The 56,985-nt window shown below is 69.8% G+C and carries 48 protein-coding genes, 1 other RNA gene and 1 riboswitch (1 of these 50 only partly in view); of the genes, 31 read left to right on the plus strand and 18 right to left on the minus strand.

Going from position 1 to position 56,985, the window contains the following annotated elements:
• The first annotated feature begins 29 nt into the window (after positions 1-29).
• From CEK66_RS00075 to CEK66_RS00090, 4 genes are all read left to right on the plus strand, one after another.
• Positions 30-2,708, plus strand: a complete 2,679-nt coding sequence (locus CEK66_RS00075) for a sensor histidine kinase KdpD (protein ID WP_152235535.1) — start codon at positions 30-32, stop codon at positions 2,706-2,708.
• Positions 2,698-3,444 (plus strand): response regulator transcription factor, encoded by a 747-nt coding sequence (locus tag CEK66_RS00080; protein ID WP_152235536.1) that lies wholly within the window; start codon positions 2,698-2,700, stop codon positions 3,442-3,444. Before CEK66_RS00075 ends, CEK66_RS00080 begins: the two co-directional genes overlap by 11 nt.
• A gap of 85 nt (positions 3,445-3,529) precedes the next feature.
• Positions 3,530-3,721: a hypothetical protein gene (locus CEK66_RS00085; protein ID WP_152235537.1), complete on the plus strand. Its 192-nt coding sequence runs from the start codon at positions 3,530-3,532 to the stop codon at positions 3,719-3,721.
• A gap of 5 nt (positions 3,722-3,726) precedes the next feature.
• Complete coding sequence (locus CEK66_RS00090) at positions 3,727-4,254, plus strand: hypothetical protein (protein ID WP_152235538.1); 528 nt, start codon at positions 3,727-3,729, stop codon at positions 4,252-4,254.
• Positions 4,255-4,484: 230 nt separating this feature from the next.
• On the opposite strand, the gene CEK66_RS00095 is transcribed toward CEK66_RS00090, so the two are convergent.
• Genes CEK66_RS00095 through CEK66_RS00110 form a run of 4 tightly spaced genes read right to left on the minus strand, consistent with a single transcriptional unit; the run spans position 4,485 to position 8,502 of the window.
• Positions 4,485-5,873 carry an FAD-linked oxidase C-terminal domain-containing protein gene (locus CEK66_RS00095; protein ID WP_152235539.1) on the minus strand — a complete coding sequence of 463 codons (1,389 nt, stop codon included), beginning with the start codon at positions 5,871-5,873 and terminating at the stop codon, positions 4,485-4,487.
• Positions 5,870-6,421, minus strand: a complete 552-nt coding sequence (locus CEK66_RS00100; protein WP_152235540.1) for a metal-dependent hydrolase — start codon at positions 6,419-6,421, stop codon at positions 5,870-5,872. The genes CEK66_RS00095 and CEK66_RS00100 overlap by 4 nt, the downstream gene beginning before the upstream one ends.
• Before the next feature lies 1 nt (position 6,422).
• The gene (locus CEK66_RS00105) at positions 6,423-6,791 is read right to left on the minus strand and encodes a YraN family protein (RefSeq protein ID WP_017914048.1); all 369 of its coding nucleotides are present in this window, start codon (positions 6,789-6,791) and stop codon (positions 6,423-6,425) included.
• On the minus strand, positions 6,781-8,502 hold the full coding sequence (locus CEK66_RS00110; RefSeq protein ID WP_152235541.1) for a penicillin-binding protein activator: 1,722 nt from the start codon (positions 8,500-8,502) through the stop codon (positions 6,781-6,783). The genes CEK66_RS00105 and CEK66_RS00110 overlap by 11 nt, the downstream gene beginning before the upstream one ends.
• Before the next feature lie 81 nt (positions 8,503-8,583).
• Between CEK66_RS00110 and rsmI the strand changes: the two genes are divergently transcribed.
• The gene (rsmI, locus tag CEK66_RS00115; RefSeq protein WP_152235542.1) at positions 8,584-9,408 is read left to right on the plus strand and encodes a 16S rRNA (cytidine(1402)-2'-O)-methyltransferase; all 825 of its coding nucleotides are present in this window, start codon (positions 8,584-8,586) and stop codon (positions 9,406-9,408) included.
• A gap of 61 nt (positions 9,409-9,469) precedes the next feature.
• On the opposite strand, the gene CEK66_RS00120 is transcribed toward rsmI, so the two are convergent.
• The 4 genes from CEK66_RS00120 to CEK66_RS00135 form a co-directional block, all read right to left on the minus strand.
• Positions 9,470-9,934: a DUF2442 domain-containing protein gene (locus tag CEK66_RS00120; protein WP_152235543.1), complete on the minus strand. Its 465-nt coding sequence runs from the start codon at positions 9,932-9,934 to the stop codon at positions 9,470-9,472.
• An 82-nt stretch (positions 9,935-10,016) separates the two neighbouring features.
• Positions 10,017-10,160: a DUF4160 domain-containing protein gene (locus CEK66_RS20495; RefSeq protein ID WP_226978434.1), complete on the minus strand. Its 144-nt coding sequence runs from the start codon at positions 10,158-10,160 to the stop codon at positions 10,017-10,019.
• A gap of 142 nt (positions 10,161-10,302) precedes the next feature.
• Positions 10,303-10,669, minus strand: an RNA gene (gene rnpB / locus CEK66_RS00130) — RNase P RNA component class A.
• Between the two features lie 207 nt (positions 10,670-10,876).
• Positions 10,877-11,641 carry an NRDE family protein gene (locus CEK66_RS00135; RefSeq protein WP_152235544.1) on the minus strand — a complete coding sequence of 255 codons (765 nt, stop codon included), beginning with the start codon at positions 11,639-11,641 and terminating at the stop codon, positions 10,877-10,879.
• Between the two features lie 326 nt (positions 11,642-11,967).
• On the opposite strand from CEK66_RS00135, the gene mraZ reads away from it, so the two are divergent.
• The 15 genes from mraZ (at position 11,968) to lpxC (ending at position 29,600) form a co-directional block, all read left to right on the plus strand.
• Entirely contained in the window at positions 11,968-12,414 is a 447-nt protein-coding gene (gene mraZ / locus CEK66_RS00140; RefSeq protein WP_026144304.1) for a division/cell wall cluster transcriptional repressor MraZ, read from the plus strand.
• Between the two features lie 14 nt (positions 12,415-12,428).
• Positions 12,429-13,541, plus strand: coding sequence for a 16S rRNA (cytosine(1402)-N(4))-methyltransferase RsmH (rsmH, locus tag CEK66_RS00145; RefSeq protein ID WP_152235567.1), 1,113 nt, complete (start codon positions 12,429-12,431; stop codon positions 13,539-13,541).
• The gene (gene ftsL / locus CEK66_RS00150; RefSeq protein WP_010344441.1) at positions 13,538-13,801 is read left to right on the plus strand and encodes a cell division protein FtsL; all 264 of its coding nucleotides are present in this window, start codon (positions 13,538-13,540) and stop codon (positions 13,799-13,801) included. Before rsmH ends, ftsL begins: the two co-directional genes overlap by 4 nt.
• The gene (locus CEK66_RS00155) at positions 13,798-15,666 is read left to right on the plus strand and encodes a penicillin-binding transpeptidase domain-containing protein (protein ID WP_043093186.1); all 1,869 of its coding nucleotides are present in this window, start codon (positions 13,798-13,800) and stop codon (positions 15,664-15,666) included. The genes ftsL and CEK66_RS00155 overlap by 4 nt, the downstream gene beginning before the upstream one ends.
• Complete coding sequence (locus CEK66_RS00160) at positions 15,663-17,147, plus strand: UDP-N-acetylmuramoyl-L-alanyl-D-glutamate--2,6-diaminopimelate ligase (RefSeq protein WP_152235545.1); 1,485 nt, start codon at positions 15,663-15,665, stop codon at positions 17,145-17,147. The genes CEK66_RS00155 and CEK66_RS00160 overlap by 4 nt, the downstream gene beginning before the upstream one ends.
• Complete coding sequence (gene murF / locus CEK66_RS00165) at positions 17,144-18,679, plus strand: UDP-N-acetylmuramoyl-tripeptide--D-alanyl-D-alanine ligase (RefSeq protein ID WP_152235546.1); 1,536 nt, start codon at positions 17,144-17,146, stop codon at positions 18,677-18,679. Before CEK66_RS00160 ends, murF begins: the two co-directional genes overlap by 4 nt.
• Entirely contained in the window at positions 18,669-19,754 is a 1,086-nt protein-coding gene (mraY, locus tag CEK66_RS00170) for a phospho-N-acetylmuramoyl-pentapeptide-transferase (protein WP_010344435.1), read from the plus strand. The genes murF and mraY overlap by 11 nt, the downstream gene beginning before the upstream one ends.
• Positions 19,754-21,076, plus strand: coding sequence for a putative lipid II flippase FtsW (ftsW, locus tag CEK66_RS00175; protein ID WP_150411462.1), 1,323 nt, complete (start codon positions 19,754-19,756; stop codon positions 21,074-21,076). Before mraY ends, ftsW begins: the two co-directional genes overlap by 1 nt.
• Positions 21,073-22,320: an undecaprenyldiphospho-muramoylpentapeptide beta-N-acetylglucosaminyltransferase gene (gene murG / locus CEK66_RS00180; protein ID WP_226978435.1), complete on the plus strand. Its 1,248-nt coding sequence runs from the start codon at positions 21,073-21,075 to the stop codon at positions 22,318-22,320. The genes ftsW and murG overlap by 4 nt, the downstream gene beginning before the upstream one ends.
• Complete coding sequence (murC, locus tag CEK66_RS00185; protein WP_010340124.1) at positions 22,317-23,753, plus strand: UDP-N-acetylmuramate--L-alanine ligase; 1,437 nt, start codon at positions 22,317-22,319, stop codon at positions 23,751-23,753. The genes murG and murC overlap by 4 nt, the downstream gene beginning before the upstream one ends.
• Entirely contained in the window at positions 23,750-24,691 is a 942-nt protein-coding gene (locus tag CEK66_RS00190; protein ID WP_152235547.1) for a D-alanine--D-alanine ligase, read from the plus strand. The genes murC and CEK66_RS00190 overlap by 4 nt, the downstream gene beginning before the upstream one ends.
• Before the next feature lie 121 nt (positions 24,692-24,812).
• Positions 24,813-25,667: a cell division protein FtsQ/DivIB gene (locus CEK66_RS00200; RefSeq protein ID WP_152235548.1), complete on the plus strand. Its 855-nt coding sequence runs from the start codon at positions 24,813-24,815 to the stop codon at positions 25,665-25,667.
• Positions 25,664-26,899 carry a cell division protein FtsA gene (ftsA, locus tag CEK66_RS00205; RefSeq protein WP_010340121.1) on the plus strand — a complete coding sequence of 412 codons (1,236 nt, stop codon included), beginning with the start codon at positions 25,664-25,666 and terminating at the stop codon, positions 26,897-26,899. Before CEK66_RS00200 ends, ftsA begins: the two co-directional genes overlap by 4 nt.
• A gap of 307 nt (positions 26,900-27,206) precedes the next feature.
• A complete protein-coding gene (gene ftsZ, locus CEK66_RS00210) occupies positions 27,207-28,433 on the plus strand; it encodes a cell division protein FtsZ (RefSeq protein WP_017912957.1) in 1,227 nt (408 codons plus the stop codon).
• Positions 28,434-28,685: 252 nt separating this feature from the next.
• Positions 28,686-29,600 carry a UDP-3-O-acyl-N-acetylglucosamine deacetylase gene (gene lpxC, locus CEK66_RS00215; RefSeq protein WP_010340119.1) on the plus strand — a complete coding sequence of 305 codons (915 nt, stop codon included), beginning with the start codon at positions 28,686-28,688 and terminating at the stop codon, positions 29,598-29,600.
• Positions 29,601-29,744: 144 nt separating this feature from the next.
• Here lpxC and CEK66_RS00220 read toward each other — a convergent pair whose 3' ends face one another.
• On the minus strand, positions 29,745-30,221 hold the full coding sequence (locus CEK66_RS00220) for a DUF721 domain-containing protein (protein WP_017909649.1): 477 nt from the start codon (positions 30,219-30,221) through the stop codon (positions 29,745-29,747).
• A 10-nt stretch (positions 30,222-30,231) separates the two neighbouring features.
• Here CEK66_RS00220 and CEK66_RS00225 point away from each other — a divergent pair, with 10 nt between their 5' ends.
• The 4 genes from CEK66_RS00225 (at position 30,232) to CEK66_RS00240 (ending at position 35,979) form a co-directional block, all read left to right on the plus strand.
• On the plus strand, positions 30,232-31,179 hold the full coding sequence (locus tag CEK66_RS00225; protein WP_152235549.1) for a M23 family metallopeptidase: 948 nt from the start codon (positions 30,232-30,234) through the stop codon (positions 31,177-31,179).
• A 163-nt stretch (positions 31,180-31,342) separates the two neighbouring features.
• On the plus strand, positions 31,343-34,084 hold the full coding sequence (gene secA / locus CEK66_RS00230) for a preprotein translocase subunit SecA (RefSeq protein WP_017909647.1): 2,742 nt from the start codon (positions 31,343-31,345) through the stop codon (positions 34,082-34,084).
• Between the two features lie 296 nt (positions 34,085-34,380).
• Complete coding sequence (locus tag CEK66_RS00235; RefSeq protein ID WP_152235550.1) at positions 34,381-34,755, plus strand: VOC family protein; 375 nt, start codon at positions 34,381-34,383, stop codon at positions 34,753-34,755.
• Positions 34,756-35,016: 261 nt separating this feature from the next.
• Positions 35,017-35,979: a Nudix family hydrolase gene (locus tag CEK66_RS00240; protein WP_152235551.1), complete on the plus strand. Its 963-nt coding sequence runs from the start codon at positions 35,017-35,019 to the stop codon at positions 35,977-35,979.
• A gap of 305 nt (positions 35,980-36,284) precedes the next feature.
• On the opposite strand, the gene CEK66_RS00245 is transcribed toward CEK66_RS00240, so the two are convergent.
• The 3 genes from CEK66_RS00245 to CEK66_RS00255 all read right to left on the minus strand — a co-directional run bounded on the left by CEK66_RS00245 (position 36,285) and on the right by CEK66_RS00255 (position 39,426).
• The gene (locus CEK66_RS00245) at positions 36,285-36,902 is read right to left on the minus strand and encodes a DUF4124 domain-containing protein (RefSeq protein WP_152235552.1); all 618 of its coding nucleotides are present in this window, start codon (positions 36,900-36,902) and stop codon (positions 36,285-36,287) included.
• 159 nt (positions 36,903-37,061) lie between these two features.
• Positions 37,062-37,904, minus strand: a complete 843-nt coding sequence (gene metF / locus CEK66_RS00250) for a methylenetetrahydrofolate reductase [NAD(P)H] (protein ID WP_017909642.1) — start codon at positions 37,902-37,904, stop codon at positions 37,062-37,064.
• Positions 37,905-38,055: 151 nt separating this feature from the next.
• Entirely contained in the window at positions 38,056-39,426 is a 1,371-nt protein-coding gene (locus CEK66_RS00255) for an alpha-amylase family protein (protein ID WP_193312526.1), read from the minus strand.
• Positions 39,427-39,759: 333 nt separating this feature from the next.
• Between CEK66_RS00255 and CEK66_RS00260 the strand changes: the two genes are divergently transcribed.
• The 4 genes from CEK66_RS00260 to CEK66_RS00275 all read left to right on the plus strand — a co-directional run bounded on the left by CEK66_RS00260 (position 39,760) and on the right by CEK66_RS00275 (position 45,300).
• Positions 39,760-40,680, plus strand: a complete 921-nt coding sequence (locus tag CEK66_RS00260) for a M14 family metallocarboxypeptidase (RefSeq protein WP_152235554.1) — start codon at positions 39,760-39,762, stop codon at positions 40,678-40,680.
• A 246-nt stretch (positions 40,681-40,926) separates the two neighbouring features.
• On the plus strand, positions 40,927-41,484 hold the full coding sequence (locus tag CEK66_RS00265) for a DUF3228 family protein (RefSeq protein ID WP_017912964.1): 558 nt from the start codon (positions 40,927-40,929) through the stop codon (positions 41,482-41,484).
• Between the two features lie 496 nt (positions 41,485-41,980).
• The gene (locus CEK66_RS20790; RefSeq protein WP_152235555.1) at positions 41,981-44,521 is read left to right on the plus strand and encodes a methyl-accepting chemotaxis protein; all 2,541 of its coding nucleotides are present in this window, start codon (positions 41,981-41,983) and stop codon (positions 44,519-44,521) included.
• A 5-nt stretch (positions 44,522-44,526) separates the two neighbouring features.
• Positions 44,527-45,300: a TorF family putative porin gene (locus CEK66_RS00275; RefSeq protein WP_223875633.1), complete on the plus strand. Its 774-nt coding sequence runs from the start codon at positions 44,527-44,529 to the stop codon at positions 45,298-45,300.
• A 12-nt stretch (positions 45,301-45,312) separates the two neighbouring features.
• Here CEK66_RS00275 and CEK66_RS00280 read toward each other — a convergent pair whose 3' ends face one another.
• The 3 genes from CEK66_RS00280 to CEK66_RS00290 are packed head-to-tail and all read right to left on the minus strand — an operon-like array spanning position 45,313 to position 48,309.
• Complete coding sequence (locus CEK66_RS00280) at positions 45,313-46,017, minus strand: sulfotransferase family protein (protein ID WP_152235556.1); 705 nt, start codon at positions 46,015-46,017, stop codon at positions 45,313-45,315.
• On the minus strand, positions 46,014-46,928 hold the full coding sequence (locus tag CEK66_RS00285; RefSeq protein WP_152235557.1) for a sulfotransferase domain-containing protein: 915 nt from the start codon (positions 46,926-46,928) through the stop codon (positions 46,014-46,016). The genes CEK66_RS00280 and CEK66_RS00285 overlap by 4 nt, the downstream gene beginning before the upstream one ends.
• The gene (locus CEK66_RS00290) at positions 46,921-48,309 is read right to left on the minus strand and encodes a cytochrome P450 (RefSeq protein WP_152235558.1); all 1,389 of its coding nucleotides are present in this window, start codon (positions 48,307-48,309) and stop codon (positions 46,921-46,923) included. Before CEK66_RS00290 ends, CEK66_RS00285 begins: the two co-directional genes overlap by 8 nt.
• A gap of 533 nt (positions 48,310-48,842) precedes the next feature.
• Here CEK66_RS00290 and CEK66_RS00295 point away from each other — a divergent pair.
• A complete protein-coding gene (locus tag CEK66_RS00295; protein ID WP_152235559.1) occupies positions 48,843-49,604 on the plus strand; it encodes a class I SAM-dependent methyltransferase in 762 nt (253 codons plus the stop codon).
• Between the two features lie 358 nt (positions 49,605-49,962).
• Here the strand turns inward: CEK66_RS00295 and CEK66_RS00300 are convergent, their stop codons facing one another.
• The 3 genes from CEK66_RS00300 to ahcY form a co-directional block, all read right to left on the minus strand.
• A complete protein-coding gene (locus CEK66_RS00300) occupies positions 49,963-50,262 on the minus strand; it encodes a type II toxin-antitoxin system RelE/ParE family toxin (RefSeq protein WP_017912972.1) in 300 nt (99 codons plus the stop codon).
• A 1-nt stretch (position 50,263) separates the two neighbouring features.
• The gene (locus tag CEK66_RS00305) at positions 50,264-50,548 is read right to left on the minus strand and encodes a ribbon-helix-helix protein, CopG family (RefSeq protein WP_017909630.1); all 285 of its coding nucleotides are present in this window, start codon (positions 50,546-50,548) and stop codon (positions 50,264-50,266) included.
• Between the two features lie 260 nt (positions 50,549-50,808).
• On the minus strand, positions 50,809-52,254 hold the full coding sequence (ahcY, locus tag CEK66_RS00310; RefSeq protein WP_152235560.1) for an adenosylhomocysteinase: 1,446 nt from the start codon (positions 52,252-52,254) through the stop codon (positions 50,809-50,811).
• Between the two features lie 33 nt (positions 52,255-52,287).
• Positions 52,288-52,387: riboswitch (S-adenosyl-L-homocysteine riboswitch) on the minus strand.
• Positions 52,388-52,539: 152 nt separating this feature from the next.
• Between ahcY and CEK66_RS00315 the strand changes: the two genes are divergently transcribed.
• Together CEK66_RS00315 and ppc are read left to right on the plus strand one after the other, a co-directional pair.
• On the plus strand, positions 52,540-55,083 hold the full coding sequence (locus tag CEK66_RS00315) for a prolyl oligopeptidase family serine peptidase (protein ID WP_226978436.1): 2,544 nt from the start codon (positions 52,540-52,542) through the stop codon (positions 55,081-55,083).
• A gap of 160 nt (positions 55,084-55,243) precedes the next feature.
• A protein-coding gene (gene ppc / locus CEK66_RS00320; RefSeq protein WP_152235561.1) for a phosphoenolpyruvate carboxylase crosses the window boundary here: on the plus strand, positions 55,244-56,985 show its 5' portion. Its footprint extends 973 nt past the window's final position; only the first 1,742 of its 2,715 coding nucleotides appear in the window; the start codon lies at positions 55,244-55,246; its stop codon lies beyond the right edge, outside the window.

Here is a 56,985-nt window from a genome sequence, read left to right on the forward strand (position 1 = left end):
CATTCCCCATTCCCCATTCCCAGCTCCAAATGCCCGACCCCCGCACCCAACAGGCCGACGCCCTGATCGGCGAACTGCAGCGCGAGCGCGGCGGGCGCCTGACCGTGTTCCTCGGCGCGGCGCCGGGGGTCGGCAAGACCTACGCGATGCTGTCGCGTGCGCGGCAGTTGCAGCAGCAGGGCAGCAACCTGGTGGTCGGCGTGGTCGAGACCCACGGCCGCGCCGAGACCGCGGCGCTGCTGGAGGGTCTCACCGTGCAGCCGCGGCGGCGGCTGGAGTACCGCGGCCGCACCCTGGACGAGATGGACCTGGATGCGCTGCTGGCGCTGCGCCCGCCGCTGGTGCTGGTGGACGAGTTGGCCCATCGCAACGCGCCGGGCAGCCGCCACGAGCGGCGCTGGCAGGACGTACAGGAACTGCTCGACGCCGGCATCGACGTCTACAGCACGGTCAACATCCAGCATCTGGAAAGCCTCAACGACGTGGTCCACCGCATCACCGGCGTGCGCGTCAGCGAGACCGTGCCCGATGCGATCTTCGACCGCCTGCGCGACATCGTGCTGGTCGACCTGCCGCCACGCGAACTGATCGAGCGCCTGCAGCAGGGCAAGGTGTACCTGCCCGAGCAGGCCGGGCAGGCGCTGCAGGCGTTCTTCTCGCCGTCCAACCTGGCCGCGCTGCGCGAGCTGGCGATGCAGACCGCCGCCGACCGCGTCGACAACGACCTGCGCGACGTGCAGGCCGCGCAGGGCCGCACCAGCGTCGCCCTGCGGCGCACGGTGATGGTGGCGATCGACGGGCGTGGCCAGTCCGACTACCTGGTGCGGGTGGCGCGGCGCCTGGCCGAGCGCCGCGGCGCGCCATGGACGGTGGTCACCGTGCAGACCCAGGCGCAGCCGGATGCCGACTGGCAACTGGAGATCGACCGCGCCTTCGCGCTGGCGCGCCGGCTGGGCGGCGAGGCCGCGCTGCTGCACGGCGCCAACGTCGCCGACGCCTTGCTCGACCATGCCGCGCGCAGCGGCGTGTCCACGCTGGTGCTGGGCCGCACCCGCGAGCGCCCGCTGGCGCGCATGATCAACCGCACCCTGACCCAGCAACTGCTGCAACGCGGCGCGCACTACGAACTGGTGATCATCAGTTCGCCGGAAGCGCGCGCGCGGGCGCGGCGGCGCTGGCGCAGCCCCGCGCACTGGCTGTCGCGCGACGACCTGCTGTTCGCCACGGTGGCCTCGGCGCTGGCGGTGGTGGTCGCCTGGATCGCCGAAAGTTGGGTCGGCATCGACGACCTGTCGATGGTGTTCATCGTCGCAGTGGTGATGGTGGCATCGAAGACGCGGATGACCGCGGCGGTGCTGGCGGCGCTGTTGAGCTTCTTCAGCTACAACTTCTTCTTCATCGAACCGCGCTTCACCTTCCAGATCGGCGCGCGCCAGGGCGTGGTCACGGTGCTGCTGTTCCTGGTCGCGGCCCTGGTCGCCGGGCGCCTGGCCTCGCGCCTGCGCATGCAGGTGTTGGCGCTGCGCGCGGTCAACGCGCAGACCACCGCGCTGCAGCGGCTGGGCCGCGAACTGACCAGTGCCGCCGACCTCGGCCAGGTGCTGGAGGCTGGGCGCCGTGCGCTCGCCGGCACCCTCGATGCCGAGGCCTGGCTGCGCCTGCAGCCGCTGGAGCGCGCGCATGACGGCGCCGACGACTACGCGCCGACGATGGCCGCGGTGGACCGCAGCGCCGCCGACTGGGCGCAGCGCCACGGCCAGGCCACCGGTCGCTTCACCGATACGCTGGCCGGCGCGAGCTGGTGGTTCCTGCCGGTGCGCCACGAGCACGGCACCATCGGCGTGGTCGGCTTGCGCTTCGGCACCGGCGTGCAGCGCCCGGGCCTGGAGCAGCAGCGCCTGGCCGAGGCGATGGTGGAGGACATCGGCCAGGCCGCGCTGCGCACGCGGCTGGTCGCCGACCTGGAGAGCGCGCGGGTCAGCGGCGAGACCGAGCGGCTGCGCTCGGCCCTGCTGTCCTCGGTCTCGCACGACCTGCGCTCGCCGCTGGCGGCGATGATCGGCGCGGCCAGCAGCCTGTCCAGCTACGGCAAGGCGATGGACGCGGACGATCGCCGCAGCCTGCTCGAGACGATCCAACTGGAAGGCGAACGCCTGGACCGCTACATCCAGAACCTGCTGGACATGACCCGGCTCGGTCACACCGGGCTGACCTTGAACCGCGACTGGATCGGCGTGGACGAACTGATCGGCTCGGCCGCGCGGCGCCTGCAGCGCTACCAGCCGCAGGTGCGGCTGGATATCGCCCTGGCCGCGGAGCTGCCGACGCTGTGGGTGCACCCGGCGCTGGTCGAGCAGGCGATCTTCAACGTGCTGGAGAACGCGGCCAAGTTCTCGCCGGCGGATGCGGCGATCCGCGTCGCCGCGGGCATGGTCGAGGGCCGCCTGCGCATCGACATCAGCGACCGCGGCCCGGGCATTCCCGAGGACGAGCGCGCGCGCATCTTCGACATGTTCTACAGCGTCGAGCGCGGCGACCGCGGCCGCCACGGTACCGGCCTGGGCCTGACCATCTGCCAGGGCATGATCGGCGCGCACGGCGGCAGCGTCGAGGCGCTGCCCGGTCCCGATGGCCGCGGCACCACGATCCGCATTACCCTGCCGCTCATCGAACCCGCCGCGCCGCCGTCCCGCCCCGATGCCGACTGAGTCCCACGCCGATCCGATTCCGCCGCCGCGCGTGCTGGTCATCGACGACGAGCCGCAGATCCGCCGTTTCCTCGACATCAGCCTGCGCGCGCAGGGTTACCGCGTGCTGCAGGCCGACACCGGCGCCGCTGGCCTGGCACAACTGGCCGCGCACGGCGCCGAACTGGTGGTGCTGGACATTGGCCTGCCCGACCAGGACGGGCACAGCGTGCTGCGCGAACTGCGGCAATGGTCGTCTGTGCCGGTGATCATGCTCACCGTGCGCGCCGGCGAGGACGAGAAGGTGCAGGCGCTGGACGCCGGCGCCAACGACTACGTGACCAAGCCGTTCGGCGTGCAGGAACTGATGGCGCGCATCCGCGTGCTGCTGCGCATGCAGCCGGTGGCCGGGGAGGCCGAGCCGGTGTTCGACGATGGCCACCTGCACATCCACCTGGGCCTGCGCGAAGTGCGCCTGGACGGCGAAGCGCTGCCGCTCAGTCGCAAGGAGTACGCGCTGCTCGCCCTGCTGCTGCGACACAGCGGCCGCGTGGTGACGCAGCCGCAACTGCTGCGCGAACTGTGGGGCCCCACCCACCAGGACGACACCCACTACCTGCGCATCCTGGTCGGCAAGCTGCGGCAGAAGCTCGGCGACAGCGCCGTGGCCCCACGCTACATCGCCACCGAGCCGGGGGTGGGGCTGCGCTTCATCGGGGTGCAGTGCGCGCCTCATGGCGCGCCAGGGACGATCTGAATCCTGTCCCCAGATTCTGCCGAATCTTCCTGCGCCCAGCGCAGCGGCAACGATGCGGAGCAGACGGCCTGTCCTCAATGGCCCGATGCGCCAGTTCCTCCCCAATCTCGTGGACCTATTGCCGGCCCGTCGGGAGTCGCCCGATCACGCGGGCATGCGGATGAACGCGCACGCGCAGCAGGCACTGATCCGGATTGCGCCGGCGGCGATGCAACACGCTATTCTCGCCTTCAAATTCCATGTCTCGGGCGATGCTGATGACCGCCCAGTAAGGTAGGCAGCATGAAGCACGCACACTATCGCGCCATTGCGTTCGTCATGCTGTCGCATATCGCGGTAGCTGCTGACGCCCGGGACACGCTATCGGCACTGGCGTCGGCAACCCCTCTGCAGGCCACGTATGCAGATGAAACGCCGCGTGGCTTGTCGCAGGTTGTCCTCGGCAGGCAGCGCATTGTCTTCGGTAATGCAAACGTCGAACTCGTCACCCGATATCAAGGAACGCTGAAGACGCATCCTCGGGCGGACGAGGATTTTTTCTCAAATACGATGGACGGTGCAGATCTTTATTCCGTCACGAACAGGAATGACGAAGGTTTCCGGAAGTTGGGGAGTTCGCATATTCGTTCAGTGGCGTTGCTCAGAGAAACCGATGCCCAAGGAGCTGCCTCCCTCGTGCTGTGTCTCTCCGACTACGAAGATCTCAATCACTATTTCTACAAGGATCGAACCTTCACCACTTGCACGAGGTTTTCTTTGGGCAAGGGGGCGTTGGCATTGCCGCACGAACCTGGCGCATCTGTTCGATAGGCCGGCTCGCTGCCAAGCGCGGTTGCATGCGGTTTCTGGATCCTCGCTGGGAGATGCCAGCGTAAGAGTCAGGACGCGGGCTGTCTTTCCGGCGCTCGCGGCTTGTAGGTTGTAGGCGCGGCCAGGCTGGTCGCCCGCCATCGCAGCGCGGAACGCCACGCGCTGTCGGTTTCCGGTGCCGCCATGGCCAACCCGATCGCCCGGCGGCTGCCTCGCGAGTCGCCCGAGCTTCAGTCCCGCTCCGGCAATACCTTCCCCGGATTGAGGATCCCATCCGGATCCAGCGCGCGCTTGATCGCGCGCATCGCCTCCAGCGTGGCCGCGTCGAAGGCCTGGTCCATATAGTCGCGCTTGGCCACGCCGATGCCGTGTTCGCCCGAGAGGGTGCCTTCCAGCGACAGCACCAGTGCGAACAGCCGCGGCAGCGCCGCCTGCGCGCGCGCGGTTTCGGCGGCGTCGTCCGGCGCGTACATGATGTTGACGTGCAGGTTGCCGTTGCCGGCATGGCCGAAGGCGACGATCGGCAGGTCGAACTCGGCGGCCAGCGCTTCCACGCCGGCCACCAGCTCGGGGATGCGCGACACCGGTACCACCACGTCCTCGTTGATCTTGCCGGGGCGGATCGTGCGCAGCGCCGGCGACAGCGCACGGCGCGCGGCCCACAGGCGGTCGCGCGCGCTGCCGTCGGCGGCCACGTCCAGCGTCAGCAGGCCCTCGCCCTCGGCCGCCGCGCCCAGCGCCTGCAGCGCGTAGGGCAGGGTGTCGTGGTCGCCGTCGGCCTCGATCAGCAGCATCGCGCCGGCCTCGGGCACGTCGCTGCCGTTGCGGCGCAGCAGCACGATCGCGCTGCGGTCCATGAACTCGAGCATGGTCGGCGTGCTCGGCTGCGCCATCAGCCGCGACACCGCGGCCGCGGCGGTGGCGGCGTCGCGGTACAGCGCGCGCAGGCCGGCCTGCGCCAGCGGCCGCGGCGACAGCTTCAGCGTCGCTTCCACGATCAGCGCCAGGGTGCCTTCGCTGCCGACCAGCAGGTGGGTCAGATCGTAGCCGGTGGCGTCCTTGGTGTAGGCGCCGCCGCAGCGGATCAGCTCGCCGCTGCCGGTCACTGCGACCAGGCCGAGCACGTTGTCGCGGGTGGCGCCGTACTTCACCGCGCGCGGTCCGCCGGCATTGGTGGAAAGGTTGCCGCCGACGCTGCAGATCTCCGCGCTGGACGGATCCGGCGGCCAGAACAGCCCGTGCGGCGCCAGCGCCTGCTGCAGGTCGCCGTTGAGCACGCCGGGTTCGACCACCGCGCAGCGGTCGGCCGGGCGCAACTGCACGATGCGGTTCATGCGTGCGAACGACAGCACCACGCCGCCGGAGAACGGTACCGCGGCGCCGGCGGTGCCGGTACCGGCGCCGCGCGCCACCAGCGGCACGCGGTGCGCGCGGCAGGCGCGCACGATCGCCTGCACCTGCTCGCGGGTCTGCGGCAGCGCCACCGCGTCGGCCAGGGCCCAGCGCCGCGAATCGTCCTCGCCATAGCGGCGGCGGCTGTCGGCATCGGTGCGCCAGCCCTCGGCGCCGAGCAGGGCGGAAAGGGTGTCGGTGAGTGCGGTGGGCAGGGCGGTGGTCATGGCGAAGGTGGCGACGACGAAGTGGAGGGCGAGGGCGGCTGCAGCAGTTTCCAGGTGAGCACCGCCAGCGCCAGCGGCAGCCACACCCAGCGCAGTTCGGACCACAGCGTGGCCATGCGGCGCGCGCTGAAGAAACCGTTGGCGAACGGCGAGACCCGGATCGGCCGCCACGGCGCGAACCAGCGCTGTTCGCTCCACGGCCACCCCAGGGCCACGCCGAGGCCGCCGGAGGTCATCGCATCGAGCAGCGGATGCGAGGCGGTGCAGACGAACAGCCAGACGGCCGCCTGCAGCGCGCCGGCGCGCAGGGGCCGGTGCAGCAACGCGCCGAGCACGCCCAGTACCGCGGCGAACAACAGCGAGTGGCTGGCGCCGCGATGGCCGAAGGCGTCGGCGTAGGGGATGTGCAGGGCGAAGCCGAGCACGTCGGCGTCGGGCAGCATCGCCGCGACGATGCCGGCGCCGAGCAGGCGCGTGGAGATGCGCCCGCGATCGGCGGCGGCCCACAGCGCCAGCGGCACCGCGGCGTGGGTGAAGACGCTGGGCACCTCAGCAATCCTCGGCGCGGAAGGCGTCGCGCAGCCAGGTCAGCCGCGGCGGATCGCCCTCGGCCTCGACCACGTCGAAGCGGCACGGCCAGTTGGCGTACTGCGGATGCGCGGCCAGGAACAGCTGCGCCGCCAGCAGCAGGCGGCGGCGCTTGCGCAGATCGACCGAGGCCGCGCCACCGCCGAACGCGGTGCTGCGCCGGTAGCGCACTTCGACGAACACCAGGCTCTGCGCCTGCTGCATCACCAGGTCCAGCTCGCCGCCGCGGAAGGCGACGTTGGCGGCGATCAGGCGCAGGCCGGCGCGCTCCAGTTCGGCGCGCGCCGCCGCTTCCACCGCATTGCCGCGTCGGCGCCGCTCAGTTTCCATCGGGCAGCGGGGTCGGGCGCCCGCCGCTGAAGGTGGACCAGGCCGGGGTACGCACGATGTTGCCGAAGCCGTCCAGGTGCAGCACGCCGGTGGCGCCGCGCAGGCCGCTGTCATTGCCGGTCGCCAGCTTCTCCAGGTAGGCGGTGATCTGCCAGGCGTCGTAGCCGAACGCGAACAGGCGCCCGGCCGGGCCGCGTGCGGTCGGCAGCATGTCGGCGACGCTGGTCGCCGCCGGCAGGCCGCCGACGCCGCGCACGTTCCACAGCTCGCTCGGGTAGACGATGCCGTCCAGCACCAGGTCGTCCTCCGGCTTGCCGGTGCCCAGCACCAGCTGCGAGGTCGCCACCCGGGTCTTGCCGGCGAAACCGGCCAGCGCCAGTTGCGGCGCCAGCGCGCGGGCGGTATTGCCCTTCACCGCCAGCAGCACCGAGTCGGCGGCGGCGTTGCGCAGTTGCGCGCCAATGTCGCCCGGGGTGTCGGCCACGCTGACGCTGCCGGCGACCTTGCCGCCGCGCTCGCTGAAGCGGTCGCGGAACGCGGCCACCGCGCGGCGGCCGGTGTCGTCGTTGCTGCCGATCACCAGGGTGTTGTGGCGCTCGTGCGCCAGCAGGTACTCGGCGGCGGCGATGCCGTCGTCTTCCGGCGCCAGCGAGAAGCCGGCGCTGCCGCCCGGCGGGGCGTGGGTGCCGCGGTTCAGCGCCAGCACCGGCACCGGCAACGCGTCGCGCCCGAACAGGGCGGTGACCTCGTCGCGGCCGAGCGGGCCGACCACGAAATCGGCGCCGCCGTCGACCGCCTTCTGATAGGCGGCCAGCGCCCCGGCCGGGGTGCCGGTGGTGTCGATGAAGTCGATCGCAGGACGCCGCCGGGTCTCGCCGTAGTAGCCGGCAAGCAGGCCGTCGCGTACCGGCGCCGCAGCGGTGGCCAGGCTGCCGCTCAACGGCAGCAGCACCGCCAGCTTGGCCGGCGGGCGGTAGCCGTCGCGCTCGGCCGGCGGCCGCTTGCTGGTGTCGAAGCCCCACTGCTCGCCGCGGTCGAACGGACGCGGCAGCGCCAGGCCGCGGCTCAGCAGCGCGCGGCCGACGAAGTTGTACAGCGGATCGCCGGCCGGCAGCGCGGCGGCGCGCGCCTGCAGGGTGGCATCGTTGAGCGTGGCCAGCTGGCGCACGATGGCGCGCTGGTTGTCGCTGCGCGCCTGGCCGCTGAGGCCGTTGTCGGCGCGGGCGCGCTCGTCCAGCGCCGCGGTGGCGTCGCCGGTGCCTTCCAGCGCCTGTGCACGGGCCAGGTGCCAGCGCGCACGCAGGTTCTGCGGCACCGCCTGCGGATCGCTGCCCAGCGCCTGCAGCGCCTTGGCCGGCTGGCGGTCGGCCAGGGCCAGCTCGGCCTCGACCAGCGCCACCCGCACCTTGCTCAGTGGCGGCAACTGCCGTGGCTGCACCTGCGCCAGCAGGCTGCGCGCACGGGCGGTATCGCCGGCCTCGTACCAGGCGAAGGCGGCGTCGCCCAGCAACTGGTTGCGGGCGCTGCCGGTGGCGCCGGCGGCCTGCGCCTCGAGCTGCTGCGCCGCTTCCTTCGGCTTGCCCTGATCCAGCAGCGCCAGCGCGGCCGATTGGGCCGGCGAAGCGCTCGGCGTCACGCTGGTGGTGGCGCAGCCGGCGACGAGCAGCGCCAGCAGCGACAGGGCGGAAATCCTTGCGAATCGCTTGTTCATTTCTGGTCCATTCGGCTGGGCACGCCAGGCGCGCCGGGGAAAACCGCTACGATTCTACCCTTGACCATGGAAAGCCCGTAGATGAGCGCCCAGCCCGGAACCCTGCACGTCGTCGCCACGCCGATCGGCAACCTCGCCGACCTGACGCCGCGCGCCCAGGAGACGCTGCGCACGGTGGCGGCGATCTGCGCCGAGGACACCCGCCGCAGCGGCCAGCTGCTGGCTCACTTCGGCATCGAGCGGCCGCTGCTGGCGCTGCACGAACACAACGAGGATGCGTTGTCCCAGCGCATCGTCGCGCGCCTGCTGGAGGGCCAGTCGCTGGCCCTGGTCAGCGACGCCGGCACCCCGCTGGTCAGCGACCCCGGCTACCGCCTGGTGCGCGCGGCGCGCGCGGCCGGGGTGCGGGTCAGCCCGGTGCCCGGCGCCTGCGCGGCGATCGCCGCGCTCAGCGTGGCCGGCCTGCCCAGCGACCGCTTCGCCTTCGAGGGCTTCCTGCCGGCCAAGGCCTCGGCACGCCGCGAGCGCCTGGTCCGGTTGGCCAGCGAACCACGCACCCTGGTGTTCTACGAAGCCTCGCACCGCATCGCCGAGTCCCTGGCCGACTGCCGCGCCGCCTTCGGCGACGCCCGCCCGGCAGTGATGGCGCGCGAACTGACCAAGCTGTTCGAGACCGTGCTCGACGGCACCCTGGCCGACCTGCACGCCCGGGTCGAGGCCGACGACAACCAGCGCAAGGGCGAGTTCGTGCTGATGGTGCAGGGCGCCGGCGACGACGCCGACGCGCAACTGGCCGAAGGCCGCCGTGTCTACGCCAAGCTCAGCGAACACCTGCCGCCGTCCACCGCCGCCAAGCTGGCCGCCGAACTGACCGGTGCGTCGCGCAAGGCGCTTTACGGCGGTTGAGGGGGCGATAACGCCCTGCGGCAATGCGATCGCCGGCCAGTCGTCTTTGGCGACTGCGTTCTCAGGCGACTTTCGAATAATCAAACCCTGCCTGTTCGGCCTCCCATCCCAGCATCGCCAAGCCAATGCTCTTGGGGACGGGCTTTTCGCCGCTGCGGTAGTAGGCGAGCATGCGCCGGCTCAAGCCCAATGCTTCGGCGGCTGAATCCAACGTCATGTCGTGGCGATGCATCCAGGCGATGATCTGCTGGTGGGAATAGTCACCGGCTTGCTCGATCGCGAGTGCGCGCAGGTTGTCGCTGGCGAGCGCCAACTCGTCGTTGCCGTCGAAGATGACGCCGCGCTGCCATTCGTCGAGCGAGACCCTATGGAAAACGTGCGGCAGCCGTGCCTTTTTCAGGGAAGGATGCGAGGCCAAGACCTCGCTGAGGTCGACGGTGCAAGTGAAGCCGTCGGCAAAGGTCAGTGCAAGTTCGCGCGCCGCGACAGCCTTCACCTTGGTAATGACGAATTGAGGTTGGTTCATGGATTCAATTCCTGCCATCGGGCGATGAGGGTGGCTTTGTTCGCCGCGGCCCATTCAAGCGCGGCGCTCAATTCGCGTCGGCTCAGGCGGCCGGACAGAACTGCCAGGTGTCGATGACGATCAGCGCTTCCCGACCATCTCGGGTACGCACATGGAAGTGAGGCGGCAGATGGTCGGCCGCATACATCGTGACAACGCTGTTGGCGAAACGGACGATCGTCGGCATGTGCGGAACATAGTGCAATGATTGCACTTTCGCAAGAAGGATCCTGTTCGCAGCGGGTCAGAGGCCAGAAGGGGGGGGGCATCAACGCCTGGCGCTCCGCGCCCTCAGTGAAGGTTTGGAGTTTTCGGCGTTCTGAAAAAAGTGGCGGAGCCGGCCGATAAGCCGGGTTCTGTCGTGGACAGTCATTCTTCTAGGCGCACCGTCACCGGTACGCTCAAGCAACCTACCCGGACCCGACGCGGGCCGCGCCATGAGGTCCCTATTTGGTCTTGCTCCAGGTGGGGTTTGCCGTGCCGGTCCGTTACCGGACTCGCGGTGCGCTCTTACCGCACCATTTCACCCTTACCGGCCTGCTTGCGCAGACGTAGGCGGTATCTTTCTGTTGCACTAGTCCGTCGGCTCGCGCCGCCCAGGCGTTACCTGGCACCTTGCCCTATGGAGCCCGGACTTTCCTCGGCATCCCGCCGCACCGAAATGCGATTGGATGACGCGACTGTCTGGCCGGCTCCGCCGCGGGCATTGTCGCATGTTAAGACGGGACCCGGGATTCGGGATTTTCCGCGAGTGCAGGTTTCGATTGCACTGTGGGAGGGACTTCAGTCCCGACGGGCTCTACCGGTAAAGCCCGTCGGGACTGAAGTCCCTCCCACAAAAATCGCCGCTTTAGGTCGCTGACAGCGATTTCGCGCCTGACCCCATACTTCCCGAATCCAGGGTCACGAGTCCTGGTTCTCCAGCCGCGTCTCCCCCAGGATCACCCCGTCCGGGCCGAACCGGCGCTCATGGATCCAGCCGTGGCCGGCGGCGTCCACGGCGACGATGGTGCTGGCACGTGTGCCGTAGTCGTGGCCGCGGATGAAGGCCGGCGACAGCCGCCGTTCCAGGTCCGGGCCGACCCCGGTGTCGGGCAGGTCGGCCGGGTCGGCCAGGGTCTCGTCGGCCAGCGCCCGCCACAGCGGCGCCAGGTCGTCGTCGCCGGCGACGATCCAGGCGGTCACGGCCGCGCGCAGGCGCAGGGTCTTGGGCCAGGGCGCGTCCAGCGCGCCGTTGGACATGCCGTGCACGCCGGGCGCCAGGGCGCTGCGGCCGGGTGGGTGGTTGCCCACGTAGGTGGCGCCGGCGGCATCGGCCAGCAGCAGGTTGAATGGCGGATAGGTGTCGGCGCGCGCCGCCAGCGCGTCGGCGAAGGCCGCGGCCGGCTGTTCGCCGCTCAGGTAGTCGGCGATCAGGGCGCCGCGCGAGGCGCCGGACATCGACGCCAGCGGGTCGCGCACGTTGGTGACCACGGCGCAGCGGCCGGCGGCGTCCAGCCCCATCCAGGTGCCGCCGGAGCGCAGGTCGCGCCCGGCCAGCAGGCGCTGCGCCGGGGCTGGCCAGCGCTGCAGCGGCGCGGTCGGGCGGGCGTGGAATTCGTCGCGGTTGCCGACCAGCAGCAAGCGCCATCGCGGGTGCGCAGCGTGCGCGAGAACGACCAGACACATGCCCGCCAGTGTGCGCGCTTGCGCAACGCGGCGCGAGCCCGGGCGCCATGTCGACGGCCGGTGACGACCGCCTTAACGCCGCGTACACAGGCCTGAATTTCCGTTCAATCTCAAAATTTGAGACGAAACAGTAACTTGTGGATAAGCCTTGAACAAGTCTCTAAAGATCGTTGCAAACCATTGATCCCGCTAGCGATTTACCGCTCGCAAAGTTGTTGACAACCCGTTGCGCGCTGCTAAGGTGGGCACTTGAGGGGAAACCGGGTTTTTTGTGGTTTTTCGTGGTTCAATGACCGCCCAGGCGGATTCGGAAAGGTGCAGGCGTCGTGTTTCAGGGCGAGACCGCAATCACTGTGGACGACAAGGGGCGTATGGCGGTTCCCACCGCGTACCGCGACCTCGTCGCGCGCGTGAGCGGCAATCGGCTGGTGCTGACCTACAACCCGTTCGAGGCCGGCTGCCTGTGGCTGTATGCGGAGAAGGAGTGGGAGCGGGTCCGTGACGACGTCATGGCCAAGCCCAACACCCAGCGCGTGGTGCGGGTCCTGCAGCAGAAGCTGGTGGGTTCGTCGGCCGCGCTGGAGCTGGATGCCAACGCCCGCATCACCATTCCGCCGAGCCATCGCGCCGCGGTGGGCATTGAAAAGCGCGCCGTGCTGTTGGGCATGGGCGACAAGTTCGAACTGTGGAGCGAGCAGGCTCATCGCGCACTGATCCAGCAGACGTTGTCTGACGAGGATCTGGGCGATGGATTGCTCGATCTGAAGTTGTGAGTCGGGGTGTCCGGATGCGCGGACAGGCGCAGGCCGGTCACCTCCCGGTGTCGCAACCATCGGCGGCGCATGTGCCGGTGTTGTTCGCGCAGGTCCTGGACGGGCTGCAGGTGATCGAAAACGGAATCTATCTGGATGGCACGTTCGGGCGTGGCGGACACGCGCGCGGGGTGCTGCACAAACTCGGCCCAGGAGGCCGGCTGCTGGTGATGGACAAGGATCCCGAGGCGATCGCCGAAGCCGAACATGCGTTTGGCGGCGACGCGCGCGTGTCCATCTATCGCGGCAGCTTCGCCGAGCTGGGCCAGTGGGACGCTGCCGTTGCCCTGGACGGAGTGCTGTTCGACCTGGGCGTGTCCTCGCCGCAGCTGGACGTGGCCGAACGCGGCTTCTCCTTCGGCAAGGACGGTCCGCTGGACATGCGCATGGACCCGGACGCCGGCGAGAGCGCCGCGCAGTGGCTGGCGCGCGCCGACGAGCGCGAGATCGCCGACGTGCTGTGGACCTACGGCGAAGAGCGGCAGAGCCGGCGCATCGCCCGCGCCATCGTCGCCCGCCGCGAGAAGCAGCCGCTGACCCGCACCGCCGAGCTGGCCGAACTGATCGCCGGGGTGATGCCGCGCGGCGACAGCAAGACCCATCCGGCCACCCGCAGCTTCCAGGCGATCCGCATCCACATCAACCGCGAGCTGGCCGATCTGGAGACCGGCCTGGACGCGGCGCTGGCCCGGCTCAAGCCCGGCGGCCGCCTGGCGGTGATCAGCTTCCACTCGCTGGAAGACCGCATCGTCAAGCAGTTCATGCAGCGCCACGCCAAGGCCCCGCCGAGCAACCGCCGCCTGCCGGAGGCCACGACCTTCGTGCCGATCCTGCGCCTGCACGGCGGCGCGATCAAGGCCGACGCCGACGAACTGGCGGTGAACCCGCGCGCGCGCAGCGCGGTGTTGCGGGTAGCGGAGAAGCTGGGAGTGGGGAATCGGGAATCGGGAATCGGGAAAGGCGAAAGCAAGAGCGCGCTTCCCGGGACGGAAGGTTTCCGTGTGCGGTCGACCGGCTCTTCCCCATTCCCCATTCCCGTTTCCCCATTCCCGCCGGCGCATGGCGCGCTCCACAGGAGCGCCCCATGAGCCGGCTGCTGCTGCTCGTGCTGCTCGCCTGCACCATCGCTTCGGCGATCGGGGTGGTGTACATGCGCCATCGCCATCGCCAGTTGTTCGTGGAGCTGTCGCGGCTGGAGCACAACCGCGACGAGCTGAACATCGAGTTCGGCCGGCTGCAGCTGGAGCAGGCGACCTGGGCCGAGAGCAATCGCGTCGACCAGGTCGCGCGCGAGCGGCTGGGGATGAAGTTCCCCGAGACCGGCGACATCGTGGTGGTGCGTCCGTGAACAAGAGCGGCCGCAATCGCCCCCGCAGCAACTTCAACCTGCGCGGCCGCCTGGTGCTGGTCGGCGCGGCGCTGGGCCTGTGCTCGGTGACCCTGATCGGCCGCGCGGCCTACGTGCAGCTGATCAACAGCGATTTCTACCAGCGTCAGGGCGAGGCGCGCTACCTGCGCGAACTGCCGATCGCCACCTCGCGCGGCATGATCACCGACCGCAACGGCGAGCCGCTGGCGGTGTCCACGCCGGTGGAGTCGATCTGGGTCAATCCGCAGGAACTGCTGCGCAGCCCGGACCGCATCCCGCAGCTGGCGCAGGCGCTGGAACTGCCGGTCGACGAACTCACCGCCAAGCTCTCGCAGAAGGCGGACAAGGAGTTCATGTACCTCAAGCGCCGGATCAATCCGGACAAGGCGCATGCGGTGGTCGCGCTGGGCATCCCCGGCGTGTTCTCGCAGCGCGAGTTCCGCCGCTTCTACCCGCAGGGCGAAGCGATGGCGCACGTGCTGGGCTTCACCAACATCGACGACCGCGGCCAGGAAGGCCTGGAGCTGGCGTTCGATTCCTGGTTGCGCGGCAAGCCGGGCGCCAAGCGGGTGATCCGCGACCGCAAGGGCGCGATCGTCGAGAGCATCGACCTGGTCAAGCCGGCGCAGCCGGGCAAGGACCTGACCCTGAGCATCGACCGCCGCATCCAGTTCCTGGCCTACAAGGAACTGCGCAACGCGCTGGTCGAGAACAAGGCCGCCGGCGGCTCGATCGTGATCATGGACGTGGCCACCGGCGAGATCCTGGCCATGGTCAACCTGCCGACCTACAACCCCAATGCGGTCAACGGGGTCAACCCGGACGTGCGCCGCAACCGCGCGGTCACCGATCTGGTCGAGCCGGGCTCGACGATGAAGCCGCTGACCATCTCCACCGCGCTCAAGGCCGGGGTGGTGACCAAGGACACGCTGATCGACACCAACCCCGGCTACATGTCGGTGGGCCGTTTCACCATCAAGGACGTGCCGCGCAACAACGGCGTGCTGACCGTGACCGGGGTGATCACCCGCAGCTCCAACATCGGCGCGGCCAAGATCGCGGCCAAGCTGCCGGACCAGACCTTCTACGACCAGGTCCACAGCTACGGCTACGGCAGCTCCCCGCACAGCGGCTTCCCCGGCGAATCGGCCGGCGTGTTCCCGTCGCCGGCGCGCTGGAGCGGCTCGTCCAAGACCACCATGTCCTACGGCTACGGCCTGTCGGTGACGCCGCTGCAGATCGCCCGCGCCTACTGCGCGCTGGGCAACGGCGGGCGCCTGGTCACCCCGACCTTCGTCAAGGGCCAGCACGAGGACAGCAAGCAGGTGCTGGACCCGGCGATCTCCAAGGAAGTGGTGGCGATGATGGAGACCGTGGTCACCCAGGGCGGCGCCAAGGGCGCGGCGATCCTGGGCTACCACGTCGCCGGCAAGACCGGCACTGCGCGCAAGGCCGGCCCCGGCGGCTACGAGCGCGGCCACTACAACGCGCTGTTCGCGGGCCTGGTGCCGGCGAGCAACCCGCGCTTCGCCACGGTCATCGTCATCAACGACCCGCAGGGCGCCAAGTACTACGGCGGCCTGGTCTCGGCGCCGGTGTTCCACAACGTGATGGAAGGCGCGCTGCGGCTGATGGACGTGCCGCCGGACGACATCCAGTCGTGGCTGGCCGCGCAGGCCGCCGGCAAGAGCGGCCACGCGCCGCCGCCGGCGCCGGTGGAGCCGGATCCGGCGACCGTGCCCGACGCCGCCGCCGAGGTCGATGCCGCGCTGCCCAGCGCGCGTGCGGTGGCGCCGCCGGCGCCGGCCGCGTTGCCGGCGCCGCTGCAGGAGACCCGCCAGTGACCCGCGCCATGTCGCTGTCGCAACTGCTGCCGGGCGTGGCGCTGGCGCACGACGTGCAGGTGTCCGGGCTGGTCATGGACAGCCGCGCGGTGCGCCCGGGCGATGCCTTCGTGGCGATCGCCGGGTTCGGCGCGCATGGCCTGGGCTTCGTCGAGCAGGCGCGCGCCAACGGCGCGGTCGCGGTGCTGTACGACCCGCCGGCCCCGGCCGAACTGCCGGCGCCGGCCGACGCGATCGCGGTGCCGGGCCTGCGCGCGCGCATGGGCGCGATGGCCGACCAGTTCCACGGCCATCCGTCGCAGACCATGACCATGGTCGGGGTCACCGGCACCAACGGCAAGACCTCCACCGTGCAACTGCTGGCGCAGGCCTGGCACCTGCTGGGCACGCGCAGCGGCAGCATCGGCACGCTCGGCGCCGGCCTGTACGGGCAGGTGCAGCCGACCGGCTTCACCACGCCGCTGGTGCTGCCGCTGCACGCATTGCTGGCGCAGCTGCGCGACGCCGGCGCGCAGGCGGTGGCGATGGAAGTCAGCTCGCACGCGCTCGACCAGGGCCGCGTGGACGCGGTGCATTTCGACGTGGCGGTGTTCACCAATCTCACCCGCGACCATCTCGACTACCACGGCGACATGGCCAGTTACGGCGCCGCCAAGGCGCGGCTGTTCGCCACGCCGGGGCTGAAATCGGCGGTGGTCAACCTGGACGATGCGTTCGGCCGCGAACTGCTGGCCAAGCTGGATCCGGCGCTGCGCCGCATCGCGGTCAGCTCGCGCGGCCAGGATGGCGCGCAGGTGCGCGCCGAGGCGCTGCGCCTGGACGCGCGCGGCATCGGTTTCACCCTGGCGATCGGCGAGGAGCGGCATCCGCTGCAGTCGCCGTTGCTGGGCCGTTTCAACGTCGACAACCTGCTGGCCGTGGCCGGCGCGCTGCACGCGCTGGACGTGGCGCCGGTGCGCATCGCCGCCACCCTGGCGCAGCTGCAGCCGATCCGCGGGCGCATGAACCGGCTCGGCGGCGATGGTGCGCAGCCGCTGGTGGTGGTCGACTACGCGCATACGCCCGACGCGCTGGAACAGGCGCTGCAGAGCCTGCGCGCGCACGCACAGGGCCGCATCACCTGCGTGTTCGGCTGCGGCGGCGAGCGCGACACCGGCAAGCGCCCGCAGATGGCGGCGATCGCGCAGCGCCTGGCCGAGCGCGTGGTGGTCACCGACGACAACCCGCGTGGCGAGGACGGCGACCGCATCGTCGCCGACATCCTGGCCGGTTTCGACGGCATGCAGGCGGTGCAGGTGCAGCGCGACCGCGCGCAGGCGATCGCCATGGCGGTCGCCGACGCCGGCGCCGAGGACATCGTGCTGATCGCCGGCAAGGGCCACGAGCCGTACCAGGAGATCGCCGGCGTGCGCCATCCGTTCGACGACACCGAGGTCGCCGCGCAGGCCCTGCGCGCGCATGCGGCGGAGGCGGCCCGATGAAGCGCCTGCCGTTGTCGATGATCGCGCACTGGGCCGGCGCCGAGCTGCACGGCGACGACGTGGCGATCGATGCGATCAGTCACGACACCCGCAGCCTGGCCGCCGGCAGCCTGTACGTGGCGCTGCGCGGCGAGCGTTTCGATGGTCACGCCTTCGTCGCCGACGCCGCCACGCGCGGCGCCAGTGCGCTGCTGGTGGAGCGCGTGCAGCCGCAGATCGAACTGCCGCAGATCGTCGTCGCCGACACCGAACTGGCGCTGGCGCGGATCGCCGCCGGCATGCAGCGTGGCCGTGCCACCCGCGTAGCCGCGATCACCGGCAGCAATGGCAAGACCAGCGTCAAGGCGCTGCTGCTGGCGATCCTGCAGCATGCCTGTCGCATCGATGGCGGCAGCGTCTACGCCAATCCCGGCAACCGCAACAACGAGATCGGCCTGCCGCTGGCGGTGATCGAGGCGCCGGACGACGCCGACTACGCGATCTACGAGATGGGCGCCGGCAAGCCGGGCGACATCGCCTATCTCACCGACATCGCGCCGCCGCAGGTGTCGCTGGTCAACAACATCGCCGCTGCGCACCTGGAGCGCATGGGCAGCCTGCTCGGCGTGGCGCAGACCAAGGGCGCGATCTACACCGCGCTGCCGGCCGACGGCACCGCGGTGATCAATGCCGACGACGCCTTCGGCCTGTGGTTCGAGCAGCGCCTGGCGACCGGCGAGGCGCGGCCGCAGGTGCTGCGCTTCGGCCTGCAGCCGGGCGCCGAGGTCGGTGCCGCGCAGGTCCGCATGGCCGCCGACCGTACCCAGTTCGTGCTGACCACCCCGCGCGGCGACGTCGAGGCGACGCTGCCGTTGCCGGGCCGGCACAACCTGCAGAACGCCCTGGCCGCCGCCGCGCTGGCGCTGGCGCTGGGCGTGGCGCCGGCGCGTATCGCCGCCGGCCTGGCGCAGGTGCAGCCGGTGCCGGGCCGGCAGATCACCCACACGCTGCCCAACGGCGCGGTGCTGATCGACGACAGCTACAACGCCAACCCCGGTTCGCTGGCCGCGGCGATCGACGCGCTGGCCGCGGCCGGTGGCGAGCGCTGGCTGGTGCTGGGCGACATGCGCGAACTCGGCGCCGGCGCCGAGGCGCTGCACGCCAGCGGCGGGCGCCGCGCGCGCGATGCCGGGCTGACCCGGCTGTACGCGCTCGGCCCGCTCAGCGCCCACGCCGCGCAAGCGTTCGGCGAGAACGGCCGCGTCTTCGACAGCCATGCGGCGCTGGTCGAGGCGCTGCAGCGCGATCTGGCCGCGGTGGCCGGGAATCGGGAATCGGGAGCCGGGAATCGGCAAGAGCAGGATCAAGAGCAGGAAGTGAAGCAGATGCATGAGAACACCAGCGCGCCGTCCGTTGGCGCGCTCCCACGGGTCCCGGGTCCCGGGTCCCGGGTCCCGGCCACGCTCCTGATCAAGGGCTCGCGCGGCAGCGCCATGGACACCGTGGTGCGTGCGCTGCTGAACCAGGCACAGGAGGCGCCGCATGCTGCTTGAACTCGCCCGCTGGCTGCAGCAGCTCGAAAGCATGTTCGGGCTGTTCGGCTATCTGACCTTCCGCGGCATCCTCGCGGCGCTGACCTCGCTGTTCCTGTCGCTGTGGCTGGGCCCGGCAGTGATCCGCAAGCTGGCGCAGTTCAAGGGCGGCCAGCCGATCCGCCAGGACGGCCCGCAGACCCACTTCTCCAAGGCCGGCACTCCGACCATGGGCGGCTCGCTGATCCTGCTCACCGTGCTGCTGTCGGTGCTGCTGTGGGGCGACCTGCGCAACCGCTACGTGTGGTTGGTGCTGGCGGTGATGCTGGCGTTCGGCGTGATCGGCTGGTACGACGACTGGATCAAGATCGTGCGCCGCGACCCGAACGGGCTGAAGTCGCGCTGGAAGTACCTGCTGCAGTCGATCTTCGGCCTGGCCGCGGGCCTGTTCCTGTACTACACCGCCGACGTACCGGCGGCGATCACCTTCTACATCCCGATGTTCAAGTCGATCGCGCTGCCGCTGGCCGGGATCAGCTTCGTGGCCATCGCCTACTTCTGGATCGTCGGCTTCTCCAACGCGGTCAACCTGACCGACGGCCTGGACGGCCTGGCGATCATGCCGACGGTGCTGGTGGCCTGTGCGCTGGGCGTGTTCGCCTATGCCTCGGGCAACGCTGTGTTCTCGGCCTACCTGAAGATCCCGACCATTCCCGGCGCCGGCGAGCTGATCATCATCTGCGCGGCGATCGCCGGCGCGGGCCTGGGCTTCCTGTGGTTCAACACCTACCCGGCGATGGTGTTCATGGGCGACATCGGCGCGCTGGCGCTGGGCGCGGTGCTGGGCACCATCGCAGTGATCGTGCGCCAGGAGCTGGTGCTGGTGATCATGGGCGGCGTGTTCGTCATCGAGACCCTGTCGGTGATGATCCAGGTCGCCTCGTTCAAGCTCACCGGCAAGCGCGTGTTCCGCATGGCGCCGATCCACCACCACTTCGAGCTGAAGGGCTGGCCGGAGCCGCGGGTGATCGTGCGCTTCTGGATCATTTCGGTGGTGCTGGTGCTGGTCGGCCTGGCCACGTTGAAGGTGCGCTGATGAACGACCCCGCCCGCCAAGCGACCCGCCTGGAGGCCATCGGTGGCCGCTACGACCCGTGGCTGCTCGGCGCCGCGGTGGCGCTGGCGTCGCTGGGCGTGGTCATGGTCGGCTCCAGCTCGATCGAGCTGACCACCAGCCCGTTCTACTACCTGAGCCGTCACCTGCTGTTCCTGGCCGGCGGTGTCGGCCTGGCGATCTGGGCGATGCGCACCGAGCTGAAGAACATCGAGCAGTACAACCAGTTGCTGCTGCTGGCCTGCTTCGGCCTGCTGCTGGTGGTGTTCGTGCCCGGGCTGGGTAGCACCGTCAACGGCGCGCGGCGCTGGATCAACCTGGGCATCTCGCGTTTCCAGACCGTGGAAGCGGTGAAGGTGCTGTACATCGTGTGGCTGTCCAGCTACCTGGTGCGTTTCCGCGACGAGGTCAACGCGACCTGGCCGGCGATGCTCAAGCCGCTGGGCGTGGCGGTGGCATTGGTCGGCCTGCTGCTGCTGCAGCCGGACTTCGGTTCCTCCACGCTGCTGCTGGCGATCACCGCCGGCATGCTGGTGCTGGGCGGGGTGAATCTGCCGCGCATGTCGATGCCGATCGTGATCGGCCTGCCGGTGTTCGCCTTCATCGCGATCCTCGAGCCCTACCGCCTGCGCCGCATCACCTCGTTCCTGGATCCGTGGGCCGACCAGCTCGGCTCCGGCTATCAGCTGTCCAACGCGCTGATGGCGGTGGGCCGCGGCGAATTGTTCGGGGTCGGCCTGGGCGGCTCGGTGCAGAAGCTCAACTACCTGCCGGAAGCGCACACCGACTTCATCTTCTCGGTCATCGCCGAGGAACTGGGCTTCGTCGGCGTGTGCCTGATCATTTCCCTGTACGCGCTGCTGGTCGGCCGCGCGTTCTGGCTGGGCATGCGCTGCGTGGAGATGAAGCGCCACTTCTCCGGCTACATCGCCTTCGGCATCGGCCTGTGGATCAGCCTGCAGAGCTTCGTCTCGGTCGGCGTGAACCTGGGCATCCTGCCGACCAAGGGCCTGACCCTGCCGCTGATCTCCGCCGGTGGTTCCAGCGTGCTGATGACCTGCGTGGCGATGGGCCTGCTGCTGCGCGTGTCCTACGAACTCAACCGCGCCGAGCGCCAGGTGGCGCTGGTGCGCAGCGACGCGGCGATGCCGGTCAAGCAGACCGTGGACAACGCCGAGGACTTGCACGCCGCGCGCGAGGCCAGCGCCAGCGCGGTCGCCGCGGCGATCCAGGGCGGCACCCCGGGGCGCGGCACCAGCCGCATGCAGCCGCGCGTCGAACCCACCTTCGGGAGGCTCGGATGAGCGCGGTGCAGGGCGATCGTCCGGTGATGATCCTCGCCGGCGGCACCGGCGGGCACATCTTCCCCGCGCTGGCCGTGGCCAAGGTGCTGCGCGCGCGCGGCGTGCCGGTGGTGTGGCTGGGCGCGGCCGGGCGCATGGAAACGCGGCTGGTGCCGGAGCACGGCATCGAGCTGGACACGATCGAGATCGGCGGGCTGCGCGGCAAGGGCGCGCTGGCCCTGTTCGGCGCGCCGGTGCGGGTGATGCGCGCGGTGCGCGCCGCCGGCTTCGTGCTGCGCCGGCGTGCGCCGCGGGCGGTGATCAGCTTCGGCGGCTTCGCGGCCGGTCCCGGCGGCCTGGCCGCGCGCCTGCTCAAGCTGCCGCTGCTGGTGCACGAACAGAACCGCGCGCCGGGCCTGACCAACAAGGTGCTGGCGCGGGTCGCGCGGCGCGTGCTGACCGGCTTCCCCGGCAGCTTCGCCACGCGCGAGGAAGCGGTAGGCAACCCGGTGCGTGCCGAGATCGCCGCGCTGGCGCCGCCGGCGCAGCGCCTGGCTGCGCGCCACGGTGCGCCGCGGCTGCTGGTGCTGGGCGGCAGCCAGGGCGCGCGCGTACTCAACCAGGCGCTGCCGCAGGCGCTGGCCGCGCTCGGCGTGACCGTGGAAGTGCGCCACCAGTGCGGCGAAGCGCTGCGCGAGGAAGCCGCGCGCGCCTATGCCGATGCCGGCGTCGCCGCCAGCGTCGAAGCCTTCATCGGCGACATGGCCGCCGCCTACGCCTGGGCCGACCTGGTGGTGTGCCGCGCCGGCGCCTCGACCCTGGCCGAACTGTGCGCGGTCGGCATCGGCAGCGTGCTGGTGCCGTTCGCCGCCGCCGTCGACGACCACCAGACCCGCAACGCCGAATACCTGGTCGAACGCGGCGCCGCCGTGCTGCTGAAGCAGGACGACGCGCTCGCCGGTCACGTGCAGCGGGTGCTGCGCGACCTGCTGGCACAGCCGGCGCAGCGCCTGGCCATGGCCGAGGCCGCGCGCCAGCTGGCCAAGCCGGATGCGGCCGAGCGGATTGCGGACATCGTTTTGGAAGAAGCCGGGAATGGAGAACCGGGAATGGGGAATGGGTACAAGCACAATCAAGGGCAGAATCACGCAGTGACACACGCAGACACGAACACGCGACAGGCACGGATCGCTGCAGCCGCCGCGCTTCTTCCAATTCCCGATTCCCGTTTCCCCATTCCCGCCTCCGCAGGAGGCCAGCAATGATCCGCCGTCTCCACGACACCGGCGATCTGGTCCGCGCGTTCCCGCGCGTGCACTTCGTCGGCATCGGCGGCACCGGCATGAGCGGCATCGCCGAGGTCATGCTGACCCTGGGCTATGAGGTCTCCGGTTCGGACAACGCCGACAACGCGGCGACCCGGCGCCTGGTCAAGCTCGGTGCGCGGGTGATGCGCGGGCACTCGGCGGCCAATGTGCTCGGTACCGACTGCGTCGTGGTGTCCAGCGCGATCCGCGAAGACAACCCGGAACTGATGGAGGCGCGCAGCCAGCGCATTCCGATCATGCCGCGCGCGGCGATGCTCGCCGAGCTGATGCGCTTCCGCCGCGGCATCGCGGTGGCCGGCACCCACGGCAAGACCACCACCACCAGCCTGGCCGCGGCGGTGCTCAGCGAAGGCGGGCTGGACCCGACCTTCGTGATCGGCGGGCAACTGCTCGCCGCCGGCGCCAACGCCAAGCTCGGCGGCGGCCAGTGGCTGGTGGCCGAGGCCGACGAGAGCGACGGCAGCTTCCTGCGCCTGAACCCGCTGATCTCGGTCATCACCAACATCGATGCCGATCACCTGGAGAACTACGGCAACGACTTCGCCCGGGTCCAGGCCGCATTCGCCGAGTTCCTGCAGCGCCTGCCGTTCTACGGCCTGGCGGTGCTGTGCATCGACGATCCGGAAGTGGCCGCGCTGGCGGCGAAGACCCCGCGCCATGTGATGAGCTACGGCCTCAGCGAGAACGCCGACGTGCGCGCCGAGGACGTGGTGCAGGACGGCCCGCGCATGCGCTTCACCCTGCGCCTGCCCGAAGGCAGCAGCATCCCGGTGACCCTGGCGCTGCCGGGCCGCCACAACGTGCTCAACGCGCTGGCCGCCGCCGCCATCGGCTGGCAGCTGGGCGTGGCGCCGGAGGCGATCGCCAGCGCGCTGCAGAGCTTCGCCGGCATCGGCCGCCGCTTCAACGACCTGGGCGAAGTGACCACCGCCGGCGGCGCGCGCGTGCGCGTGGTCGACGACTACGGCCACCACCCGCGCGAGTTGGCCGCGGTGTTCGCCGCCGCCCGCGGCGGCTGGCCGGACAAGCGCCTGGTGGTCGCGTTCCAGCCGCATCGCTACAGCCGCACCCGCGACCAGTTCGACGCGTTCGCCGCGGTGCTGTCGGAAGTGGACGCGCTGGTGCTCAGCGAGGTCTACCCGGCCGGCGAAGCGCCGATCCCGGGCGCAGACGCGCGCTCGCTGGCGCGCGCGATCCGCGCGCGCGGCCGCAGCGAGCCGGTCGTGGTCGGCCAGGTCGGCGAACTCGACAGCGTGCTGCCGGACGTGCTGCAGGACGGCGACCTGCTGCTGATGATGGGCGCGGGCGACATCGGCTACGTCGCCCAGCACATCGCCCAGCACGGCTTCGCCGGCGGAGCCGACGCATGAGCGCGCAGACCCTGCCGCCGCCGCGCGTCACCGACCCGGCCGCGTTCGGCCGCGTCGCCGTGCTGCTCGGCGGCACGTCCAGCGAACGCGAGGTGTCGCTGAACTCCGGCGCCAACGTGCTCGAGGCGCTGCGCAGCCGCGGCGTCGACGCGCAGCCGGTGGACGGCATTCCCGCCTTGCTCGAGCGCATCCGCGCCGGCGAAGTCGACCGCGTGTTCAACATCCTGCACGGCGGCGACGGCGAGAACGGCGTGCTGCAGGGCCTGCTGCGTGCGTTGCAGGTGCCGTTCACCGGCCCCGACGTGCTCGGCAGCGCGCTGACCCTGGACAAGATCCGCACCAAGCAGGTGTGGATCGCCGCCGGCCTGCCGACCCCCGGCTTCGCCCGCATCGACGCCCAGGCCGACCTGGCCGCGGCCGCCGCCGCGCTGGGCTACCCGCTGTTCGTCAAGCCGGCCTGCGAAGGCTCCAGCGTCGGCGTGTTCCGCGTGCTGTCCGAGGCCGACCTGGCGCCGGTGCGCGCCTTCGCCGCCGACTACCGCGGCGAGCTGCTGATGGAGCAGATGGTGCAGGGCGAGGAATACACCGTCGGCATCCTCGGCGATATCGCGCTGCCGTCGATCCGCATCGTCCCCGCCGGCGACTGGTACGACTATCACGCCAAGTACATCGCCGAGGACACCCAGTACCTGTGTCCGGGCATGGAGAGCGAGGACGAGACCCAGATCCGCCAGCTCGCGCTGCAGGCCTTCGCTGCGGCCGGCTGCAGCGGCTGGGGCCGCGTGGACGTGATGCGCGACCGCGTGCGCGGCCTGCAGCTGATCGAGGTCAACACCGCCCCGGGCATGACCAGCCACTCGCTGGTGCCCAAGGCCGCGGCGCAGCTGGGCGTGGATTTCGCCGGCCTGTGCTGGCGCATCCTGGAGCAGACGCTGTGACGCTGGGAATCGGAAATCGGGAATCGGGAATGGGCAAGAGCGGTGCCGCGTGCGCGGCCGCTTGTGCCTTCCCCATTCCCCATTCCCGATTCCCCATTCCCGCGCACCCGAAGGTGCGCGCATGAACGCCTCCCTGCGCATCCTCGCCTGGTTGCTGGCGCTGGCCCTGGTCGCGCTGCCGATCGTGGCCGTGCTCAACGGCTGGGTCGGGGCCGAGCGCTGGCCGCTGAGCCGGTTGCAGGTGAGCGGCGATTTCAAGCGCGTGTCCGCCGAGCAGTTGCGCCAGGTGGTACTGCCTTATGCGCGCCGTGGCTTCTTCGCGGTGCGCCTGCAGGATGCGCAGGACGCGATCGAGCGCCTGCCGTGGGTGGAGAGTGCGCGCGTGCGCAAGCGCTGGCCGGACGTGCTGGAAGTGCGCGTCGTCGAACACCGCCCGTTCGCGCGCTGGGGTGCGGACCGCATGCTCTCCGAGCAGGGCCGCATCTTCGCCCTGCCCAACGAACTGCGCGACGTGGCCCTGCCGCACCTGGCCGGCCCCGACGCCAAGGCCGCCGACGTGGTCGCGCTGTACAACACCTCGCGCGCACTGTTCGCCCCGGTCGGCCTGCCGGTGCAGGGCGTGGCCCTGGACGCGCGCGGCAGCTGGTCGCTGGCGCTGGGCAACGGCGTGCAGGTGGTGGTCGGCCGCGACGACGCGCGCGCGCGCCTGGAGCGCTTCGCCCGCGTGCTGCCGCAATTGCTGCAGCCGGGCCAGCCGCCGCTGGCGCGCGCCGATCTTCGCTACACCAACGGATTCACCGTGGCATGGGTACCCGAGAACAAAGAGCCGAGTAAGGAGCCGGGCAAGGAGAAGAAGCCCGCGGCGCCGGCCCAGCCCGCGCGGCACGCGGCACTGGCCGACCCTCCATCCCATCGCGAGAGCCCGCTCTTCTCCCTTCCCCATTCCCGATTCTCTATTCCCGGCTCCAAGACATGAACCGCAAAGGCGACAAATCCCTCATCGTTGGACTGGACATCGGCACCTCCAAGGTCGTCGCGCTGGTCGGCGAATACTCGCCCGGCAACCCGATCGAGGTGATCGGCATCGGTTCGCACGAATCGCGCGGGCTCAAGCGCGGCGTGGTGGTGGACATCGAATCCACCGTGCAGTCGATCCAGCGCGCGATCGAGGAAGCCGAGCTGATGGCCGGTTGCGAGATCCGCTCGGTGTACGCGTCGATCTCCGGCAACCACGTGCAGTGCAAGAACTCGCCGGGCATCGTGCCGATCCGCGACGGCGAGGTGACCTGGAACGACCTGGACCGCGTGCTGGAAGCGGCCAAGGCGGTGGCGATCCCGGCCGACCAGCGCATCCTCCACGCGATCCCGCGCGAGTACGTGCTGGACGATTCGCAGGAAGGCATCCGCAACCCGGTCGGCATGACCGGCGTGCGCCTGGAGGTGCACGCGCACCTGGTGGTGTGCGCGCAGTCGGCCGCCGCCAACATCAGCAAGTGCGTGCAGCGCTGCGGCCTGCAGGTGGACGACCTGATCCTGTCCTCGCTGGCGTCCTCGGTGGCGGTGCTGACCGCCGACGAGCGCGAGCTGGGCGTGGTGCTGGTGGACATGGGCGCCGGCACCACCGATCTGGCGGTGTTCGTGCAGGGCGCGATCTGCCACACCGCCTCGCTGCCGATCGCCGGCGACCACGTCACCAACGACATCGCGCACATGCTGCGCACGCCGACCCCGGAAGCCGAGCAGATCAAGGTGCGCTACGCCTGCGCGCTGGCGCAGTTGGCCACCGCGGAAGAAAGCATCCAGGTGCCCAGCGTCGGCGACCGCCCGCCGCGGCGCATGCCGCGCCATTCGCTGGCGCAGGCGGTGCAGGGCCGCTACGAGGAAATCTTCGAGATGGTGCAGGCGGAACTGCGCCGCTCCGGCTTCGAGGAACTGGTGCGCGCCGGCATGGTGCTGACCGGCGGCGCCTCGAAGATGGAAGGCGTGGTCGAACTGGCCGAGGAAATGGTGCAGATGCCGGTGCGCGTGGGCATTCCCCAGCACGTCACCGGCCTGGGCGAAGTCGTCGGCAACCCGGTCCACGCCACCGGCGTGGGCCTGCTGCTGATGGGCAGCCAGATCGAACACCCGCGCCGCCCGTCGCTGCCGACCGGCCGCGCCGGCAGCTTGTTCAAGAAATTGAAGAACTGGTATCGCGGCGAGTTTTGAGGGCCGGGAAGGGTGAATCGGGAATTGGGAATGGGTAAGAGCAAAGGCAAAGGCAAAGGCAAAGGCAGTGCTGCGGTGAGATCGGTGGAGAGCGGTGAGAGAAGGTAGATAGGCGTGGTTTTTTTGCAATTCCGCTGAGGAAAAGGTCCCGGGCTGGAGACGCGCTGTTGCGATTCCCCACTCCCGATTCCCCATTCCCAGCTTCCAAACAACAACACTCGCCGAAATGCGGGTGTCGGGACAGCGAACGGAGCGATCCGATTCCCCATTCCCGATTCCCCATTCACGGCTCAAAGAGGAAACGGACATGGCGCATTTCGAACTGATTGAAAAGATGGCACCCAATGCAGTGATCAAGGTGGTCGGCGTGGGCGGCGGCGGCGGCAACGCGGTCGCGCACATGGTCAGCAGCAGCGTGGACGGCGTGGAGTTCATCACCGCCAACACCGACTCGCAGGCGATCAAGAACTGCGGCGCCAAGCTGCAGCTGCAGCTCGGCACCAACGTCACCAAGGGCCTGGGCGCGGGCGCGAATCCGGAAGTCGGCCGCCAGGCCGCGCTGGAAGACCGCGAGCGCATCATGGACGCGCTGCAGGGCGCGGACATGGTGTTCATCACCGCCGGCATGGGCGGCGGCACCGGCACCGGCGCCGCGCCGGTGGTGGCGCAACTGGCCAAGGAAATGGGCATCCTGACCGTGGCCGTGGTCACCAAGCCGTTCCCGTTCGAGGGCCGCCGCCGCATGCAGGTGGCGCTGAAGGGCATCGAGGAACTGAGCCAGCACTGCGACTCGCTGATCACCATTCCGAATGAAAAACTGATCACCGTGCTCGGCCGCAACGCCACCATGATTCAGGCGTTCCGCGCCGCCAACGACGTGCTGCAGGGCGCGGTGCAGGGCATCGCCGACCTGATCGTGCGTCCGGGCCTGATCAACGTCGACTTCGCCGACGTGCGCACCGTGATGTCGGAAATGGGCCTGGCGATGATGGGCACCGGCTCGGCCCGCGGCGACGACCGCGCGCAGGCCGCCGCCGAGGCGGCGATCCAGAACCCGCTGCTGGACGACGTCAACCTGGCCGGCGCCAACGGCATCCTGGTCAACATCACCGCCGGCCCGGACTTCACCATGGCCGAGTTCGACGAGATCGGCCGCACCATCGAAGGCTTCTCCTCCGAGGACGCCACCGTGGTGGTCGGCACCGTGTTGGATCCGGACATGCAGGACGAAGTGCGCGTGACCGTGGTCGCCACCGGCCTGAACCGCGCGGTGTCGCGCCAGTCGCAGCGTCCGGAGCAGCGTGCGCCGATCAAGCTGGTGCGCAACGCCACCACCGGCCAGCCGGAGTTCGGCGACTTCGAGCACGGCGGCGACGCCGTGTCCAAGGCGGTCGGCGGTGCGATGGGCCTGGGCCTGCGTCGTCCGAGCGGCGAGTCGATGAGCACCGCGGCGTCCGCCCCGGCGCCGGCTGCGGCCGACCTGCCGAGCGACTACCTGGACATCCCGGCGTTCCTGCGCCGTCAGGCCGACTGAGGTCTGCATCATCGGCCGGCGTTCGCGCCGGCCCGCAACACCGCCGTCCAGGAGCGCCTCCCTGGCCGGCGCGCCGTGTCCCTTGCTGCCGGGTCCCCGCGACCCGGCAGGTTTTTGCGACCGCGACGCCGGCACGGGCCAGCGTTGCACCGATGGGATGCTGTGACCGCTTTGTTAAAATTTAGCTAAACGCGTGATATTCTCGTTGTCTGTTCAGTTCCCGTGCGAACAGACGTTCCCAGACTGTCTGCCATGACCCAGCAACGCACCCTCAAGAACACGATCCGCGCCACCGGCGTGGGCCTGCACAGCGGCGACAAGGTCTACATGACCCTGCGCCCCGCACCGGCCGACCACGGCATCGTGTTCCGACGCGTGGACCTGGATCCGGCGGTGGACGTGCCTGCCGATGCCGAGCTGGTCACCGAGACCACGCTGTGCACCGGCCTGAGCCGCGGCCAGGCCAAGATCCAGACGGTGGAGCACCTGATGTCGGCGATGGCCGGCCTCGGCGTGGACAACGCCATCGTCGAACTGTCCTCGGCCGAACTGCCGATCATGGACGGCTCGGCCGGTCCGTTCGTGTTCCTGCTGCAGTCGGCGGGCATCGTCGAGCAGGACAAGGCCAAGCGCTTCATCCGCATCAAGCGCGAAGTGGAAGTGCGCGACGGCGACAAGATCGCCCGTTTCGTGCCCTACGACGGCGGCTACAAGCTCGGCTTCACCATCCAGTTCGACCACCCGATGATCCCGGCCAAGCAGTCGCGCCAGGAGATCGAGTTCTCGACGATGGCCTACATCAAGGAAATCTCCCGCGCGCGCACCTTCGGCTTCATGCGCGACCTGGAGTACATGCGCGAGCGCAACCTCGGCCTCGGCGGTTCGATGGACAACGCCATCGTGCTCGACGAGTTCCGCGTGCTCAACGACGACGGCCTGCGCTACGCCGACGAGTTCGTGCGCCACAAGATCCTCGATGCGATCGGCGATCTGTACCTCGCCGGCGGTGCCATCCTCGGTGCGTACGAGGGCTACAAGTCCGGTCACGCACTGAACAACAAGCTGGTCCGCGCCTTGCTCGCCGAACAGGCGGCGTGGGAGTGGGTCAGCTTCGAATCCGCCGCGCAGCAGGCGCCGGTGGCTTACGGGGCGGCGGCTTACGCCTGAACCGTTCAACCCGGTGACGGCCGGGTGGGTATCACGGAATCGGCAATCGGCCGTTCCTTCTTCTCCCCTTAACGCCGATTTAACGAATCGGTAACGACCTCGCGCCCGACGCCCGCTAGGATGCGTCGGTCGCGGCGTGCGTGTCTACGTACGTCGACGGCCACGGTCGGAGCCCGTGGTCGCATCGGGCGTCGCGGAGACGACGTCCTGCAGGGAAGCCAGGGCCTCGCGCAACCCCTTGTGCGTGGCCGCAGAAACCGGAGCCGGCGTGCTTCTTGCCTGCTGCATTGGGGAATGCGCGGGCGCAGTCGCAGTCTTGACGGTCACTTTGGTGGCTTTCAGCCCGAGGGAACGGGCCGCAGCAAGGATGTCGGCCTCGGCCAGCCTGACCCGGGCGTGCCAGACCGGAGACTCAACGAGAAAAACGAGCTGTTCGCCGTTCACATTGGCCAACCGGCAACGGGGCGCCAGGTTCGGCGGCAAATGGGGGCGTAACTGCCGGTCCAGCGCGTCGAGCCACAGGGCGCGGCGCAACGGGTCGCCCGCCTTGTCCGCCAGTGCGGCGTCCAGCGCCGGCTGCGGCGTGGCGGTATGGCCTTCGCCGGACTTTCGCTTAGACATGAAAACTCATATGACGTTCAAGAAGATCGTAATCCGTTCCAGTGAAAAGGGGGGCAAGACGTTGCCGTGGCGATTGCGCGAATTCGCCGATCGTCGCCCCCTCGCCGCGCTCGGTGCGGTGCTCGGCCTCGGCATGGTACTCGGCATCGGCGTCAGCGCCGCAGCCGGATGGGGTGGTTCGGCGCAGATGCGCGCCAAGCTCGAGCGGCAGGACCAGGAACTGGCGCAGGTGCGCCGCGACGCGCAGACCCAGGTCAACGCCCTGGCGGCGCGGCTGGGCGAACTGCAGGCGCAGGCGACCCGGCTCAACGCGCTCGGCGATCGCCTGACCCGCATGGGCAAGCTGCAGGACGGCGAGTTCGATTTCGACCAGCCGGTCGGCGTCGGTGGCGGCGACGACGAACCCAGCCACGACATGCCCGCGCAGCAGCTCGGCAAGGAACTGGACGGGCTGCAGCAGCAGTTCGCCACCTCCGGCCAGCAGCTGTCGGTGCTCGAATCGCTGCTGTTCGACCACCAACTGGACCAGAACGCGGTGCCTTCGCGGATGCCGATCCGCAACAGCTACATCACCTCGGCCTTCGGCGGCCGCGCCGATCCGTTCGGCCGCGGCACCGGCAACCACAAGGGCATCGACTTCCACGCCAACGTCGGCGACCCGGTGCTGGCGGTGGCCGACGGCGTGGTCAGCTACTCTGGCGTGCGCGGCGGCTACGGCAACGTGGTCGAGGTCGACCACGGCAACGGCTATGTCACCCGCTACGCGCACAATTCGCGGCTGTCGGTGAAGGTCGGCGACCTGGTGCGGGTCGGCCAGGAAGTGGCCAAGGCCGGCTCCACCGGCCGTTCCACCGGTGCCCACGTGCATTTCGAGGTCTGGAAGGACGGGGTGGTGGTGAACCCGGCCAAGTTCCTCGGCGATGGCGCCATTCCGGTGGGCCGCCGCGGCCGTGGCTGAGCCGCGCGGGGGCTGGCGTGCCGGCGCTTGAATCGCCGGGCGCCGCCCCAAGCTACAATGTGCTTTGCCATCGACAGGGCGCCTCGCGCCCTGTTTCGTTTGCGGCCCGTCGATTCCCTGGGGATCGGGCCGTCGAGGCGTTCCTTTCCAACCGGTTCCTTCAATGATCAACAGTCTGCTTACTCGCGTTTTCGGTAGCCGCAACGAGCGCCAACTGCGCCAGCTCCACCGTATCGTCGCCAAGATCAATGCGCTGGAGCCGGAGATGGAGCAGCTCTCCGACGAGCAGCTGCAGGCCAAGACCCCGGAACTGCGTGGGCGCATCGCCGGCGGCGAGACCCTGGACAAGGTGCTGCCGGAAGCGTTCGCGGTGTGCCGCGAGGCCAGCCGACGCGTGCTGGGCATGCGCCACTACGACGTGCAGTTGATCGGCGGCATGGTCCTGCACCTGGGCAAGATCGCGGAAATGCGCACCGGCGAGGGCAAGACCCTGGTCGCGACGCTGCCGGTGTACCTCAACGCGCTGGAGGACAAGGGCGTGCACGTGGTCACCGTCAACGACTACCTGGCGCGCCGCGACGCCGCGCAGATGGGCAAGCTGTACAACTGGCTGGGCCTGAGCGTGGGCGTGGTGTACCCGGGCATGCCGCACAGCGACAAGCACGCCGCCTACGCCGCCGACATCACCTACGGCACCAACAACGAATTCGGCTTCGACTACCTGCGCGACAACATGGCGCTGTCCAAGGCCGACCGCTTCCAGCGCGGCCTCAACTACGCCATCGTCGACGAGGTCGACTCGATCCTGATCGACGAAGCGCGCACCCCGCTGATCATCTCCGGTCCGGCCGACGAGTCGCCGGAGCTGTACATCCGCGTCAACCGCATCGTGCCGCAGCTGGTCAAGCAGGAGTCGGAAGAGGGCGAGGGCGACTTCTGGGTCGACGAGAAGGGCAAGCAGGTGCACCTGTCCGAAGCGGGCATGGAGCACGCCGAAGAACTGCTGCGCGCCGCCGGCATCCTCACCGACGAGGAAGACCGCCTGTACGGCGCGCAGAACCTGAGCGTGGTCCACCACCTCAATGCGGCGCTGCGTGCGCACGCGATCTACCAGCGCGACGTCGACTACATCGTGCGCGACGGCGAGGTGGTGATCGTCGACGAGTTCACCGGGCGCACCCTGCCGGGCCGCCGTTGGTCCGACGGCCTGCACCAGGCGGTGGAAGCGAAGGAAGGCGTGCCGGTGCAGCGCGAGAACCAGACGCTGGCCAGCATCACCTTCCAGAACCTGTTCCGCATGTACAAGAAGCTGTCCGGCATGACCGGTACGGCCGATACCGAAGCCTACGAGTTCCAGAGCATCTACGGCCTGGAAGTGGTGGTGATCCCGACCAACCGCCCGACCATCCGCAAGGACTGGCCGGACCAGGTGTTCCTCAACCGCCAGGGCAAGTTCAACGCGGTGCTGGCCGATATCGAGGACTGCGCCAAGCGCGGCCAGCCGGTGCTGGTCGGTACCACCTCGATCGAGACCTCGGAGATGCTGTCCGAGCACCTTCGCAAGGCCGGCGTGAAGCACGAAGTGCTCAACGCCAAGCAGCACGAGCGCGAAGCGCAGATCGTCGCCAACGCCGGCCAGCCGGGCGCGGTGACCATCGCCACCAACATGGCCGGCCGCGGTACCGACATCGTGCTCGGCGGCTCGCTGGAAGCCGAACTGCACGCGCTGGGCGAGGAGCTTGACGACGCGACGCGCGCGCGCCTGAAGGCGGCCTGGCAGGAGCGCCACGACGCGGTCAAGGCCGCCGGCGGCCTGCACATCATCGGCACCGAGCGCCACGAGTCGCGGCGTATCGACAACCAGCTGCGCGGCCGTTCCGGCCGCCAGGGCGACCCGGGTTCCTCGCGGTTCTACCTGTCGCTGGAAGACAACCTGATGCGCATCTTCGCCTCCGACTGGGTGCAGAAGGCGATGCGCATGATGGGCATGAAGGAAGACGACGTCATCGAGGACAAGCTGGTCAGCCGGCAGATCGAGAAGGCGCAGCGCAAGGTCGAGGCGCACAACTTCGACATCCGCAAGAACCTGCTCGACTTCGACGACGTCAACAACGACCAGCGCAAGGTGATCTACGCCCAGCGCGACGAACTGCTGGACGCCGAGTCGGTCAAGGAGAACGTCGACGGCATCCGCGACGACGTGATCTACGACATCGTCTCGCGCTTCGTGCCGCCGAACTCGGTGGACGACCAGTGGGACCTGCCGGGCCTGGAAGCCACGCTGGCCAGCGAACTCGGCCTGTCGCTGTCGATCACCGACCTGGTCAAGCGCCACGAGGAACTGGACGCGGACGGTATCGTCGAGAAGGTGCGCGAGGAAGTGGACCGCCATTTCCGCGAGAAGGAATCGGCGATCGGCGGCGAGACCATGCGCGCGCTGGAGAAGCACGTGATGCTCACCGTGCTCGACCAGAGCTGGAAGGAGCATCTGGCGCGCATGGACTACCTGCGCCAGGGCATCCACCTGCGCGGCTACGCGCAGAAGCAGCCCAAGCAGGAATACAAGAAGGAAGCCTTCGAGCTGTTCTCGGAGATGCTGGAGCACGCCAAGCGCGAAGTGGTGACCCTGCTGGCGCGGGTGCGCATCCGCAGCGAGGAGGAAGTGGCCGCGCTCGAAGCGCAGGAGCGTCAGCAGGTGGAGGCGCAGTTGCGCCAGGCCCAGTTCCAGCACCAGGACGCCGGCGGTTACGGCGCCGACGAGGAAGCCGAGCAGGTGCAGCGCGGCGAGGCGGGTGCGCCGACCGTGGCGCAGGTGACCCGCGAAGCGCCGAAGGTCGGCCGCAACGATCCATGCCCCTGCGGCAGCGGCAAGAAGTACAAGCACTGCCACGGCCAACTGAGCTGAGCCTGACGTTGCGCGGAGCGCTGCGCAATCGCGCGGCGGCTCCGCATTCGGCGTCGCACGCTGTGGGTGCCGGGGCGCCAGCCATGACACCCCCACGCCGGCTCGTGCACTCCCTTCGGCGAAGGAGTGAGCGACGGATGCAGGTGTCGGATCGATCACACGTTTGCGAATAGCCCCGCCTTGCGCGGGGCATTCTGTTTTTGGGAAGGGCTTGGAGCGATGCGCTTGCCGACGTGGCGTACCGTGCGTGCGGCGCGTAGGCTGGCCGATGTCGCCATTGCCTCTGTAGGCCTGCCGTGGAGCCTTCGCCCAGTCTGGAACTGAAGGTCTTCGTGCCGGCGCAGGATCTCGCGCTGTCGGCGCGGTTCTATGCCGACGTAGGCTTCGCGCCCGAGCCGCTCGGCGACGGCCTGATCTGCTTCCGCCATGGCGACCGTTGCGCGTTCCTGCTGCAGGATTTCTACCACGCGGGCCTGGCGCACAACCTCGTGCTGCATCTGTGGGTGGAGGACGCCGATGTCTGGTGGCGGCGGCTGCATGCAGCCGACCTGGCGGGCCGTTACGGCGCGCGCCTGGGCGAGCCCGGGGACCGTCCCTGGGGCATGCGCGACTTCACCCTGCACGACCCCGGTGGCGTGCTGTGGCGGATCGGCCACAGCCTGGGCGCCTGAGCGGGCGGCGGTGGTGGAAGTGCGGCAATCACCGCCACGCGCGCCGGGCAGCGTTGCAGGCGGACCAGCGCCCACTCACGGCCATTTCCGATGACGCTCTGGCGTTGGTGCGGTAGCGCCTGCCATCAGTGGCGCGCCGCCCAAAAGGCCATCGCCTGGGACTGCCTGGCTGCGTGGGCGTCGCTGCCCTCCACAGCCGATCGGCGCCAATGTGACCCTGGTTGATTGCGCTGGCGCTGCCGGAAACGGCAAGCTTGCGCCATGTCCGAACCGCTCAGATCCATTCATGTCGTCGCCGGCGTCATCACCGATGCGCGCGGCCGTATCCTGCTGACCCGCCGTACCGAGGGGCGCGACCTGGCCGGCCTGTGGGAATTCCCCGGCGGCAAGCGCGAGCCCGGCGAGACCTCGGAGCAGGCGCTGGTGCGCGAACTGCAGGAGGAACTGGGCATCGAGGCGGTGGTCGGCGACTGGTTGATGGAAGTGCCGCAGCGCTACCCGGACAAGCGCCTGCGCCTGGAAGTGCGCCAGGTCTCGGCCTGGAAGGGCACGCCGCGCGGCCGCGAGGGCCAGGCGCTGACCTGGGTGAGTGCCGACAAGCTGGGCCGCTATGCGATGCCCCCGGCCGACCAGCCGGTGGTGGCGATGCTGCGCCAGCCCGCCTGCTATCTGGTGACGCCGGAGCCGGCTGAGCCGGGTCCCTGGTTGGCGGCGCTGGAGCGCGCGCTGGACGCCGGCGTGCGCCGCGTGCAGTTACGTGCGCGCAGCCTGCCGGCCGAGCAGTGGGCGCCGCTGGCGCGGACCGCGGCGACGCTGTGCGCGACGCGTGGCGCGCAGGTGCTGCTCAACCGCGACGTGGCGCTGGCACAGGAACTGGGTGTCGGCGTGCACCTGGGCGCGGAGCAGTTGCCGCAGTGGCAGGCGCGCCCGTTGCCGGCCGGGCAGGCCGTGGCGGCGTCCTGTCATACCGTTGAAGAATTGCAGGCGGCGCAGCGCATCGGCTGCGATTTCGCGGTGGTCGGGCCGCTGGCCCCCACCGCCAGCCACCCAGGCGCCGCGCCGCTGGGCTGGGAGGCGTTCGAGCGCCTGCGCGAGCAGGTCGCCCTGCCGATCTATCCGATCGGCGGCCTGGCATCGACGCAAGTCGCCGAGGCGCGCCGCCATGGCGGCCAGGGCATCGCCGCGATCCGCGGGCTGTGGCCGCTGGCGGCCGATGTGGCGTGAGCGCGACGATTCCGTAGGGACCAACTATCGTGCGGCCGCGACGCGCGACGTGACGTGGTTTCCGATGGCGCAATGCGTCGGGACTGAAGTCCCTCCCACAGTGTCCGACGAGGCTGGCGCCGCTCCTGGGCGGGGGGAGCCGCGTACGGGGGAACCGCTGTTGCGGTTCCAGAATCCCCAATTCCCAATCCCGGCTCCACCGCGTCGCTGCTGAAGCCGCTCCTGCGCGAGAGTAGGGTGGTGCGTACGGGATGCCGCTGTTGCGATTCCCCAATCCCCAATCCCCAATCCCCAATCCCGGCTCCTCAGAAACTGATCCAGAAGCAGTCGTACTGCCGGCGCAGGTCCAGCACGGTGGAGGCGGGGGTGATGCTGCCGGCGAGGGTCTGCTGCAGGCGCAGGCCGGTCGGATGCGGGCGCGATGGTGCCTCGCCACCGTCGGCATCCCCCGCGGCCGACGTGGCCGTTGTCGCGGACGCGGCTGTCGACGACGTGCCGGCTGCGGGAGCGGTCGTCCCGCCGGTGTCCGGCAACACCGGCACGATCGCCACCAGGGGGCGGCGCACGATCGCCTCCAGACGGTCGAAGATGCGTTGCGCGCCGTCGTCGGAGACGCCGTTCCACCAGTACAGTGCCGATAGCCGGTTGACGTCGCGGGTCTCGACCGCGGTGCGGATCTGCTGCGCCAACACGCTGAGCCGGCGCACGCACTGCGGCGGCGCCAGGCCGCGAGCGGCGCTGCCGACATTGCCGGGCGCCGCCGGTGGCGGCAGGCGATCGATCGCGCCGACGTCCTCGCAGCGCCGATCGCTGAACACGGTGGTGCCGTCGGGCCCGGTGCAACGGTTCACCCGTTGCGCGGTGGCGGGCGTGGCGAGGCCCCACAGGCACAAGAGCAGCAGCATCGGCGGGAGCAGGCGCATCGCCGCAGGGTAGCCGCAGCCGGCGTGACCGCGGAGCGAATGCCTTACGAGCGGGGATTGGGGATTCGGGATTGGGGATTCGCCAAAGCGAGGCTTCGCGCTGCTGTTGCCATTCCCGAATCCCGAATCCCGAATCCCGAGCGACAGCGGCCGCGACACTCAGCCGGCGGCGACGTCGCCGCGCAGACGTGCCAGGACGTTGGTGGTGGGCTTGGCCAGGTTGAGCGTATAGAAATGCAGCCCGGGCGCGCCGCCGTCGACCAGGCGTTGGCACAAGGTGGCGACCACGTCGGCGCCGAACTCGCGGATGGCCTCGGCATCGTCGCCGTAGGCCTGCATGCGCTTGCCGATCCAGCGCGGGATTTCCGCGCCGCACTGCTCGGAGAAACGCCGCAGCTGGCTGAAGTTGGAGATCGGCATGATGCCGGGCACGATCGGGATCTGCACGCCGAGCTTGCGCACAGCGTCGACGAAGTGGAAGTAGGCGTCGGCGTTGTAGAAGTACTGGGTGATGGCGGCATCGGCGCCGGCATCGACCTTGGCCTTGAAGTGGCGCAGGTCGCTGAGCGCGTCGTGGGCCTGCGGATGCGTCTCCGGATACGCGCCCACTTCCAGATGGAAGGCGTCGCCGTGCTCGGCGCGGATGAAGGCGATCAGGTCGGCGGCATAGCGCAGGTCGCCCGGGTGGCCCATGCCCGACGGCAGGTCGCCACGCAGCGCGACCAGGCGGCGGCAGCCGATGGCGCGGTACAGCTTGAGCAACTCGCGGATCTCCTCGCGGCTGCCGCCCACGCAGGACAGATGCGGCGCGGCCTCGAAACGGTGGTGTTGCTTGAGGTGGCGCACGGTCTCGGAGGTGTAGCTCAGGGTTGAGCCGCCGGCGCCGAAGGTGCAGGAGACGTACTCCGGGGCGTAGGCCTTGAGCCGCGCGGCGGTGCGGTCGAGCTGCGCGCGCTGTTCGTCGGTCTTGGGCGGATAGAACTCGAAGCTGATGGCGGTCATGGGCGCAACGCAGCGGGCGGTGTGGCGAGTATATCTCTTCATCCGGATGGATGTGCAAGAGGTCGCGGCCGCGCGATCGCCGCGTCGCCCGGGGGCGGCGACGCGCTCCCCGCGCGGCGCGCCGGTGGGCGCGCCGCGTCCGCTCTCAGGCTCAGCGCTTCCACATCCGCGCCTGCCGCGGCGGCAGGCTGAAGGTGTAGCTGCCGCTGGAAATACGCACCACGCTGCCGGAACCCAGCGCATCGGTGTAGTCGACGTTCCAACGCAATACGCTGCCGTTCATCGGTACCGCGGCGGTGACGGTATTGCCGCACTTGTTGATGCCGACGATGCCCAGGTCGCCGCGGCGGAACAGCAGGTAGCAGGCGCCGTGCGCCAGCACCTGCATGTCGCGGCCCTGCGCGGCGTTGTGGAAGCCGACCATGCGCTTGAGGTCGTCGCGCTGGTAGGCGTTGATCCAGCGGTTGTCGCCGCTCTCGTTGTTGTCCGAGTACACCATCGGCACGCCTCCGTCGCGGCCGAGCAGGTAGGCGTAAGCCAGGGTCTCGTCGACCGGGTCCATGATCGCGTAGCGGAAGCCGGCGTTGTTGGGGATGTCGTGGGTGATGGCGAAAGTCACCGCGCGCGCACCGGGCAGCGCCTGGCCGTAGGCGCCCGGATCCACCAGCAGGTCCATGCTGCCGCCGTAGGCGAAGGCGTTGCGCACCGAGTTGAACAGCGGGAAGTCGTAGGCCGCGTGCGGGGTGGCCTGCAGGTACGGTGCCAGGAACTGGTCGTAGTCGGAGTTGCCGCTGCCGCCACCGGTGATCACCTCGCCGAACACCAGCACGCCGGAGCGGACCTGCGCATCGAGCACCTTGTTCAAATGGTCGAAGGTCATGTGCTTGGCCGCATCGATGCGGAAACCGGTGACGCCCAGCGCCTTCAACGCCAGCAGGTAGTTGCGCTGCTGCTGCACCACCCAGTCGTTGCCGACCAGATCCGGCAGGCCGGGATCGTTGCCGCCGCCGCAGATGCGGTAGGTGCGCACCTGGTAGGGATCGTTGTAGTTGGTGATGCACTGCGCCGGGCCGAAATCGTTGGCGCTGAGGAAATTCTGCGAGAGGTCGCCGAACAACCGCAGCGACGCATAGCGCTGCGGGTTGGCGGCGTACTGGCCGAGCACCGCGCTGCCCGGGTAGTTCAGGTCCGAGCGCGTGGCCGCTTCGTTGGCCATGTGGTTGAGCACCACGTCGGCATAGGTTTCCACGCCCACCGCCTTCAGCGCCTGCACCATGCTGGCGAAGGCGTCGGTGTCGCCGAGCGGGTTGTCGATCAGACGCATGTCCTGCGGCTGGTAGCGCGCCCACCAGGCGTCGCCCTGCGAGCGGTAGGCCGGCGCCACCAGTACTTTGCGGTAGCCGGCGGCGGCGATCTGCGCGGCACGCGCTTCCACGGTGGCGTAGGGCCAGTTGAAGGCATGCAGGATGACGTCGGCCTGGGCGCTGGCGGTGGCCAGGAGCAGCAGCAGGCCGACCAGCAGGCTGCGCCAGCGGTGCAGGCGCAGCAGACGATTTGCAGCGGATGGGACGCGCATCGTTCGATCTCCTCGGTGCGTGGGCGCAGGCAGGACGCCTGCAGGACAGGGACATGACCTCGCCGCGGGGCTGGCGTGCGGCCGGAGGATGCTAAGCGCGCATCGCGGCGCAACATGCGGGCGCTACATACGTATTCATGGCGACAGCGTACGAAAGCGGGATCGGCATCCGCTTCCGCTCGGGAGCGCCGTGCGCGCTGCATTCATGGCACATGCCGCATCGCGGCCCATGCGCTTTGCTACAGTCGCCGCCCTCACCTGTCGACGCGGAGCCGCACCATGACCAGCGCAGCCTTCTATCCGATCGGAACCCCCGGCGTGCCTTGGGGCGCGGCCGAGAAGGCGACCTGGCTGGCGGGTCAGCCGCGCCGGCGCAGCTACCAGGACGAGGTGGTCGCTGTCATCGAAGGCCTGCGCGGGCAATGGGAGGTGGTCGCGTACGGGGAACTGGCGTACGCGCAGGAGCGCTATCCGCTGCTGGCCTTGCGCAGCCGCAACTGGGACGACGCCTTGCCGTGCATGCTGGTTACCGGCGGCGTGCATGGTTACGAGACCAGCGGCGTGCACGGCGCGCTGCAGTTCGCCCAGCAGCATGCCGAGGACTACACCGGCCGCGCCAACCTGCTGGTGGCGCCGTGCGTGAGCCCGTGGGCGTACGAGCGCATCCATCGCTGGAACGCCGATGCGCTGGATCCCAACCGTTCGTTCCGCGCCGACAGCCCGGCGCAGGAATCTGCCGCGCTGCTGCGCCTGGTCGCGCCGCTGCGCGATCGGGTGTGCATGCACATCGATCTGCACGAGACCACCGACAGCGACGAGTCAGAATTCCGGCCGGCGCTGGCCGCGCGCGATGGCATCGCCTACGCGCCGGGCGGCATTCCCGACGGTTTCTACCTGGTCGGCGACAGCGAGAACCCGCAGCCCGCGTTCCAGCAGGCGGTGCTGGCCGCAGTCGCGCAGGTCACCCATATCGCGCCGGCCGACGCCGCCGGCGAACTCATCGGCACGCCGCTGGCGGCGCCGGGGGTCATCAACTACCCGGTGAAGCGGCTGGGTCTGTGTGCAGGCATCACCGACGCGCGCTACACCACGACTACCGAGGTGTATCCGGACAGCGCCAGCGCCACGCCGCAGCAGTGCAACGCCGCGCAGGTGGCGGCGGTACGCTCGGCGATCGACTACGCGTTGGCGCATCCGTAGTCGCCGGGTGGATGCACGATTTGCAGGACACCTGTCACGCAGCCGCGACGAGCGACGCCCGCTGGGTACCCAACGTTGCACGGCGTCGGGACTGAAGTCCCTCCCACAGTGCACCCAGTCGAGGTATCGCAAGTTCCGCTGAGCGCTGTTCCGCATGGCCTTGCGCCACCGGCTGCGACGGCGGCAGCGGTGGGCACCGACCCTGCCGCGCGCTACGCTTGTGGGCCCTCGTTTGCCATGCACCCCATGTCCATCGTCCTCACGCCGTTTGCCCGCACGCGTCTGTTCCCGCGCGATGGCCGCCGCAATGCGATCCAGGACTGCACGCCCGAGCAGTTCGAGCAGCACCTCAACGCGCACACGCCGCTGCAGGTGCTGGACGGCTACGCACCGTTCTGCAAGTTGCACGTGCACCGCAACTGGACCTCGACGCGCTGCCTGACCGTGCCGATCACCGACGCCAACCGGCGCCTGCTGCGTTCGGGCTACGAGGCGCGCAGCCGTGAAGAACTGCCGGTCCTGGTGCGCTGGTTCGAAGGAGTCGAGCCGCCGGTGGCCGAGTACCTGCTGCCGATCCTCTACAGCCGCGAACAGCTCGCGCACGAGGGCGCGCCGATCGAGGCGGACTGGGGCGTGGTCGGTTGCCTGTATACCGCCGAGCCGCAGGAGATCCCGATGGCGCCGATCACCATGCTGCGCAATGCGCTGGGCGTGGAGGAGGGCGGCTCGGGCGTGCCGCTGGATCGCGACGCCTATCGGCGCAGCGTGGCGTTCTGGGAGCACAACGCCAACTGGCGGCCGTAAGCGCGGTCAGACGCGGTCCGCGCGCAGTGACCTCGCCGGGCACGCATCGCGGTGCATGCGGCGCACGTTACCGCGCGCAGGCGTGATCGCTCCGGACGCGGTCACGCATTCGCGCAGCCGTCTTCACGCATCCCTGCATGTTGCCGCCGCCGGCCCGCCGTGCTGCATCCGTGCACGCGCGTGTGCACTGGCGCATAAGTGCTGAACAGAACTGCGCGCTGCCGCGCGTTCTCGCCGCGACGCCCTGTCCGTTCATCGGCATGACGCGCAACGACTATCAAGTTTGCGGACGGCGGGACGATAGCGAGAGGGTGGGGCGCCATGCAGCGGCGCCGGGACGCAATGTCCGGCCGCGCATCGTGGCCCGGTGGGGAAGGCGCCTCGGGCAGGTCATCGGCAGCGGACACGGCGCACTCGTGCCGCGCGCCGTGGCGGGCTGCCGCGTGGGGGCGTTCCCCGCGACCGTATTCCCTCCCCCCTTGCCAAGGAAGTCGTCATGTCCACTCCGTCGCCGCAGCGCCGTCGCGGCAGCGTCGCCAAACGCCTGATGCTCGGTACCGGCCTGCTCGCGCTGGCCTGCTTCGGCCTGACCGCCATGATCATCTACTGGCGCAGCAGCGATGCGCTGCTGTCGACCTCGCGCACCAGCATCGAGAACCTGGCGCAAGTGGAGGCGCAGCGGGTGTCGCGCGAAATCGGCGTGGCCTTCGACGCCAGCGACGCGCTGGCCAACAGCTTCCGCGTGCAGCACGCCGCCGGTCTGTCGCGCGCCACCGCCACCGCGGTGCTGCGCAGCCAGCTCGACGCGCATCCGCAGTGGCTGGGCATCAGCACCATGTGGGAGCCGGACGCGTTCGACGGCAACGACAAGGCCTTCGTCGGCACCGAGGGCCATGACGCCACCGGCCGCTACATGACTTTGTGGTCGCGGCAGAACGGCAAGCTGGTGCGCGAGGCGCTGCGCGACTACGAGAAGCCGGGCGACGGCGACTGGTACCTGCTGGCGCGCAACACGCACAAGCCGGTGGTGATCGAGCCCTACTACTACCCGGTGGCCGGCAAGGACACGCTGATGACCACGCTGGCCACGCCGATCCTGGAGAACGGGCGTTTCCTGGGCGTGGTCACCGTCGACTTCACCCTCGATACCCTGCAGCAGCGCATCGCCGCGCTGCGGCCGATGGGCGAGGGCCATGCCAGCCTGCTGTCGCCGTTGGGCATGGTGATGGCCAGCCGCGATCCGCAGCAGGTCGGCAAGACCCGCAGCGATGCCTGGTCCAAGGACATGCTGGCGCGCGTGGCCAAGGGCCAGGTGGTGTTCGACCATCGCCGCGCCGACGGCGAGGATGCGTTGAACGTGTTCGTGCCGCTGAAGATCGGCGATGCGCCGCAGACGTTCGCGCTTGGCGTCTCGGTGCCGTACGCGCTGGTCATGGCCAAGGCGCGTGCGCTGTTGTGGACCATCGCCGCGGTCGGCCTGCTCTCGGCGTTGTTGCTGAGCGGCGCGCTGTACCTGCTGCTGCGCCGGCAGGTGCTCGACCCGCTGGCCGAGGCCGTGCGCGTGTCTTCGGCGGTCGCCGCCGGGCGCCTGGACAGCCAGGTCCGGCATCGCCGCGACGACGAGCTGGGCCAGTTGCTGGATGCGATGGGCAGCATGCAGACGCAGTTGCAGGCGGTAATGCAGGCGCAGGCGGAGATGGCGCAGCGCCACGACGCCGGCGAGATGAGCTACCGGATGGACGCCGAGCGCTTCCCCGGCGAGTACGGCCGCATGGTCCATGGCACCAATGCACTGGTGGCCGCGCACGTGGACGTGCAGCGGCGCCTGGTCGAGGTCATGTCGCAGTACGCGATCGGCAACATGCAGGTGGACATGGAACCGCTGCCGGGCGAGAAGGCGGCGATCACCGAGGCGATGCGCACCACCAAGCGCAGCATGCAGGCGATCAACCAGGCCATCACCGAACTGGCGCAGGCCGCGGCTTCCGGCGATTTCTCCCGGCGCGGCGACGCCGAGCGCTTCCAGTACGACTTCCGCGGCATGGTGGTCGGGCTGAACCGGCTGATGGAGTTGACCGAAGGCAACCTCTCGGCCTTGTCGGCGCTGTTGCGTGCCGTGGCCCAGGGCGACCTCACCGCGCGCATGCACGGCGAATTCCATGGCGTATTCGCGCAGATGCGCGACGATGCCAATGCCACGGTGGAACAGCTGACCGGCATCGTCGGCCGCATCCAGCAGGCCACCACCGCGATCAACTCCGCCGCCAGCGAGATCGCCGCCGGCAACGACGACCTGTCGCGTCGCACCGAGCAGCAGGCGGCCAATCTGGAAGAAACCGCGGCCTCGATGGAGGAGCTGACCTCGACGGTGAAGCAGAACGCCGAGCATGCGCACCAGGCCAACCGCCTGGCGCAGGACACCGCGGGCGTGGCCTCGCGTGGCGGCGCGGTGGTCGAGCAGGTGGTGGACACCATGTCCGGCATCGCCGAAGCATCGAAGAAGATGGCCGAGATCATCGGCGTGATCGACGGCATCGCCTTCCAGACCAACATCCTGGCGCTCAACGCCGCGGTGGAGGCGGCGCGCGCCGGCGAGCAGGGCCGCGGTTTCGCGGTGGTGGCCAGCGAGGTGCGCGCGCTGGCGCAGCGCTCGGCGACCGCGGCGCACGAGATCAAGGGCCTGATCGACGCCTCGGTCGGCAAGATCGACGATGGCACGGCGCTGGTCAACGGCGCTGGCGACACCATGCGCGAGGTCGTGGCCAGCGTGCGCCGGGTCACCGACATCATGAGCGAGATCGCCGCCGCCTCGCAGGAGCAGAGCGCCGGTATCGAACAGGTGAGCAAGACCATCGTGCAGATGGACGAAGCCACCCAACAGAACGCCGCGCTGGTCGAGGAGGCCACGGCGGCGGCGCGGGCGATGGAGGATCAGGCCGAGGAACTGCAGCGCGCGGTGGCGCTGTTCAAGCTCGCGGCACCTTCGTCGGGCGGCCTGGCCGCGGCGGGCCGGGCGCGGCTGGAGCTGGTGTCGTGAGCGCCATGCGCAGCGCAGCGCTGCTGCTGGCGCTGGGCGTCGCCGCACCGGCCTGGGCCGGGACCGCCAGCGCCAATCTGGCGGCGACCTCGAACTACGTCTCGCGCGGATTCGAGCAGAGCTGGGGGCGGCCGGTGCTGCAGGGCGGGCTGGACGTGGCCGCGGACAGCGGCTGGTATGCCGGCACCTGGGCATCCGGGGTGAGTCCGTACTTCATCGAAGGCGGGCACGTGGAGTGGGACGTGTATGCCGGCTACGCGGCCAGCCATGGCGACTGGGGCTGGCGCGCCGGCGTCTACCACTACGCCTACCCCGGCGCGCGCATGAGCGCCAGCGGCACGCGCTACGACTATGGCGAGGCCATCGTCGCCGGGCACTGGCGCACGCTGGAACTGTCCTACGCCAGCACCTGGACGCGCGACTACTTCGGCTACAACAGCGCCACGCTGGGCGTCGGCCAGGGCCGGCACTCGCGCGGCTCCGGTTATCTGGCGCTGGACGCCACGCTGCCGCTGGCGCCGGACTGGCAGGCCAGCGTGCATGCCGGCCACCAGCACGTGCGCAACTTCGCCGACTACGGCTGGACCGACGCGCGCGTGGGCCTGAGCCGCACCTGGCGCGGCACCGAGTTCGGCCTGAGCTACGCACGGGCCTGGAACAGCGCCGGCGTCTATCGCCGCTACACCACCGGCGTGGCGGATGGCGAGGGCCGGGTGCACGTCTCCAACCCGATCGACGGTGCCTGGTCGTTCTCGATCAAGCGCAACTTCTCGCTATAGGCGGACGCGCGCTCAGCCGTCGGCGGGCGCTGCGAACGCCTCGACGGCGAGCCGGTCCAGGTAGGCGCGCAGGCGTTGCTCGCGTTGCGCCGGGTCGCTGGGCAGCGGGCGCGCTTGCGTGCCGCCGCCGCTGCGCGCATGCACGCGTGGATACGGCTGTGCCGGCACCGGCACGCCCAGGAAGGCGCACAGCGGCTCCCAGCCCGTCTGCGCGTCGGTGTCGAGCACCAGCAGGCGCTGCGCCGGCACGCTGGCGATGACCGCCTGGTTCCAGCGGCGGAAATAGTCGGTCATGAAGCTGCGATCGTCGATGCGCGTGGCGAAGTCGCGGCGCAGGAACTGGCTCAGCCGCTGGCCCTCGGCGCCGAACAGGGCCGGCACCCTGCCGTCGCTGGCGAAGATGGTGCTGCGCACCGACTCGAACCAGGCATCGGCATCGCGCACGGTCAGGATCACCTTGGCCTGCGGGTAGCGCGCGACCAGCTCGCGCCAGAAGCAGCAGCCGGGATAGTCGACGGTGGCGGTATAGCCGGCGAACAGCGTGTCCCAGTCCGCCTGCCCGTCGATCGCCGCGTCCCACAGCGGCAAGGCCTGGCGCAGGTGCGCGGCCAGTTCCATGGCGTGATAGCAGCGGCCCAGGCCCAGATGTTCCAGCGCCAGCTTCAGCGACAGGGTGCCGGTGCGGCCGAGGCCGGCGCCGACGACGCACAGGCTCATGCCGACGCCCCGGCGCCCTGCGCCAGCCACTGCGTGGCCTCGCGGCCCAGCTCCGCCTGCGCGCGCGCCTCGTAGTCGGCGGCGACGGTCGCCGGCAACAGCGTACGCCAGCGGCCGCTGCGGCCCTGGTTGAAGAAGGCCTTGCCGCCTTCGCGCCACAGCCCGGCGCCCTGCGGCACGTAGCGCGCGGCGTGCTGGCGCATGTAGCCGAACTGGCAGTGCGCCAGGATGGTCTCCCGGTCCGTCTCGCGCACCGGAATCTCCAGGAACGCGGCGATGCGCCGCACTTGCCCGGGCAGATCCTGCAGCAGGTCGGCGTAGTGCACCAGCAGCACGTTCGGCTGCGCGCGCTGCTGCCACCAGCTGCGCACGCCTTCCCAGAACGGCCAGAACGGTGCGCCGTCGTGGGCCAGCCAATGCGCCACGTAGGCATCCATCGGCAGGCTCGGCGGCGGCACCACGCGCAGCTTGCCCGGTTCGGCCGCCCCGGCATCCAGCCGCGCCTGCGCATCCTGGCTGACCGCACACTGGTGGTCGTACAGGCTCAGCGCGATGTCGCGGCCGTCGCGGCCGATGTACAGGTATTTGGCGCGATCGCTGACCACCAGCGCATCGGCGGGCAGATGCGTCTTGATGAAGCGCCGGTGGGTCTGCGCCTGCAGCAGCGCGAGCTTGCTCGTGCGGTCCGGGTACACACCGTCCAGCCACGGCGAGATCGCCGACACGTCGACGTCCGCCGCGCCCTCGAACAGCAACTGCGCGACGATCTGCTGCAGCCAGGTGGTGCCGGCCTTGGCGTAGCTGGCGATGACGATGTCGCCGTCGCGAAACTCCAGTTCGTTCCAGGCGGCGGAATCGAAAAAGCGGTTGGAGTATTCCCGGGTCTTGGCGAAGGCAGTGGAATCAGCCATGCGGGGTTTCCGGTGTGCGGGGGAAGGGCGCCGTCGCGGGCGACTGGCGGGACAGGGTTGTCGTGCGCGGGCGCAAGGCGATGCGGACATCGAGTGGACGCAGCACCAGCGCCGGATACGGCCGTGGCCGTGCATCCGTCGCCAGGTGCAGCGTGCGCTCGCGCAACAGGCCGGCCACGACCACGGTCATCTGCACCAGCGCCAACTGGCTGCCGATGCAACTGCGCGGACCGCCGCCGAACGGAAAGTAGGTGTAGCGCGCCGGTGTCTGCGCCGGGTCCAGCCAGCGCGCCGGCAGGAAGCGGTCCGGCGCGGAGAAGTGACGCGGATCGCGCTGCACCACCCACTGGCTGACGATCAGCTGGGTACCGCGCGGCACCGCGAAGCCGCCCAGCGTGGTGTCGCGTTGCGCGATGCGCGCGGTCATCCACGCCGGCGGATACAGGCGCATGGCCTCCTTCACGCAGGCGCGCGTCAGCGGCAGGCGTTCGACGAGCGCATCGGCGCAGGGCGTGGTGGATGCGCCGTCGATACCGGGCAGGGCATCGGCTTCCTCCGCCACGGCCTGCGCGATCGATGGATGTTGCGCCAGCAGCAACAGCGTCCAGGTCAGGCCGGCCGCCATCGGCTCCAGCGCCGACATCAGCATCGCCGCCGCTTCGTCGCGGCACCAGTCGTCGTCGGCCTGCGGAGCGTCGCGTCGCAGCAGCTCCAGCACCGAGGCGTCTGCGCCATCAGAATGTGGCGACGTCAGGATCTGCGTCAGCGCGGTGTCCAGTGCGCCGCGTGCGGCACGCAGGCGGCGCTTGCCGGCACTCGGCCACCAGGCCGGCGCCGCGGACGGCGTACGCGTCTGCTGCAGGATCGCATCGACCATCGGCAGCATCCGCAGCAGCGCCGGCGCGTGCACCGCATCGCCGAGCAGGAAGCCGGCGCCCAGTTGCGCGCAGAGCGCGGTCATGGTCAGGCGCAGGTCGTGCACGTTGTCGATGTCGCCGCGCGATCGCAGCAGCGCCTGTGTGGCGGCGGCCGCCTTTGCGGCGTAGTCGCGCACCAGGCTGGCGCGGAACGCGGGCTGCAGCGCCTGGCGCTTGCGCCGCCAGGCCTCGCCCTCGCTGTTCATCACCGATGCCGGAAATGCAGCGCGCCGCGCACGCGGATCCGGATCGGATTTGGCGTAGAGGCTGCCGTCGTCGCCGAGCACCTTGGCGATCGCGGTTGGTGCTGCGAGCAGATAGGTGCGCTCGGCGATCCGCACCACGTCGCCATGCGTGCGTGCGCAGTGTTGCAGGAAGTCGAGGGGATCGGTGGCGAACGCCTGCCGGTTGCCGAATGCCCAGTGCCCGCGCGGGCCTGGCGGGCGCGGATGCGGATCGGTCACGTGCAGATCCGCACGAATAGCCGTGTCGGCGGGTCACACCGCGACGCAGGAGGGGACATGGAGCCGATGGCGAACGGGCGTGCGGCCGTGCGAAGCGGAGAGCGCTGGGGAGAGGGGGCGGGTCGCCCCCTCTCGCACGGTCATGCCACGCGACGGTGGCGGGGGAGGTCAGTAGGTGTAGATGTAGCCGAGCTTGCGGCCACCGAGGCTCTGCACCCAACGCGACAGCGAATCAAAAAGGCGTTTCATGGCGATACTCCTGATTGAGCGGGGGATCTGTTGCGATTGTCGCGCCTGCCTCAGCGTGGCAGGCGCGGGAAAAAGCATCCTCGCTTGGATGCGGCGGCGCAAGCAAAAGACTGAAGCGCGGCCAACTGCAATGCGCATGTCATCTGCAGTTTTGTGGCGTGTGTCGCACGCGATTGCAGCGCATCGCCGCGCCTGCCATGCAGGGTGCCGCCCTGCATGTGTGGCCACTGCGTCGCCATCGCTGCGTGCTATGGTCGCGCCACTTCGGCAACGAGTGGCTGCGGATGCCCGTGACCCACGAGTACGATCGCCTGGCCGCGATCTACGACCGTTTCTACGATCGCTGGCCTGCCGCCGTCACCCAGCAGTGCGTCGGTGTCCTCGCCGAGCTGGCCGCGGGCCGTGCGGCGCTGGAACTGGGCATCGGCACTGGCCGCATTGGCTTGCCGCTCGCGCACTGCGATGTGCCGGTCACCGGTATCGACAATTCGCCTGCGATGCTCGAGGCCTTGCGTGCCAAGCCCGGCAGCGAACGCCTGCACCTGGTCTGCGCCGATTTCGCCGACATGCCGGTATGCGGCCCGTTCGGCCTGATCTACGCGGTGGCGGCATTCGGGTATCTGCTGACGCAGGCCGAGCAGCTGCGTTGCATGGTCAACGCGGCGCGCTGCCTGGCGCCCGACGGCCGCTTGCTGATCCAGAGCGCGGTGCCGGGTGCAGAGGTGTTCGAAAGCGGCGGCAAGGTCAGCCAGGTGCTGGACGTGCCGGACACCGACGGCGATGGCGCGGCGGTGATGCTGGTGTGCTCGCAGCCCGATCCGCTGCAGCAGCGCATCGACCAGCGCGTGGTGGTACTGGGCGAATCCGCTACGCGCATCTTCAGCGAGCGCCGCCGTTATGTGTGGCCATCGGAGCTGGACCTGATGGCGCAGATCGCCGGCCTGCGTCTGGAGGCGCGCTGGAGCGACTGGGCACGCACGCCGTATCACGCGCGCAGCCGGATCCAGATCTCGGTGTACGTGCCTGCCAGTGAGCGCACGGCCTGAGAGATTCACGCCGTCGTAAGCGCTTGACGGCGATGTCCGGTCTGCGAGTGGCGGCGTCGGAAGTAGTTGGGCTTTATCGCATTCGGCGTCTGCGGCCATGCCGCTGCCGGACTAGGCTATCCCGTTGGTGTATAGGCGAACCGCGCCTGCAGCCGCGCGCATCGTGTCTGGTCTGGTCGACGCCGTGCTACGACCCGGCACGGGCGCTTGGCTTCGCGATCGCCAGTTTGCGGCGGGGAACACTCAGCATTTCATCCTCGGTTGCGAAGTGCCGCGCTAGCCCGCGCCATGGGAGGCAGTGACAGCAAATCAGGCAAGCAACGCATCGACCAGATCAGCGTGGGCACCGGCCCCGGTTTCATGCATCGCGTGCATAGCCTGCTTCGCGTTGTGCGCGGATCGCCAGGACAAAGACGGTATCCAGCGCCACCACGTATCGGTAGAGGGCGATATATCCCTGAGCGCCTTGGCCAATCACCAGTTCACGCAGATCATGGCGCGTCAGCCGGCCGATCAGCGGATTGTCCGTCAGCACGTTCGATGCGCTGACGATCTCGCTCAGACGCTCTTGGATATGCTCGGCTTCGTGTTGTTCCAGATGGCCGATGATGCGCCGTAGGTCCTCGTTGACAGAGGGCAGGAACTCGACGTGCGCCATGCTATTTCGCGAACTTGCGGGCGGCGGGAGGGGGAATGTCCTTGCCCTCAATGCGTTCCATCAGATAGCGACGCATCTCGTCCCAGGGAATGCTCTCGCCGGTTTCGAGGAATTCGCCCCAACGGCGCTCGGCCTCTGCATGGAAGTCGACGCGCCGCTCGGCCAGCTCGGCCTTCTCGGCGATGGCTTCCAGGATGAAGTTGTGCGACGTGGTGCCGGCCGCTTCCGCGGCCTTGGCGACGCGGGCCTTGAGCGCGTCCGGCAGGCGGATGGTGGTGGTGCTCATGGGGAGCTCCAGGCGATTGGTGTGGAATCAATGTAGCACAGGTGTGGTACAGACGGCCTGGCTGGGCAGGCGCGTCGGCCGACTGGCCGGAAAAGGCCGCTTGGAGCAGGGATTGGCGCAAGGTGGCGACGTCTGCGGTTTTTCGCTCCGTACGAATTTCCAGCTCCCTTCCCCCCACACGCTTGCTGCGCCGATCGCACAAAAAAACGGGCGCCTCGCGGCGCCCGTTCCTGTCTGCCTGGCGATGTGCTGCCGATGGCTCAGTAGCGGTAGTGCTCCGGCTTGAACGGGCCATCGACCGGCACGCCCAGGTAGGCGGCCTGCGCGTCGGTGAGCTTGGTCAGCTTCACGCCGATCTTCTCCAGGTGCAGGCGTGCCACTTCCTCGTCCAGCTTCTTCGGCAGGCGGTACACCTGCTTCTCGTAGCTGTCCTTGTTCTGCCAAAGGTCGATCTGCGCCAGGGTCTGGTTGGCGAAGCTGTTGGACATCACGAAGCTGGGGTGGCCGGTGGCGCAGCCCAGGTTGACCAGGCGGCCTTCGGCCAGCAGGAAGATCGCGTTGCCGTTGGGCAGCACGAACTTGTCCACCTGCGGCTTGATGTTGATCTTCTGCACGCCCGGCAGCTTGTACAGCGCCTCGACCTGGATCTCGTTGTCGAAGTGGCCGATGTTGCAGACGATGGCCTGGTCCTTCATCTGCGTCAGGTGCTCGATGCGGATGATGTCCTTGTTGCCGGTGGTGGTGACGTAGATGTCGGCCTGGCCGAGGGTGTCCTCGACGGTGTTGACCTCGAAGCCTTCCATCGCCGCCTGCAGCGCGCAGATCGGGTCGATCTCGGTGACGATGACGCGGGCGCCGTAGGCACGCAGGCTGTGCGCCGAGCCCTTGCCGACGTCGCCGTAGCCGCACACCACCGCGACCTTGCCGGCCAGCATCACGTCCATCGCGCGCTTGAGGCCGTCGGCCAGCGACTCGCGGCAGCCGTACAGGTTGTCGAACTTGCTCTTGGTCACCGAGTCGTTGACGTTGATCGCCGGGATCAGCAGGGTGCCGGCTTCGGCCAGCTGGTACAGGCGGTGCACGCCGGTGGTGGTCTCTTCGGAGACGCCCTTCCAGTCCTTGACCACGCGGGTCCAGTAGCCCGGGCGCTCCACCGCCACGCGCTTGAGCAGGTTCTTGATCACCTGCTCCTCGTGCGAGGAGGACGGCTCGTCCACCCACTTGGCGCCGTTCTCCAGCTCATAGCCCTTGTGGATCAGCAGGGTCACGTCGCCGCCGTCGTCCACCACCAGTTCCGGGCCGGTCTGGGTGCCGTCGGGCAGGGTGAAGGTCAGCGCGTCGAGGGTGCAGTCCCAGTATTCCTCCAGGGTCTCGCCCTTCCAGGCGAACACGGGGGTGCCGGTGGCGGCGATCGCCGCGGCGGCGTGGTCCTGGGTGGAGAAGATGTTGCACGAGGCCCAGCGCACATCGGCGCCGATGTCCTTCAGCGTCTCGATCAGCACCGCGGTCTGGATGGTCATGTGCAGCGAGCCGGTCACGCGCACGCCGGCCAGCGGCTTGGCGGTGGCGTACTGGCGGCGGATCGACATCAGGCCCGGCATCTCGTGCTCGGCGATGTCCAGTTCCTTGCGGCCCCAATCGGCCAGGGAAATGTCGGCGACCTTGTAGTCACCCTCGGTGGAAAAGCTCTTGAGTGCAGCGTTCATCGATAAAGCTCCGGTCAATGGCGAGAAACTCGCGAAGTCCGGGCGCCGTTGTCGCTCAAGCCTCGCGCCGAGCCTGGCCGGATCTGGAGACGGGGAATCCGGTCTCGATCCGGTCGCAGCGCCCCTCGGCGCAAGGGGTAACCGATTATAGCGGCTGCCGCGTGTGGCGCTTGAACGCGGGTCAGTGCGGGGAATGGCATGCCCAAGCCCAACAATCGACAGGGGGCGGGCGGCGCCGGCCCTGCTACCGTCGTCGGTTCGATCGATGGGAAGGAGAGGGGAGAGATGAACCAGATCACAGTGCGCGGGCGCCGCCGTGTCGCCAGGCCGGTCTGCGGCCTGCTGTGCGCGGCCCTGGCCGCGGCCGGCAGCGCCGCCGCCAACGCGGCCTCGGCACCTGCGGCGGCTGCCGTGAGCGCCGATCCGTCCGACAGCGGCTATCAACTGCCGTCGGCGCCGCTGCAGGCCATCGTCGATGCGCCGCGGCCGCCGCAGCTGTCGCTGAGCCCGCGGCGCGATCTGGCGGCGATGCTGCAGTTGCCCGCGCTGCCCGGCATCGCCCAGGTCGCGCAGCCGGAACTCAAGCTGGCCGGGCTGCGCATCCATCCGCGCACCCGCTCGCAGAGCCGCTTCGCCTTCGGCGACAAGCTGTGGCTGCTGCGCATCGCCGACGGCAGCGAGCTGCAGATCGAGGGTTTGCCGTCGCCGCTGTCGATCGCCGGCATGGCCTGGGCGCCGGACCAGCGGCATCTGGCCTTCAACCGGGTCGACGGGCGCAGCGGCGCCAACGAGCTGTGGGTGGTGGACATCGCCGCGCGGCGTGCGCGACGTGTCGCCGAGCGGCTCAACACGGTGTCCGGCGAGGGCTATGCGTGGATGCCCGACAGCCGCCAGTTGCTGGTGTTGCTGCAGCCGCAGGCGCAGGGCGCGGCGCCGCCCGCCGACGCGGTGCCGACCGGGCCGGCGGTGCAGCAGACCGCCGGTGGCGGTGCCACCGCCTTGCGCACCTACCAGGACCTGCTGAAGAACGAGGCCGACGCGCGCCAGTTCGACGATCAACTACGCGCGCAGCCGGCGCTGGTCGACGTCGACGGGCGGATGCAGCGCATCGCGTCTCCCGACCTGTATCTGTCGCTGGCGCCGTCGCCGGACGGCCGTTATCTGCTGGCGCAGCGCCTGCAGCGGCCGTTCTCCTACCTGGTGCCGGCCAGTGGCTTCCCGCGCACCATCGAGGTGCTGGACCGCGCCGGCAAGCCGGTGCACACGGTGGCGCAGCTGCCGCTGGTGGAAGGCCTGCCGACCGGCAACGATGCGGTGCGCACCGGTGTGCGCGATATCGACTGGCGCAGCGACGCCCCGGCCACCCTGGTCTGGGCCGAGGCCCAGGACGGCGGCGACCCCGCGCGCGAAGCGGCGGTGCGCGACGCGGTGCTGCTGCAGGCGGCGCCGTTCAAGACACCGCCGGTGACGCTGGCGCGCCTGCAGTCGCGCTTCGCCGGCATCGCCTGGGGCCGCGGCGACCTGGCGCTGATCGACGAGTTCTGGTGGAAGACGCGCCAGACCAGACAATGGCGTGTGGCCCCGGACCATCCCGCGCAGGCGCCGCAGCTGCTGGTAGAGCGTTCGCAGGAGGACCGCTACGCGGATCCGGGCACGCCGGTGACGGAGCGCGATGCGGCCGGCAACCCGCGCCTGTTGATCGCCGCCGACGGCCACAGCCTGTTCCTGCGCGGCGAAGGCGCCTCCCCGCAGGGCGATCGACCGTTCCTGGATCGCTACGATCTGGACACGCGGAAAAGCACGCGCCTGTTCCAGTCGCAGGCGCCGTACTACGCGGTACCGCAGGCCTTGCTCGACGCCAGCGGCCAGCGCCTGCTGATCACCCGCGAGACGCCGCAGGAGCCGCGCAATTTCTACCGGCTCGACGCTGCGAACGCGGAGCCGGTGGCGCTGACCCATTTCACCCATCCCACGCCGCAGTTGCGCGACGTGCACAAGGAACAGATCCGCTATCGGCGCAAGGACGGGGTGGAGCTGACCGCGACCCTGCTGCTGCCGCCGGGCTACGACGCCAAGCGCGACGGCCCGCTGCCGATGCTGATGTGGGCCTACCCGGGCGAGTTCAAATCCGCCGACGCCGCCAGCCAGGTCACCGATTCGCCGTACCGCTTCAACGCGATCGGCTACTGGGGCCCGCAGGCGTTCCTGGCGCTGGGCTATGCGGTGCTCAACGATCCGTCGATGCCGATCGTCGGCGAGGGTGCGCGCGAACCCAACGACACCTACGTCGAGCAACTGGTCGCCGATGCGCAGGCGGCGGTGGACGAGGTGGTGCGGCGCGGCGTCGCCGATCGCAACCGCATCGCCATCGGCGGGCATTCCTATGGCGCCTTCATGACCGCCAATCTGCTCGCGCACACGCGCCTGTTCAAGGCCGGCATCGCCCGCAGCGGCGCCTACAACCGCTCGCTGACCCCGTTCGGCTTCCAGTCCGAGGAGCGCACCTACTGGCAGGCGCAGCCGGTGTACCAGGCGATGTCGCCGTTCAACTACGCCGACCGGATCAAGGATCCGCTGCTGCTGATCCACGGCGCCGAGGACAACAACTCCGGCACCTTCCCGATCCAGAGCGAGCGCATGTACGCGGCGATCAAGGGCAACGGCGGCACCGCGCGGCTGGTGATGCTGCCCAACGAGGCGCATGCCTACCGCGCGCGCGAGTCGGTGCTGCAGATGCTGGCCGAGAGCGAGCGCTGGCTGCGCACCTATCTGGGACCGGCGCCCACGCCGACGTCCATGCCGGCTGCGGCAGGCGCCACGCCGCGCTGAGCCGCGCCTGCGCCACGGCCGCACGTGCGTGCCGCCGTGGCGCAGGGCGCTGCTGTGCAGTGCAAATGGTTCGCTTTGAAACCGTCGCGCGGCCGACGGGAACGCGATCCCTTTTCGGTTAGGCTTGCGGCGCCCCCACTGCCGAGCCATGCGTTTCCCGATGAACGAGTCCCGCAGCAGCATCGTCTTCGCCACCCCCGACCTTCCCCTGCGCGACGACGTGCGCCGCCTCGGCGCCCTGGTGGGCGACCTGCTCGCCGAACAGGTCTCGGCGCAGTTCCTCGACGAGATCGAACGCATCCGCACCACCGCGATCGCGCGCCGCGAGCGCGCCGCGCCGCTGTCCTCGCTGAGCGAGCAACTCGCCGGCCGCGCGCCGCGCGATGCCGAAGCGCTGGTGCGCGCCTTCAGCACCTATTTCCAGGTGGTCAACATCGCCGAGCGCGTGCACCGCATCCGTCGCCGCCGCGACTACCAGCGCAGCAGCGCCGACACGCCGCAGCCGGACGGCCTGCTCGACGCCTTGCGCCGGCTCAAGGCGCAGGGCGTCGGCATCGACGAACTGCGCGACTGGCTGCCGCGCATCGACGTCGAGCCGGTGTTCACCGCGCACCCGACCGAGGCGGTGCGGCGTGCGCTGCTGGAGAAGGAACAGTTGATGGTGGCCAGCCTGGTCGACAACCTCGACGGCCTGCGCACCCCGGGCGAGCGCGCCACCGACGCGGCGCGCTTCCGCATGGCGCTGACCGCCTCGTGGCAGACCGCCGATTCCTCGCCGGTGCGTCCCACCGTGGAGGACGAGCGCGAGCATGTCGGTTTCTACCTGACCCAGGTGCTGTACCGGGTGATCCCGGTGATGTACGAGACCCTGGAGCACGCCATCGAGCAGACCTACGGGCAGGCGCTGAGCCTGCCGCGGCTGCTGCGCTTCGGCACCTGGGTCGGCGGCGACATGGACGGCAACCCCAACGTCGATGCCGCCACCATCACCGCCACCCTCGACGCGCAGCGGCGTGCGGTGCTGGAGCGCTATCTGAAGGAACTGTGGCAGCTCGCCAGCCTGCTCAGCCAGTCGACCACCCTGGTCGCGGTCAGCGCGCCGCTGCTGGAGCAACTGGAGCGTTACCGGCAACTGCTGCCGGAAGCCGCGGCGCGCTCGCGGCCGCGTCACGGCGACATGCCGTACCGCCTGCTCAACGATCTGATGCGCGCGCGCCTGCAGGCCACCCTGGACGATGCGCCCGGTGCCTATGCCGCGCCGGCCGAACTGGAAAGCGATCTGCAGTTGATCCTGGACAGCCTGCAGGCCAACAAGGGCCTGCACGCCGGCTGGTTCGCGGTGCGGCGCCTGCTGTGGCGGGTGCGCAGCTTCGGCTTCCACCTGGCGCGGCTGGACGTGCGCCAGGAGTCCAGCGTGCATGCGCGTGCGGTCGCCGCCGCGCTGGACACGCAGGACTGGGACGCGCGCGCGGTGGAAGCGCGCGCAGGCCTGCTCGGCCCCTACGCCAGCGGCGAACAGGCGCTGCCGGCGGCCGACGACGACGGCAATGCGCGGCTGGACGCGGTGTTCGCCGCGCTCGCCGATGCGCGCGCGCGGCACGGCGCCGACGCGCTGGGCAGCTACATCATCTCGATGGCGCACGACCGCGCCGACGTGCTGACCGTGCTGGCGCTGGCGCGCCGCGGCGGCCTGGTCGATGCCGACGGCGCGGTGCCGCTGGACATCGTGCCGCTGTTCGAGACCGTGGACGACCTGCGCGGCGGCACCGCGACCCTGCGCGACCTGCTGGCCGACCCGGTCTACCGTCGCCACCTGGCCGCGCGCGACGACGTGCAGATGGTGATGCTCGGCTATTCCGACAGCGGCAAGGACGGCGGCATCGCCGCCTCGCGCTGGGGCCT

The organism is Xanthomonas sp. LMG 12460, assembly GCF_009192895.1.
Lineage (GTDB): Bacteria > Pseudomonadota > Gammaproteobacteria > Xanthomonadales > Xanthomonadaceae > Xanthomonas_A > Xanthomonas_A sontii.

Bases quoted from the DNA above. Each gene is read 5' to 3' on its own strand.
- CEK66_RS00285 (WP_152235557.1), bottom strand. From the start codon at position 46,928: ATGGCTGATTCCACTGCCTTCGCCAAGACCCGGGAATACTCCAACCGC.
- CEK66_RS00225 (WP_152235549.1), top strand. From the start codon at position 30,232: ATGACGTTCAAGAAGATCGTAATCCGTTCCAGTGAAAAGGGGGGCAAG.
- CEK66_RS20790 (WP_152235555.1), top strand. From the start codon at position 41,981: ATGTCCACTCCGTCGCCGCAGCGCCGTCGCGGCAGCGTCGCCAAACGC.
- murF (WP_152235546.1), top strand. From the start codon at position 17,144: ATGAAGCGCCTGCCGTTGTCGATGATCGCGCACTGGGCCGGCGCCGAG.
- mraY (WP_010344435.1), top strand. From the start codon at position 18,669: ATGCTGCTTGAACTCGCCCGCTGGCTGCAGCAGCTCGAAAGCATGTTC.
- ahcY (WP_152235560.1), bottom strand. From the start codon at position 52,254: ATGAACGCTGCACTCAAGAGCTTTTCCACCGAGGGTGACTACAAGGTC.
- CEK66_RS00200 (WP_152235548.1), top strand. From the start codon at position 24,813: ATGAACGCCTCCCTGCGCATCCTCGCCTGGTTGCTGGCGCTGGCCCTG.
- CEK66_RS00095 (WP_152235539.1), bottom strand. From the start codon at position 5,873: ATGACCACCGCCCTGCCCACCGCACTCACCGACACCCTTTCCGCCCTG.
- secA (WP_017909647.1), top strand. From the start codon at position 31,343: ATGATCAACAGTCTGCTTACTCGCGTTTTCGGTAGCCGCAACGAGCGC.
- CEK66_RS00080 (WP_152235536.1), top strand. From the start codon at position 2,698: ATGCCGACTGAGTCCCACGCCGATCCGATTCCGCCGCCGCGCGTGCTG.
- ftsZ (WP_017912957.1), top strand. From the start codon at position 27,207: ATGGCGCATTTCGAACTGATTGAAAAGATGGCACCCAATGCAGTGATC.
- CEK66_RS00075 (WP_152235535.1), top strand. From the start codon at position 30: ATGCCCGACCCCCGCACCCAACAGGCCGACGCCCTGATCGGCGAACTG.
- lpxC (WP_010340119.1), top strand. From the start codon at position 28,686: ATGACCCAGCAACGCACCCTCAAGAACACGATCCGCGCCACCGGCGTG.
- CEK66_RS00305 (WP_017909630.1), bottom strand. From the start codon at position 50,548: ATGAGCACCACCACCATCCGCCTGCCGGACGCGCTCAAGGCCCGCGTC.
- rsmH (WP_152235567.1), top strand. From the start codon at position 12,429: ATGCGCGGACAGGCGCAGGCCGGTCACCTCCCGGTGTCGCAACCATCG.
- CEK66_RS20495 (WP_226978434.1), bottom strand. From the start codon at position 10,160: ATGCCGACGATCGTCCGTTTCGCCAACAGCGTTGTCACGATGTATGCG.
- CEK66_RS00120 (WP_152235543.1), bottom strand. From the start codon at position 9,934: ATGAACCAACCTCAATTCGTCATTACCAAGGTGAAGGCTGTCGCGGCG.
- CEK66_RS00295 (WP_152235559.1), top strand. From the start codon at position 48,843: ATGCCCGTGACCCACGAGTACGATCGCCTGGCCGCGATCTACGACCGT.
- ftsW (WP_150411462.1), top strand. From the start codon at position 19,754: ATGAACGACCCCGCCCGCCAAGCGACCCGCCTGGAGGCCATCGGTGGC.
- CEK66_RS00245 (WP_152235552.1), bottom strand. From the start codon at position 36,902: ATGCGCCTGCTCCCGCCGATGCTGCTGCTCTTGTGCCTGTGGGGCCTC.
- CEK66_RS00135 (WP_152235544.1), bottom strand. From the start codon at position 11,641: ATGTGTCTGGTCGTTCTCGCGCACGCTGCGCACCCGCGATGGCGCTTG.
- CEK66_RS00315 (WP_226978436.1), top strand. From the start codon at position 52,540: ATGAACCAGATCACAGTGCGCGGGCGCCGCCGTGTCGCCAGGCCGGTC.
- metF (WP_017909642.1), bottom strand. From the start codon at position 37,904: ATGACCGCCATCAGCTTCGAGTTCTATCCGCCCAAGACCGACGAACAG.
- murG (WP_226978435.1), top strand. From the start codon at position 21,073: ATGAGCGCGGTGCAGGGCGATCGTCCGGTGATGATCCTCGCCGGCGGC.
- CEK66_RS00105 (WP_017914048.1), bottom strand. From the start codon at position 6,791: ATGGAAACTGAGCGGCGCCGACGCGGCAATGCGGTGGAAGCGGCGGCG.
- CEK66_RS00300 (WP_017912972.1), bottom strand. From the start codon at position 50,262: ATGGCGCACGTCGAGTTCCTGCCCTCTGTCAACGAGGACCTACGGCGC.
- ftsL (WP_010344441.1), top strand. From the start codon at position 13,538: ATGAGCCGGCTGCTGCTGCTCGTGCTGCTCGCCTGCACCATCGCTTCG.
- CEK66_RS00220 (WP_017909649.1), bottom strand. From the start codon at position 30,221: ATGTCTAAGCGAAAGTCCGGCGAAGGCCATACCGCCACGCCGCAGCCG.
- CEK66_RS00240 (WP_152235551.1), top strand. From the start codon at position 35,017: ATGTCCGAACCGCTCAGATCCATTCATGTCGTCGCCGGCGTCATCACC.
- rsmI (WP_152235542.1), top strand. From the start codon at position 8,584: ATGAGCGCCCAGCCCGGAACCCTGCACGTCGTCGCCACGCCGATCGGC.
- CEK66_RS00275 (WP_223875633.1), top strand. From the start codon at position 44,527: ATGCGCAGCGCAGCGCTGCTGCTGGCGCTGGGCGTCGCCGCACCGGCC.
- CEK66_RS00110 (WP_152235541.1), bottom strand. From the start codon at position 8,502: ATGAACAAGCGATTCGCAAGGATTTCCGCCCTGTCGCTGCTGGCGCTG.
- CEK66_RS00265 (WP_017912964.1), top strand. From the start codon at position 40,927: ATGTCCATCGTCCTCACGCCGTTTGCCCGCACGCGTCTGTTCCCGCGC.
- murC (WP_010340124.1), top strand. From the start codon at position 22,317: ATGATCCGCCGTCTCCACGACACCGGCGATCTGGTCCGCGCGTTCCCG.
- ftsA (WP_010340121.1), top strand. From the start codon at position 25,664: ATGAACCGCAAAGGCGACAAATCCCTCATCGTTGGACTGGACATCGGC.
- CEK66_RS00260 (WP_152235554.1), top strand. From the start codon at position 39,760: ATGACCAGCGCAGCCTTCTATCCGATCGGAACCCCCGGCGTGCCTTGG.
- CEK66_RS00280 (WP_152235556.1), bottom strand. From the start codon at position 46,017: ATGAGCCTGTGCGTCGTCGGCGCCGGCCTCGGCCGCACCGGCACCCTG.
- CEK66_RS00085 (WP_152235537.1), top strand. From the start codon at position 3,530: ATGCGCCAGTTCCTCCCCAATCTCGTGGACCTATTGCCGGCCCGTCGG.
- CEK66_RS00090 (WP_152235538.1), top strand. From the start codon at position 3,727: ATGAAGCACGCACACTATCGCGCCATTGCGTTCGTCATGCTGTCGCAT.
- CEK66_RS00190 (WP_152235547.1), top strand. From the start codon at position 23,750: ATGAGCGCGCAGACCCTGCCGCCGCCGCGCGTCACCGACCCGGCCGCG.